This is a genomic window from Arthrobacter celericrescens (genome assembly GCF_003614925.1).
GTDB lineage: Bacteria > Actinomycetota > Actinomycetes > Actinomycetales > Micrococcaceae > Arthrobacter > Arthrobacter celericrescens.
Genome location: NZ_QYLP01000084.1, coordinates 1 through 43917, shown reverse-complemented (window position 1 = coordinate 43917; position 43917 = coordinate 1). Strand labels below are relative to the sequence as shown.

Below are 43917 nucleotides of genomic sequence, written 5' to 3'. Positions count from 1 at the left end.
GATCACCTCGTGGCCGGACTCCAGCAGGGACAGGACCGTATGCGAACCGATATAGCCCGTGCCACCGGTAACAAGAATTCTCATGGTTTCCTTCGATAGTTCAGTTTCGATGCGGACTCAGGTGTCGCAGCCGCAGGAGCGGCGCAGGACCAGCTCGCAGTCGAACACCTGGGTGCGCGGCGGCTCGTCCCGCCCCGTGCCGATGATGGCCCGGACTCCGGCCTCAGCCATCTGTTGGATCGGCTGGCGGACGGTACTCAGCGGAGGCCAGGAAAATTCGGATTCTTCCGAGCCGTCGAACGACATCACAGCAACGTCCTCCGGAACCCTGAGACCAGCTTCATGCAGGGCCCGCAGGAAACCGACGGCCTGCTCATCGGAGGTGATGAAGACGGCCGTCGGCCGCTCCGCCAACGCAAGGAACCTCCGGCCGGCGTCATACCCGCCGGCCCGGTCGAAGGAGCAACGGAAGATCCGCCCCTCGGAGGCACCCATGCCCTTGAGCGCCTCCCGCCAGCCGAATTCACGGCCGTCAAGGGTGTTGCCCGTGACGAAGCCTTGGACCAGGGCAATGTCGCGGTGGCCATGGCCGGCCAGGTGTTCCACCGCCCGCCGGGAACTGTCCACGAATTCAGGGCCGATCGCGTCGACTTCCAAGGGGTACTCGGAGAAGTTGAGCAGGACCGTCCTGATGCCGCGGCCCTCCAGCTCGCTGACCTCCGGGCGGTGGTTCAAGACGGAGCAGAGGAACACTCCGTCCACCTGCCTGTCCGCGAAATTGCTAAGGTGGCGCCGCTCCACGGTGAGCGAGTCCCGGGAGTCGCCGAGCAGCATCGCATAGCCCTCCTCCTCCGCGGCCTGTTCGACGGCCTTGGCAAGGCTGGCGAAAAAGGGACTGCTGATCTTCGGTACCACCATGCCCAGGATGCGCGATGAACCCATCTTCAGCGCCCGGGCGGTGACGTTGGGCCGGTAGCCGAGCGTCGCGATGGCCTGCCGGACCCTCTCCTGCGTGGCCGGGGCCACGTTCTTCGGCCCGCCGTTGACCACGTAGCTCACGACGGCGGTGCTGACGCCCGCCAGGCGGGCGACATCCTTGCGCGTGATGACTGGACGGGCGGAAGCGGAGAGGTCCGGCATAGCCAACATCCTAGTTGCGCACAACTTCCCCATGCGCGGCCGCAAGACGCTCCGGGGCGTCCCCGAAGTCCCGGATGGCCAGGCGTTCGCCGCCGCGCAGCGCCGACTGGTGGGCCATGATTCCGGGCAGGGTATAGCGCGCAGCCTCCCAGGCGTTGACCGGCGGCAGGGTTCCCGTCGCCACCGCGGTCACGAAGTCGTCCACCAGGAAGCTGTGGCTGCCTTCGTGCCCGCTGGGCAGGGCCCGCAGTTCCTCGGGCAGGCGCGAGGGGTCGTGCACGGGAGCCAGGCCCGAGACGAAGGCGTCCCGCAGCGCAGGATCGACGTCCGCCAGCGACGGGTCATCCAACGAGAGGCTGGGCAGGGTGTTGATCTGTTCGCTGACGTCGGTGACGCCTTCCTTGTCCTGCCAGACGGCGGTTTCCACGAGCTGCTCGAAGCTGCCCTCGGTGCCGAAGTACCGGAAGCGGCTCTCGCGCAGGTGCGACGGGTAGCCGACGCGACGGAACTCGTTGATGCGGACGCTGCCGCCGCCGTCGAACTCGAAGAGTGCCGTGGCATTCGAGAAGTCATTGTCGAACATGCTGACGTCCTTGTCGAAGACGCCATCGCCGCGCTCGTCCTTCACGCCGATGCAGCTCACGCTGGTGAGGTGCCCGCCGATGCCGCCGAGCACGCCGCCGATCGAGTGCGTGGGATACATCATGGGCGGGTAGCTGGCAGTCTTCTCCCATTCCTCGCCGCCGCTGTACTGGTATGCGGCGTAGAAGCCGAGGTCCATGTCGTGGACGTAGTCGCCTTCGGCGTAGAAGATGCGGCCGAAGGCGCCTGCGTCCTTCTGCTGCCGCGCGTAGATGGTGGCGGGGTTGTAGTAGCTGGTCTCGCCCATCATGTACGTCAGGCCGGTCTCGCGGACAGCCTCGATGATCGCCGCGATCTCTTCTTCGCTGATGGCCATCGGGACGGCGGAGTAGACATGCTTTCCGGCACGGAGCGCCTGGACCACCAGGGGTCCGTGCGTCCAGCGCTGGGTGAAGATCGCGACGGCGTCGACGTCGCTGGCGAGCAGTTCCTCGAAACCGGAGAACGTGCCCGCAAGCTGCTGGCGCTCCACCAGGCTGGAAGCCCGCTCCGGCAGCACGTCCGTGACGTACACCTCCGAGACGAGGGGGTGTGCATTGAACAGCTTGGTGAACTGGCCGGAAAACTGGCCGGCACCTACCACGCCGAGTGAAAACGTCATTGTCTGGCTCCTCCTTGGGCCTTCGCGGTGTTGGATGCAAACGAGTGTGTCAGCGCGATCTACTCGAGTCAACAAAAACGAAAGAAACAAAAGAAATTCTCACAAAATTTCACAAAACCTCTTGACCGGCCAAAATCTACTCGTGTAGATTCGCTGCAGTTGTTAGTCACGTCACACCTGAAAGGTCGAAGATGACCACGCTCACCAAACAACCCGATCCGGGGCTCTCGGCCGGTGGGCCGCAGAAGTCGCGGAAACGGGGAAAGCCTGCCGCGGACTTCCGTGGCACCGGCGACCTCAAGACCGCGCTCTTCTTCATCGCCCCGGCCATGCTCGGCTTCGTGCTCTTCTACTTGGTCCCCACCATCCGCGGGATCTACCTGAGCTTCACGGAGTACAGCATCCTCGGCGACCCGGAATGGATCGGCACCCGGAACTACGAACGCATCGCCAAGGACCCGCTGTTCTGGAACGCCCTCGGCGTCACCAGCCAGTACGTCATCATCAACATCGCACTGCAGACGATCCTCGCCCTGGGCATCGCGCTCCTCATGCACCGGGTGGCCAAGTCCACCCTGGTCCGCGGGGCCCTGCTGATGCCGTACCTGATGGCAAACGTCATCGCGGCCCTGCTGTGGTTCTGGATGCTCGATTACCAGATCGGCATCGTCAACCAGCTCATCGAGTGGCTCGGGCTGCCCCGCGTGGCCTTCTTCGGCAGCGAACAATGGGCCATCCCCACCCAGGCGCTGATCAACACCTGGCGCCACATGGGCTACACGGCCCTGCTGATATTCGCCGGCCTGCAGGCCATCCCCAACAACGTGTATGAGGCCGCCAGCATCGACGGTTCCAAGGCCGTCAGCACCTTCTGGCGGATCACCCTTCCCCTGCTGCGCCCCGTGCTCGTGCTGGTCCTGGTGGTCACCGTCATCGGTTCCTTCCAGGTCTTCGACACCGTGGCCGTCACCACCGCCGGCGGTCCGGTCAACGCCACCCGCGTGCTGCAGTTCTACATCTACCAACGTGCCTTCAACGAACAGGACTTCGGCTACGGCTCGGCCCTGGCCGTCATCCTCTTCCTCATCCTCGCCCTCGTGGCCTTCATCCAGATGAAGTTCCTCCGCGGCAACCAGTCGGACCTGGACTAAGGACACCCCATGACCACCACCGCCACCCGCCCGGCCGACAACCGCCGTCGTCCGTTCCTGAACCGCCCGTCCGCACGGAACCGCCCCTTCAACTGGCGCCGCACCATCGCCTGGGTCCTGCTCGGCGTGGCCATCGCCGTCAGCATCCTGCCCTTCTACTGGGTGCTCCGCACGGCACTGTCCACCAACGGCTCCCTCGCCGCGAACTCCGCCAGCCTGCTTCCGGCCGATTTCAACCTCGGCGCCTTCAAGCGCGTCTTCGGCTTCCAGACCGCCCAGGAAGCCATCGCCGAAGGCGGCTCCGGCGCATCCATCAACTTCTGGCAGTACCTCTGGAACTCGCTGCTGTTCTCCAGCATCACCACCGCCGGCGCCGTGTTCTTCAGCTCGATGGCCGCCTACGCCTTCGCCCGGCTGCGCTGGAAGGGCCGCGACGGCGTATTCTCGCTGTTCCTGGGCACCATGCTGGTTCCGCCGATCTTCACGGCACTGCCGAACTTCCTGCTCGTGAAGAACCTGGGCCTGCTCAACTCGATGCTCGGCATGGTCCTGCCCTACCTGTTCATGACTCCGTTCGCGATCTTCTTCATGCGCCAGTTCTTCCTGAACATGTCCCGCGAAGTGGAAGAGGCGGCCATGCTCGACGGCGCCAAGCACTGGCGGATCTTCTTCCAGATCGTCATGCCCAACGCCGCCGCCCCCATCGCCACCCTCGCCCTGCTCACCTTCATGGGCCAGTGGAACGAGTACTTCTGGCCGCTACTGGTGGGCACCACCGAAGAAACCCGCGTGCTCACCGTGGGCCTGGGCGTCTTCAAGTCCCAGGCACCGCAAGGCGCCCCCGACTGGTCCGGCCTGATGGCCGCCACCCTTGTGTCGGCCACGCCGGTGCTGATCCTCTTCGCCATCTTCGGCAAGAAGATCGTCAACTCCATCGGCTTCAACGGCACCAAATAGCCCTCCCTCCCCAACCCGACACCCATCCCCACCCGGCTCAAAGCCGTCCCCGAAAGGACCCACCATGATGAACAAGAAGGCAATCGGCGCCGTCGCGGTCGCCGCTGCTGCCGCCCTGGCCCTCTCCGCCTGCGGAGGCGGCGCCAGCGGAGGCGCGGAATCCGCGAAGGGCGAGATCAGCTACTGGCTCTGGGACGCCAACCAGCTCCCCGCGTACCAGCAGTGCGCCACGGACTTCCAGAAGGCCAACCCGGACATTAAGGTGAAGGTCACCCAGACCGGCTGGGACGACTACTGGGGCAAGATCACCAACGGCATGGCTTCGGGCACCGCCCCGGATGTCTTCACGAACCACCTGGCCAAGTACCCGGACTTCATCAAGACCAAGCAGCTGGTGGCCCTCGATGATGCGGTCGCCAACGACAAGGTTGACCTCGGCCAATATAACGAAGGCCTCGCAGAGCTGTGGGTTGGCCAGGACGGCAAGCGCTACGGCCTGCCCAAGGACTGGGACACCATCGCGCTGTTCTACAACAAGAAGATGGCCGCCGATGCCGGGCTCACCCCGGAACAGATGGGCTCCCTGAGCTGGAACCCGCAGGACGGCGGTACTTACGAGAAGGCGATCGCCCGCCTCACCGTGGACAAGGGCGGCAAGCGCGGTGACGAGCCCGGCTTCGACAAGAACAATGTGGCTGTCTACGGCCTGGGCCTGGAATCCTCCGGCGGCGAGAACGCGGGGCAGACCCAGTGGAGCTTCCTGGCCGCCACCACCGGCTGGACCACCACGGACAAGAACCCGTGGGGCACCCACTACAACTACGACGACAAGCGGCTCCAGGACACCATTGCCTGGTGGGCATCACTGGCCGAGAAGGGCTACATGCCCAAGCTGGAAACCACGGTTGGCGCCAACGCCGCGGACAACTTCGGCGCAGGCAAGGCCGCCATCAACTCCTCCGGTTCGTGGATGATCGGCCAGTACACGGGTTACAAGGGCATCGACGTCGGCATCGCCCCGACCCCGGCCGGCCCCGACGGCAAGCGCGCCTCGATGTTCAACGGCCTGGCCGACTCCATCTGGGCAGGCACCAAGAAGAAGGACGCCGCCATCAAGTGGGTTGAGTACCTCGGTTCGGCGGCCTGCCAGGACGTCGTGGCCGCAAAGGCCGTGGTCTTCCCCGCCATCAAGGGTTCCACCGAGAAAGCCGCAGCCGCGTTCAAGGCCAAGGGCGTGGACGTCAACGCCTTCACCCAGCACGTGAAGGACAAGACCACGTTCATGCTGCCGATCACCGACAACGCAGCCAAGGTGTCCGGCATCATGAAGCCCGCCATGGACGGCGTGGTGGCCGGCAAGACCCCCGCCAGCTCGCTGACCGCGGCCAACGAGCAGGTCAACGCCCTCTTCGCCAAGTAAGACCCCTGGGGGCCCGGGTACGGCCGGGTCCCCAGGCACCATTTCTGCCTGCCCTTCCCGTACACTCAACGCACCACCTGAAAGAGACACCGCCAATGGACCCCCTGCACCTGGACCCCCTGCATCTGCGCTCCTCCGGTACGAGCCTCCTGCTCGCTTTCCACACCGGTGAGGCCCAGATAGTCCATTGGGGCGCCGATCTCGGCGAAGCCCTGCCGGACCTGGGGCTCCTCGCCGCTCCCGTGCCGCATTCGGCGCTCGACACCCCGGTGGTCGGCGGCCTGCTCCCCCAGGCCTCTTCGGGCTGGCTCGGCCGGCCGGGTCTGCGGGGCCAGCGTTCCGAGGCCGGCGTGCCCGGTTTCAATTTCTCCCCCGCCCTGCGGGTGGTGTCGGCAGAATACGACGGCGGGGACACCGCCGTCGTGCTCCAAGCGGACCCGGAGGCGGGCGTCGAAGTCCGCAGTACCGTCCGCCTGAACCGCGGCGGCCTCATCGAACTCAGCCATACGCTCACCAACACCGGCGAAACGCCGTACCAGCTCGACGAACTCGGCCTGGTGCTCCCGGTGCCGGGCGACGCCGTCGAACTCCTGGACCTCACCGGCCGCTGGTGCCGCGAAAACCACCCGCAACGCCACCGGATCGCGCAGGGAACCTGGGTGCGTTCGGGCCGGCACGGCCGCACCGGGCACGATTCCTCGCTGCTGGTGGCCGCCGGCACGGAGGGCTTCGGCAACCGCTCGGGCCGGGTCTGGGCCGTGCACTTCGGCTGGTCCGGAAACCACGAACAGTACCTCGACACGGTTGGCGACGGCCGCCGCATGCTCGGCGCGTCCGAACTGCTCGGCTCCGGCGAGGTCGTCCTCGCACCCGGTGCGGAGTACACCACCCCGGTGCTCTACGCCGCCTACTCGGACCACGGCCTGGACGGCGTCACGGAACGCTTCTACGACTGGTTCCGCGCCCGCCCGCAGCACGTCGGCACCCAGGGCTCCGCCGGCGGCTCCGGCAAGGCCCGCCCGGTGGTCCTGAACACCTGGGAGGCCGTGTACTTCGACCACCGGATCGAGCCGCTCATCGAGCTGGCCGAGTCCGCGGCGGAGCTGGGCGTGGAGCGCTTCGTGCTCGACGACGGCTGGTTCCGCGGGCGCCGTGACGACCACGCTGGACTTGGCGACTGGTACGTCGACGAGACCGTGTGGCCCGAAGGCCTCACCCCGCTGATCGACGCCGTCACCTCCCGCGGGATGGAGTTCGGCCTGTGGGTCGAACCGGAAATGGTCAACCTGGATTCCGACGTCGCCCGGGCGCATCCGGACTGGATCGTCGGCCCGGCCGCGGCCTCGCACAAGGACGGCGGCCGGCTGCCGCTTGAATGGCGGAACCAGCACATAATCGACCTCGCCAACCCGCAGGCCTGGCAGTACATCTACCACCGCATGGACGCCCTGCTGAGCGAAAACAACATCGCCTACCTCAAGTGGGACCAGAACCGGGACCTCGCCGAACACGGCCACCGCGGCCGGCCCTCCGTGCACGAACAGACCCTCGCTGCCTACCGGCTCTTCGACGCGCTGAAGGTCGCGCACCCGCAGGTGGAGATCGAATCCTGCTCCTCCGGCGGCGCCCGGGTGGACCTTGGCATCCTGCAGCGCACGGACCGCGTGTGGGCCTCGGACTGCAACGACGCCCTGGAACGCCAGACCATCCAGCGCTGGACCCAGGCCGTCCTGCCGCCCGAACTGGTGGGCGCCCACGTCGGCCCCACGCATTCGCACACCACCGGCCGCACGCACAGCATCTCCTTCCGGGCCATCACCGCGCTGTTCGGGCACTTCGGCATGGAATGGGACATCCGCCAGGCCACCGCGCACGACCGGGCGGTGCTGCGCCGGGCCATCACCATCTACAAGGAGCACCGAGGGATGCTGCATTCGGGTGTCCGGATCAATGCGGACCTTGGTGATCCGAACCTCCGGCTGCACGGCGTGGTGGCGCAGGACCGCTCCGAGGCCCTGTTCGCCGCCGTCGTCCTGGCTTCGCTCGCGGCCGAGATGCCCGGCCGGGTGGGACTTCCCGGCCTGGATCCGGAACGCACGTACCGGGTGGAAGCCGTCATGCCGACGTCGGAGGATCTGCCGACCGCAGCGGACGGCAACGCCGACAGCCCCTTCGTGCAGATCGCGCCTCCCGCATGGCTCGACGGCGGCCTGACCGCCACCGGCCGCTTCCTCGCCGAGGTGGGCCTCCCGTTGCCCGTCCTGCGGCCGGAGCACGCGCTGTTGTTGAAGGTGACGGCGGCCTAGCTACCCTGCGTTGGCTTAGTTACCTGCGTTGTGGGCCCGCTTTACGTCCTTTGCCGTGCGCATTGGACGTGGAGCGGGCCTCACAACGTCCTCCCCGGCACTTCAAGGCGTAACCTGTGTCTTAAGTCCTTCGCCGTTTGGAGGCTGCCATGGACGCTGAGTACGCCGCTGTCGACGGCCACGATGTCACGACTATCACCTGCGTCTGTGGCAACACCGTCAGCAAGGACGGACTGATCCAGGCGAACTCGCGGGGCTTCCCGATCTATGCCGGAGACGACGTTCCAGCAGGCCTCGCGCCCTGGCCGAAAGATGAAGATCTCTACACCCTCTGCCCGTCATGCGGGCGGGTCTACAGCGACGCCGCGGTGGAGGAGACCGGCAAGGCTCCGGTGGCTTTCACTGTGGATGTGACTACAGGACCGATCGCCGAGGCCATCAAGGTGCACTGGAACAACACCTGATCAGGCGTCGGTAGCCATGCCCGTGATTGTGTATCGCCGTTCGATCCCAGCCGTTGCCCTTCCCCACTCGCTGGCGGCTACGCGTTCCTGATGGGCCTCAAAGGCCGCCGCGTCACGGAACCGTTCCTCGACGTGCCAGACAAGCGGGTTTTCGCTCCGCACCACATTGAAGGACAGGCACCCTTCTTCGGCCCGCGTCAGCTCAAGGTGCAGCGGAAGGTGCCTGGCGACGGTTTGGGCTTCGGCCGCAATGCTGCAGACGAGTTCTCCGCTGAGGGTTACCTCCGGCATGGCTGTCCTTTCTTCATTCGACGCTTCAGACGACGCCAGCGGCTTCCGTGGGTCACCAAATTGCCGTTTCCGGCCGGAAAAATGCGAGCAAAGCGGCCAGAACTGGCAAACGGGCGGCGGGCCAACGCAGGACCCAGAAACCCACCACCGGAATGTAACCCTAGGGCTTCGTTTCGTCGGCCGGACCCCGCAACGCGATAGATTGCAGGCATGACTGACGCTTCTCCCGCCACCGCTGCCGGCCGCACCATCCTCGTCCTGAACGGTCCCAACCTGAACCTGCTGGGGACCCGCGAACCCGAAAAGTACGGCACCTCCACCCTGGCCGACGTCGAGCAGCTCGCCATGGACGCGGCCGCCGCGCACGGCTTCACGGTGGATTGCGTCCAGTCCAACCACGAAGGCGACCTCCTGGACGCCATCCACGCGGCCCGGGGCACCGCCGCCGGAATCGTCATCAACGCCGGCGCCTACACGCACACGTCAGTCGCCCTCCGGGACGCACTGGCCGCCGTCGAACTCCCCGCCGTCGAGGTGCACATCACCAACGTGCACAAGCGCGAGGAATTCCGGCACCACTCCTACCTGTCCCCCGTCTGCACCGCGGTGATCGTCGGCGCCGGCGTCCAAGGCTACAAGCTGGCCATCGATTTCCTGGCCGGCGCGGTTTCCTAACCGCTACTTCCGCGTGCACTGCCCGGGCGACACCGCCGCACTCAGGGACGGCGCCCGGGCCGCCACCGGAGCCAGATCCTCCATCGTCAGCGCATAGCCGACCGCCACGTCCGAGGTGGTCTTCGCGAAAATGACGCCGGCCACCCGGCCCTGCTGGGACAGCAACGGCCCGCCGGAGTTGCCCGGCTGCACATCGCCGGCGAGCTTGTAGACCTGTTCCGGCGCCGGGTTGTTGCCGTAGATATCGGGCACGAGCAGCGTGGATATGCCTTGGACGGCGGCCGGCTTTGCCTGGAACGGTCCGCCGTGCGGGTACCCGGCGAACGCCGCCGCCGTACCGGCGGGCAGGTCAGGCCCGAGCTGCAGCGGTGCGGTGGGCAGGCCCTCAACCGCGACGACGGCGAGGTCCCGCCTGCTGTCGAAATACACCACCCGGCCCGGCATCGCACCGCCGTCGGGCGTTTCCACCACCGGCTGCTGGACACCGGCCACCACGTGCGCGTTGGTCACGACACGCCCGGGTGACACGACGAAGCCGGTGCCGGTCTGGTTCTGGCCGCACTGGTAGGCGGTACCGGCAATCCTCAGCACAGAACGCGCGGCGTTGTTCAGCGCGGGGGTGTCGGTGCTGGCGTCGGGAACGGGAACCGGCTTCACCGGCCCGATCCCTTCAATGATCGTGGGGATCCCGTTCCCCATCACCGCGGAACGCAATTGCGCGACGGCGGACTTGACCGGGGTGGGGGTCAGGGCGTCGATGGAGCGGATCACCTTGGAGTCGCCCAACTGCTGCGAGACGAACGGGACACCCAGCGACGCGATGCTGACCGACAGCATGGACATCACCAGCGCCGCCACGGCCACGCTGGCGAAGCCGCCTAGCAGGCGGTCCAGGGCGTGCAGCGGCTTGATCCGCACGGCCTGGCGGATCCTGTGCCCCACCCAGGTGCCAAGGCCGTGGCCCAGCACGATCAGCACCAGCGCGGTGGCGATGATGGCCGTCAGCCGCCATCCACTGTCCGGCACCCAGCCGCCCACCAGGGGAACGGAGACGACGGCGGCCATCGCCCCGGCGGCGAAGCCGGCCACGCCGCCCAGCGTCACGAGGAAGCCGTTGCGCAGGCCATAGATCAAGTAGGAAAGGAGCGTCAGAATCAACGCCAGATCCAGGATGGTCAAGCCGAACACCAATGCTCCTCACAGCCGGGGTAAGCCCCAATTGTAAGTGCGTACCCTGACACCCAGCCGATAGCCAGGACCCTGCAACGGTCCGTGGCATGCCTCACCAAGCGGGCCGTTTTGGGTGAAATCCGCTGTATTTCGGGCGTTTCGGCTGCCAAGTACGTCACAGAGCCCGGAAAATTCTGGAACAATGACTGAAGCGCCATTGCCGAACTTTTACTCAGGAGAATTCATGGACATCGAGGTACTGCGCCGCGCACCCCTCTTCGCCACCCTTGACGACGACGCCTTCCGGCTGCTCACGGACGAGCTGACCGAGGTGGACCTTTCCCGCGGGGCTTCGGTGTTCCGCGAGGGCGACCAGGGTGACCAGCTCTACTTCATCGTGTCCGGCAAGGTAAAGCTCGGCCGCACCTCCCCCGATGGCCGCGAGTCCCTCCTGGCCATCCTCGGCCCGGGCGAACTCTTCGGCGAAATGGCCCTCTTCGACCCCAGCCCGCGCACCGCTACGGCCACCGCCGTTTCGGAAACCCGCCTGGCCGGCCTGAAGAACGAAAGCCTCAACACGCTGCTGCGCACCCGCCCCGAGGTGTCCGCCCAGCTCCTGCAGGCACTGGCCCGCCGCCTGCGCCGCACCAACGACTCCCTGTCCGACCTCGTCTTCTCGGACGTCCCCGGCCGCGTCGCCAAGGCCCTGCTCGACCTCGCAGACCGCTTCGGCCGCCCCGCCACCGACGGCGTCCTCGTAGCCCACGAGCTCACCCAGGAAGAACTGGCCCAGCTGGTCGGCGCCTCCCGCGAAACCGTGAACAAGGCCCTGGCCGAGTTCGTCCAGCGCGGCTGGCTCCGCCTGGAAGCCCGCGCGGTGGTCATCCTGGACATGCAGCGCCTGCGCCAGCGCTCCCGCTAAGCCTCATAACGAGAAGGCCGGCTCCGATGCTTCGGAGCCGGCCTTTCTTGTGCTCGCCTTCTGTGGTCACGTTCGTTGTGGTCGCCTTCGTTGTGGTCGCCTTGGGTGGCGGAGACGGCCCTTCCGCGTCGCTTAGACACGGCCGATAGGCGACGCTTCGGTCGCTGGGCGACCTACACGACGCGATCGACCGCGATGCGCTCCTTTCGGAAGGACCGCCGTCCGCCATGAAGCTCACCGGGGTGCCTGGTTGCGTGAAGCGCAACTAGACGTCCGGCAAGCAGACTGCGGGTCTCCGCAGAGGAGCGCATCGCGGCACATCGGAGGGCAGAGGTCGCTCAGCGACCGGCGCGCTCCCTATGTGTCGTGTCTAAGCGACGGCGGAGGGCCGTTGTCTGCGTCTCAGGCGACCACACCAAGTGTGACTGGAGCGAAAACTCAGCGCTCCCGCTGCGGCTCCCCTGCGACCGCGCGGGCTGCTTCGACTTCGAGCATCAGCACGCCGTTTTCTTCGACCAGGCGGGGCTGGTAGACGTGGTGCTTGCGCTTGTAGCTGAGGTAGGCGATGCAGCCTTGGGCCGCGGCCATCTTTTCAAGCATGATTTCCGAGCCAGGGACCAGGAGCTGGCCCAGGGTGAGGCCGATGGTGTTTTCCTGGCCGACTTCGTCGCCGAGGATGGTGGTGTCGCGTTCGGCGATGAGTTCGAAGGCACGGACCCAGCGGCCCCATACGCCCTTGCTTTGCAGGAGGGACGGGCTCTGGCCGACCGGGACGGTGGCTGCGAAGTAGCGGGTGTTGAAGCGGCGGTGCGCGAAGTCCGGGCTGAGCCAGTTGACCAGGGGTTTGAGCAGGTCCGTGCGCAGGGAGAGCCCGCGCTTGGCCAGGACGTCGGTGAAGGATTTGTCCTGGTTGGCGACGGCCTCGCGGGCCTTCATCCACTCCTGCGTGGAAGTCGCTTCGACAGTGGTGGACAGGTCCGGTCCGGCGAGGAGGACGCCGGTTTCTTCGAACAGTTCGCGGATGGCTCCCACCACGTGGCGGCGGGCCAGCCCGACGTCGGTGGTTCCGAGCGCCTCGGCCCACTGCTGGGGCGAGGGGCCCAGCCAGCCGAGGGCGTCGTCGTCGCTCGCGTCCAGCGAGCCGCCCGGGAAGGCGACCACGCCCAGCGGCGAGGTCCCCGGACGGTAGCCCATCCAGGTCTCCAGGCCGCCGGGAGCGTCACGGAGAAGGACTACTGATGATGCGTATCGCGCGGCGCGGGGACTCCGTTCGCCGAGCTGGAGCCAGTTACGTGCTGCCCCCTCAAGTTCAGGGGGCAACACGAACAGGCGTCGGGCTAGCTGAGGCAATTGCTTTGACCGGTTCCTTGCTTGGCTTCTGCGATCAGCTGAATTCGGCGATCAGCTCGACCTCAACAGGAGAGTCGAGCGGCAGGACCGCAACGCCGACGGCGGAGCGTGCGTGGATGCCGGCGTCGCCGAACACCTTGCCCAGGAGCTCGGAGGCACCGTTGATGACGGCCGGCTGGCCGGTGAAGGACGGGTCGGAGGAAACGAAGCCGACCACCTTGACGATCCGGGTGATGCGGTCGAGGTCGCCGATGACGCTCTTGACCGCGGCCAGGGCGTTGATGGCACACACTTCGGCGTAGACCTTCGCGTCTTCCGGAGCAACAGTGGCTTCCTCGGACTGGCCTTCGTCGCCGGTGGAGACTTTGCCCGTAGCTGGGAGTTTGCCATTAACAAACGGCAGCTGGCCGGAGGTGTAGACGTAGTTGCCGGAGACGACCGCCGGGACGTAGGCGGCCACGGGTGCTGCCACCTCCGGGAGGACGAGGCCAAGCTCTGCGAGGCGCTGCTCGACGGCGGACGCCGGAGCCGGAGTTTCCGCGCCAGACGTGGTTTCTGCGGGGCTTGTCATAGTTACTGCTTCTCCCTCTTAAGGTAGGCGACCAGACCATTTCCGTCGGGGCCGGTGACTACCTGGACAAGTTCCCAGCCGTCCTCGCCCCAGGTGTCGAGGATCTGTTTTGTGGCGTGAATAATGAGCGGAATCGTCGCGTACTCCCATTTGGTCATGAGAGAAAGCGTAGCCCTTGCCGGTAAAGTGGAAAACATGGTGACTCGCAAGAACCCCATATTCGATACTGCCACCACCCTGGGAAAGATCATCGCATTCCTCGGCGTGAGTGCCGTTTGCGGTGTCCTGGTGGCAGGCCTGCTGGTCCCCGCCGCCGCCCTTTCGGGCAGCACGGCCAGCGGCTCCATCCAGTTCTTCGACACGCTGCCGGCGGAGCTCCAGGTGAACCCGCCCAGCCAGTCCACCACCATCCTGGCCAGCGACGGCTCCAAGATCGCCTCGATCTACAAGGAGAACCGCACCCGGGTGCCGCTGGACCAGATGAGTCCCTACATCAAAGACGCAGTGGTCGCCGTGGAAGACAGCCGCTTCTACGAGCACGGCGGCATCGACACCACCGGCATCCTGCGCGCCGTGGTCAGTACGGCCCGCGGCCAGAAACAGGGCGCGTCCACCATTACGCAGCAGTACGTGAACAACGTCATCAACGAATCCCTCGTCTCCCAGGGCAAGGAAGGCGACGTCAAGCTCAACGGCGTCAACAAGGGCGTCGGCGACAAACTGCGTGAAATGAAGCTCGCGATCGCCCTGGAGAAGAAGTTCTCCAAGGAGCAGATCCTCGAGGGTTACCTCAACATCGTCTTCTTCAACCGGGACGCCTACGGCATCGAAGCCGCCTCCCGGTTCTTCTTCAGCACCACCGCCAAGAACCTCACCCTTCCCCAGGCCGCCCTGCTGGCCGGCGTCGTGAACAGCCCGTCCTACTACGACCCCATCGCGAACCCGGACCACGCCAAGTCCCGCCGCGACCTCGTCCTCCAGCTCATGCTGAACCAGGGCAAGATCAAGAAGGCCGAGTACGACAAGGCCGTGGCCACCCCGGTCAAGACCAAGGTGACCCCCGCCCGCCAGGGTTGTGCCTACGCCACCTCGGCACCGTACTTCTGCGACTATGTGCTGCACCTGCTGCTGAACAACCCGGCCTACGGTGCCACCCCGGACGAGCGCACCAACCGGGTCATGCGCGGCGGCCTCACCATCAAGACCACCTTGGACCCGAAGGCCCAGGCCGTGGCCCAGGAGCAGGTGAACGCCTCCGCCGGGGCCAACCCGGACAAGTGGGGCGCTTCCCTCGTCTCCGTGCAGCCGAAGACCGGCAAGATCATCTCAATGGCCCAGAACACGGTGTGGCTGCCCTCACCGGGCAAGTTCCAGGCCGAACAGAACTTCAACGTGGACGTCCTGGACGCCAACGGCGGTGACCTCAACGGCCTGGGCGGTTTCCAAACCGGCTCAACGATGAAGCCCTTCACCTTCGCCGAGTGGCTGAACGAGGGCAAGTCGATGAACGACTCGGTCAACGCCTCGGTCCGCAAGTATCCCATCGACTTCCCGTGGCGGAACACCTGTTCCACGCAGACCACCGGCTGGTACGACAGCAACGTCGAAGGCAGCAATGACCTGCAGAACGCCGAAGAGGGCTATTACCGCCCGATGAGCGTGTTGTACGGCCTCGCCAACTCGATCAACACCGCTACCTTCGCCTCCGCGGCCCAGTTGGACCTCTGCGGCATCCAGAAGATCGTGGACGCCGTGGGCATCCACGAAGGCCTGCCGGCCCGCGGCAAGGACGGAAAGGTCACCGATCCGCACCCGCAGATCCCGATGACCACCCTCGCCAACCTCCTGGGCTCCCGCCAGACCGCGCCGCTGACCATGGCCAGCGCTTTCGCCACCTTCGCGAACGACGGCCGCTACTGCGAGCCGATCGCCATCGAATCCGTGACGGACGCTTCGGGCGAAAAGCTGCCGGCGCAGTCCAGCAACTGCCGTGACGCGATCTCCCCTGAGGTTGCCCGCGGCGTGAGCAAGGGCCTCCAGGAAGTGCTGAACAAGGGCTCGGGTTTCTGGATCCAGCCCCGCATCTCCACGAGCACCACCTTCCCCGTGGCCGCCAAGACCGGTACCAACAACTCCAACGGTTCCACCTGGGTGGTCGGTTACACCACGGGCCTGGCCACCGCCACCTGGTTCGGCGATCCGCTGGGTGACCAGCAGCGGTACGGCCGTAACCTCACCATCAACGGCAAGTTCTACTCGAACATCGACGGTTACATGATCGCCGGACCGCAGTTCGCCAACTACATGCTGCAGGTGGCCCCGCGCTACGGCACGGATCCATTCCCGGAACCGCCGTCGAACCTGAGCTACGTGGAACCGGCCCCGACTCCCAAGGAAACCAAGGGCGACGATTCCAAGAGCGGCGACACTGGTTCCAGCCCAAGTCCCACCTCGGGCAACAAGGGCAAACGACCCTAAGGACAAGTAATTGATGACCGCCCAAGGACATCCGGCAGGCCGCGTTCGTGACTTCGGACGCGGCCTCGCCGTCACTGCAGCCGTCGGAGCCGCGGCGGGCGCGGCTGCCGCTGCGTACGGATGGTGGGAGAAGGACCAGTTCACCCTGCGGGAGGAACTCCTCCCGATCCTCCCTGCGGGCTCCGGGCCGATGCGGGTGCTGCACCTGAGCGACATCCATTTCGTCCCCGGCCAAAGCAAGAAGGCGGCATGGCTCCAGTCCCTGGCGGACGTGAAGCCGGACCTCGTGGTCAACACCGGAGACAACCTCAGCCACCCGAAGGCGATCGACCCGCTGCTTGAAGCCCTTCGCCCGCTGCTGGCGTTTCCCGGCGTCTTCGTGCCCGGTTCCAACGACTACTACGCGCCCACCCTGAAGAACCCGCTCAGTTACTTCCAGGGACCCAGCCGGCTCCGCAAGGACCCCATCAAGCTGGACTGGCCGCGGCTGCGTTCCGGCTTCGGGATGTCCGGCTGGATCGACCTCACCAACCGGCACCAGTCCGTTCCTTTGAACGGTGTCCGGCTGGATTTCTCCGGGGTCGACGATCCGCACCTCAAGCGCGAACGCTATGCCGGCTGGCCCCGCGGCACCGCCGGGCAGGACAAACGCCCGCACCTGCGCGTCGCCGTCATCCACGCACCCTACCAACGCGTGCTGGACCACTTCACCGAAGCCGACGCGGACCTCATCCTGGCCGGCCACACCCACGGCGGGCAGGTCTGCATCCCCGGCTACGGCGCGCTGGTCGCCAACTGCGACCTGCCCACCTGGCGCGCCCGGGGCCTGAACGACTGGGAAAGCAATGGACGCACGACGCCGGTGAACGTCTCCGGCGGGATCGGCACCTCACGCTTCGCACCGGTGCGGATCGCTTGCCGCCCTGAAGCCGTGCTGCTGACGCTGACCCCGCGCGTTTAGCCCCACGGACCCATATGCCGTTCCCGGAATACCGGGAGCGGCCTTCCTGTTTCAACGGATGATCCACCCGATGACGGGCCGTCGATTACGGATCACGCAGATTACGAATCACGATAAGTGGTAAAACATTTCACCACCGGCCGCATTCTTCCTGTGAAGGGAATCACGCATGGCATAGGGTAGTTGCTGTAGGAAACCACCTCCGCCGTCTGAAGATCCAGCTGTTGAGAAGCGGGCATGTCCAAGCAAACGTCGTTCTTTACCTCCATCAAGCGCCTCTACCCCCACGTCAGGCCGATCATCCCGCGGCTTCTCCTGGGCCTGGTCAGTGCCCTGCTTGCCAGCGTGGTGGCCCTCGCCATTCCGCAGGTCTTCCGGGTCCTGGTCAACGACTTCCTCAAGCCCGGCGGCGCCGGAAGCGCGGTGTGGACGTCCGCCGTCGTGGTCCTGGTCCTCGGCATCGCCGAAGCCGGGCTGGTGGCGCTCCGCCGCCAGTTCGTCATCAACCCGGCCACCACGGTGGAGACCCGCATGAGGGTCTCGCTGTACGGGCACCTGCAGGACCTCACCGTGTCCTTCCACGACCGCTGGGGCTCGGGGCAGTTGCTGTCGCGGGCCATGACTGACCTGAACTTCCTGCGCCGCTGGATGGCCTTCGGCGCGATCATGCTGGTGGTCACCACCCTGACCGTGGCGATCGGCGTCGGCGTCATGTTCACCATGAGCTGGCAGCTCGCCCTGATTTTCCTCGCCGCGGCCCTGCCGATCATGGTCTACTCCTTCCGCTTCCGGCGGCGCTTCAGCCTGGTGGCACGCCTCAGCCAGGACCAGGCCGGCGACCTCGCCACCACCGTGGAGGAATCCGTCCACGGCATCCGGGTGCTCAAGGCCTTCGGCCGCAGCCGCGAAGCACTGGAAAACTTCAACGGCCAGGCCGAGGAGCTGCGGCAGACCGAGATCGCCAAGGCCAAGCAGCAGGCGGAGTTCAGCCTGGTGGTAACCCTGCTGCCGGAGCTGGCACTCGGCGTCGCCCTGATGGCGGGCATCCTGTTGGCCTCCACCGGTGAACTGAGCATCGGCTCGCTGGTGGCGTTCTTCGCCACCGCCGCCGTGGTAGCGGCACCGGTGGAATTCTCCGGGATGCTGCTAGCGATGGCCCTGACCGCCAAGTCCGCCTTGGACCGGCATTTCGAGGTCATGGACGCCCCCAACACGATCACCAGCCCTGCCGAGCCCCGCCGCCCGCGGGAGCTGCGGGGCGCCTTGCGCTTCGAGCACGCCTCCTTCGCGTTCGACGACGGCGGCCCCCTCCTGCACGACATCACCCTGGACATCCGCCCGGGCGAGACGATGGCCCTGGTGGGCGTGACCGGCAGCGGCAAGAGCGCCCTGCTCCAACTGGTCCCCCGCCTCTACGACGCCTCGGGCGGCGCGGTGCGGATCGACGGCGTGGACGTGCGGGACTTCAGCGTGGAGGAGTTGCGGACCGTGGTGGCCGTGGCCTTCGAAGACACCACCCTCTTCTCCAGCTCCGTGCGGGAGAACGTGCTGCTCGGCGCACCCGATCCTTCGGACGCCGCCCTCGACGAGGCGCTCGACGTCGCCCAGGCGCATTTCGCCTACTCCCTGCCCGACGGCGTGGACACCCTGATCGGCGAGGAAGGGCTCAGCCTGTCCGGCGGACAGCGCCAGCGCATCGCCCTGGCCCGGGCAATCGCCGCGAAGCCCAAGGTGCTGGTGCTGGACGATCCGCTCTCGGCCCTGGACGTCAACACCGAGGAACTGGTCGAAACCCGGCTCCGTGAGGTCCTCCAGGACACCACCACCCTGATCGTCGCGCACCGGCCGTCCACGGTTGCCCTTGCCGACCGGGTGGCGCTGCTCGAGGACGGGCGGATTTCCGACGTCGGGACCCACACAGAGCTGCTGGCCCGCAACCCGCACTACGGCTTCGTCATCGCGAGCCTCGACGAAGGTCCGAAGGACCTGGACAGCCACCTCGAGGACAGCGAACTGGACGAACTCGAAGAAGCCGGGGAGGCACGACATTGAGCACCTTCGGCACCTCAAACGAAGACAACGCCCACCTCAGCCGGACGGACAGCCAGGCCGTCCGCCGCCGCTCCCTCGCGTTGCTGGGTTCCCTGATCAAGCCCGTTCGCGTACGTTTCTGGCTCACACTGGCCACGGTGGTCCTGTCCCAGGCCACCAGGGTGGCGGGCCCGGCCATCATCGCTTTCGGCATCGACCACGCCCTGCCCGCACTGCAGTCCGGCAGCGGCGGACCGCTCGTCCTCGCAGGCATCCTCTACCTCGCTGCGGCGGTGGCCACGGCGGCGCTCACGGCCCTCTACGTCACCTCCACGGCACGGCTGAGCCAGGCTATGCTCCTGGACCTGCGCCTGCGGGTGTTCCGCCACACCCAGCGGCTCAGCCTCGAGTTCCACGAAAAGTACACCTCGGGCCGCATCATCGCCCGTCAGACCTCGGACCTAGAGGCACTGCGCGAACTGCTGGATTCCGGTGTCAGCTCCCTGGCCTCCGGCCTGCTGTTCATGGTCTTCACGGCCATCACGGTCTTCGCCCTCGACTGGCGCAGCGGCCTCATCATGCTCGCCGCCGGCGTGCCGATGTTCTTCCTGGCCCGCTGGTACCAGAAGCACTCCCAGATCGCCTTCCGGGAGTCCCGGGTGGTATCGGCGCGGCTGATCGTGCACTTCGTCGAGACCATCACCGGCATCCGCGCCGTCAAGGCTTTCCGCAAGGAGAAGGAGAACGCGCAACGCTACGGCGAACTCTCCGAGGACTACCGCCGGGTCACCGTGCGCTCGATCAACCTGAACGGCATCTTCCAGCCGGGCCTGGTGCTGATCGGCAACGTGTGCGTGGCCGTGGTGCTGCTTTTCGGCGGCTTCCGCGTGCTCAGCGGGGACCTCGCCGTGGGCGTGCTGCTGGCCCTGATCCTGTCCACGAAGCGCTTCTTCCAGCCGGTGGACCAGATGGCCATGTTCTACAACTCCTTCCAAAGCGCCCAGGCCGCCTTGGAGAAGGTGTCCGGGCTGCTGGAAGAGGTCCCCACGGTGCGTCCGCCGAAGAACCCCGTTCCGCTCCCCCGGGCCCGCGGCGAGATCGCCTTCCGCGACGTCGAGTTCGGCTATGGTGCGGGAACGCTGGTGGTGCCGCGGCTGAACCTGCACATCCCTGCGGGGCAGACCGTGGCCCTCGTGGGCCAGACCGGCGCCGGCAAGTCCACCCTCGCGAAGCTGATTGCCCGCTTCTACGATGTGACCGCCGGTTCCCTGACGCTCGACGGCGTGGAGCTGCGGGATCTCGACGGCGGCGAGCTGCGCCGCGCCGTCGTCATGGTCACCCAGGAGGCGTTCCTGTTCAGCGGCTCGGTGGCCGACAACATTGCGCTGGGGCGCCCGGATGCCTCGCGGAGCGAGATCGAGGCGGCCGCCCGCGCCGTCGGCGCCCATGACTTCATCGCGGCCCTGCCCGAGGGCTACGACACGGACGTCAACAAGCGCGGCGGCCGCGTTTCGGCGGGCCAGCGCCAGCTGATCAGCTTCGCGCGGGCGTTCCTCGCGGCACCTGCCGTGCTGATCTTGGACGAGGCCACCTCGTCCTTGGACATTCCCTCGGAACGGCTGGTGCAGGCCGGGCTGTCCAGGCTGCTTTCCGGAAACGGGCAGGGCGGAACCGCCCGGACGGCGATCATCATCGCCCACCGCCTGTCCACCGTTGAATCCGCGGACCGGGTGCTCGTCATCCACGACGGCGAGGTGGTGGAAGACGGCTCGCCCGCCGAACTGATCAGTGGCGGCGGACGCTTCGCCGCCCTGCACGGTGCCTGGCGGGAGTCCCTCGTGTAGCCGTCCGCGGGGAGGCCCGGGAGGCGCCGACCCGCCGATTTCGCATCGGGGCAGGGATCCGCTATCCTTGAACACGTTGCTTTTGCAGCGGATCGGGATGTAGCGCAGCTTGGTAGCGCGCTTCGTTCGGGACGAAGAGGTCGCAGGTTCAAATCCTGTCATCCCGACCATTTTCAGAAGGGCCTTCCATTTGGAGGGCCCTTCTTCTTTAAGCAAAACAATTCGCTGACCGGTTTTTCCAGGAGCCGGCGAAAACATTCCAATGCCCGGTTTCGCATTTTAGCGAGCGGCGACCCGCGCAAAAAGAAATCACCCCGGCGCCCAGTCGCCGGGGTGATTTATCAAATCAATTGAATATTACATGGGGTCGGGCCAGTTGCCGATGGCCTGCACGCGCATCGGGTCGGGCCAGTTGCCGATAGCCTGGGCGCGCATCGGATCAGGCCAGTTTCCGATCGCCTGTGAGCGCATGGGATCGGGCCAATTTCCGATGCTGAGCACCGTATGGATGGCGCCTGCTACAGGGGCTGCAGAGATGACGGCCGGAGCCGCTGCCGTGAATGCAAGAGCGCCCGCCAAGGCGACAGATGCAGCGATCTTCTTGAACATGGTTTTCCCTCGATGCGAGTCGGATTCGTTATGGAAATTAGTGCGGTCCCTGTTGACACACATTGTAAAATGTTTTCCACAGAGGCTGTCAAGGGCAACCCGCAAAGACAGCGCTATAGCGCCATATCTAGGAGGACGCGGTGGGCAACGGATTCGGAGAAAAGCTCCGTGCCGAGCGGCTCGAACGGGGACTGACCCAGGCCGAATTGGGAAAGGACCTCTACTCCCCCAGCTACATCTCCCTGCTGGAGACCGGTCGCCGCGAACCTACCGCCGAGGTCATCGAAGAACTGGCCCGCCGGCTCGAGCTCGCACCCAAAGCCTTGGAAGCCTGGAGCCAGCCTGTATCCGTCAGCGATGCCGAATACGTGCTCGCCGGCCTCTACGCGCGGCAGGCCTGGGATCTCCGGGACTACCCGCTGGCTGCCAGCCACGCGGCGGCCGCGGCGCAGATCGCCCTGGAAGCCCGCAACACCAGCGCCTGGTGGAACATGACCTACATGCAGGCTGAATGCGTCATGAAGCAGGGCCAGCTCAAGGAGTGCCAGAAGATCATCCAGCACCTCCTGGAGCACCCCATGGCGACTGAGTCAGCGGGCCTCGGCGTCCGCGCCCGGCAGATGCTCGCCGCCGTCTGCCACGGCCAAGGGCAGCTGGCCACCGCCGTCGAACACGCCACAGAAGCAGTCCAGCTCAGCCTGCAGCTCCCCAAGGGCTCCACGCTCATCATCGGCGCGCACCGCGCGCTCATCGGAGCGCTGGCCGAAAGCGGCAAGCTGGACGAGGCTTGGAAGTACTGCGAGTCCATGATGGCGCAGATGGACGAGCACTCCATGTCCCAGCTCGCCGGCGAGGTGGCCTGGGTGGTGGGCAACGTGGCCTTCATGCGGCACGACTACGCCGAGGGCATCAAGCACCACGAGCGCGCCGCGAAGCTCCTCTCCCCCGCGAACGACATCGAACTCTGGGCCCGCTTCAACAAAGCCTCCGCGGCCGTCAGGTTGTCGTCGGGCATCGTGGAACCCGAGACGCTCTCGGCCATCGAGCGCGCCGAACTTGCCTTGTCGATCGTGGGCGGCAACAAGACCGACCAGCTCGAAGTGGCGTTCATCCGGGCGCGCTGGCTGTACCTCACGGGCGACATCCTGGCCGCCGTCGCGAAGCTCCGCGAAATCCATGCGGACCGCAGCGAGCTCGCCCGGCACACCGCCGGCGAGGTGTCCTTCCTCCTTGGCAAGGCCCTCAAGGCCGCCGGCGAGAACGCCGAAGCCTTGGTCTACCTGGAAGAAGCACAGGCGGACTTCACGGCCGCGGGTGCTGCGGACCGCGTCCAGCAGGCCATGGATTCGCTGCTGGAGATCCGCCTCGCCGAACGGCGCGCACAGGCGGCCAACCAGGCGGCCACCCACGCATCGAACGGCGCGAAGTAGTCCAACGCGAAGTAGTCCACTAGGACAAACAGGGTCCCGAAACCTGGCGGTTTCGGGACCCTGTTTCATGCGTGTGAGATGCGTCAGGCGAAGGTGCGTCCGGTGAGCTTCTCGTAGGCTTCGACGTAGCGGGCGCGGGTGCGTTCGACGACGTCGGCCGGCAGCGCGGGAGGCGGGGTGTCGGCGGCCCGGTCCCAACCGGATTCGGCGGAGGTCAGCCAGTCGCGGACGTACTGCTTGTCGAAGGACGGCTGCGCCTTGCCCGGTTCGTAGCTTGTGGCATCCCAGAATCGGGAGGAGTCCGGGGTGAGGACTTCGTCGCCCAGGGTGATGACGCCGCTGGCAGCGTCCACGCCGAACTCCACCTTGGTGTCGGCCAGGATGATCCCGCGGCCGCGGGCGATCTCCTCGGCCTTGGTGTAGATGGCAAGCGTGAGTTCGCGGAGCCGGTCGGCAACGTCCGGACCGACGGCGTCCACCACGGCTTCGAAGGTGATGTTCTCGTCGTGCTCACCCACCTCGGCCTTGGCGGACGGGGTGAAGATGGCTTCCTCGAGGCGCGACCCGTCCACCAGGCCCTCCGGCAGCGGGATGCTGCACACGGTGCGGGACTGCTTGTATTCGGCCAGGCCGGAGCCCGTGAGGTAGCCACGGGCGATGCACTCGACCGGGAACATGTCCAGCTTCTTGCAGATCATGGCCCGGCCCTCGACGGCTTCCGGAACGCCTCCGGCCACCGTGGAGGCCAGCACGTGGTGTTCCACGCCCAGTTGTTCGAACCACCACAGGCTCAGCTGGGTGAGGATGCGGCCCTTGTCCGGGATTTCGCTGGAGAGGACGTGGTCGTAGGCGCTGATGCGGTCGCTGGCGACGACGAGGACGCAGTCCTGGCCCACCTGTTCCCTGATGGATTCGTCGGCCGGGACATAGAGGTCGCGGACCTTGCCGGAGTACACGTGCTTCCAGCCCGGGAGGTCGAGTGTGTCCGCGGCGAAGCCGCCGGTGTTGAGTTCAGTCATGGTCAGCGCTTCACCGCCGGGATGGTGCCGGTGTTGGTGGACACCCGGATTTCGCCGCGGGCCGCCTTGCCGGCGATGTCCGTGCGGAACTGGCTGCCTTCGAGCTGGACCAGTTCGACGCCGTCGTACGCCCGTTCACGGGCTTCCACCAGGTCGCTGCCGAGCGCCACCACGGCGAGCACGCGCCCGCCGGCGGAAACGACTTTGCCTTCTTCGTCCAGCTTCGTGCCGGCGTGGATGACGTGGACGCCTTCGAGGCTTTCGGCCTTCTTCAAGCCCGTGATGCGGTCCCCGGTGCGGGGCGCGTCCGGGTAGTTTTCAGCCGCGACGACGACGGCGACCGCAGAGTCCTTGGACCAGCGCAGCTCTTCGGCGGTGTCCAGTTCGCCCTTGGCTGCTGCCAGCATAAGGGCACCGAGAGGGGTCTTGAGCCGGGCGAGGACTGCTTGGGTTTCGGGATCGCCGAAGCGGGCGTTGAATTCGATGACGCGGGTGCCGCGGGAGGTCAAGGCCAGTCCGCAGTAGAGCACGCCGACGAAGGGGGTGCCGCGGCGGGCCATCTCGTCCACGGTGGGCTGGGCCACGCGGTCGATGACCTCCTGGACTAGGCCTTCGGGAGCCCAGTCCAGCGGGGTGTAGGCACCCATGCCGCCGGTGTTGGGGCCCTCGTCGTTGTCGAAGATGCGCTTGAAGTCCTGTGCCGGGGACAGCGGCACGGTGGTGCGTCCGTCGCAGAGCACGAAGAGGGAGACTTCGGGGCCGTCCAGGAATTCCTCGATGACCACGGTTCCGCCGGCGTCGAAGCAAGCCTGCGCGTGGGCCAGGGCCTCGGCGCGGTCGTTGGTTACCACCACGCCCTTGCCGGCGGCCAGGCCGTCGTCCTTCACCACGTGCGGGGCGCCGAAGGTGTCCAGCGCGTCGGCGGCTTCCTCGGCGTTGGTGGCGACGCGGGCCATCGCGGTGGGCACGCCGGCTTCGGCCATGACCTCCTTGGCGAAGGCCTTGGACGCCTCGAGCTGGGCTGCGGCCTTGCTGGGGCCGAACACCGGGATGCCGGCTTCGCGCACGGCGTCGGACACGCCCGCGGCGAGCGGGGCCTCGGGGCCGACGACCACCAGGTCGACGGCCAGCTTGAGGGCGAGCTGTGCGACGGCGGCGGGATCGTTGCCGTTGATGGCGTGCGTGGGAACCAGCTTGGCGATGCCTGCGTTGCCCGGAGCCGCGTGGACCTCGGACACGTTGGGATCTTCGAGCAGGGAGCGGACAATGGCGTGTTCGCGGCCGCCGGGGCCAATGACGAGTACCTTCACAGTCTCCAAGGGTACTTTGTGCTGCCTTCCCGGACCTAAGCGATGTCCTGGCTGGCTGCGGGGACCTCGCTGCGAACGGCGGGAACCCCGCGGGGCTCCCAGCGGCCGCCGTTCTCCCAGAAGATCCGGATGTCCTCGAGGTTGCGGCCCTTGGTTTCGGGGGCCAGGCGGTGCACGAAGAAGAACGCTGCCACGGCCAGGGCACCGAAGACTGCGAAGGTGCCGGCTCCGCCCAGGCGCTGGAGCATGGTGAGGAAGAAGGCGGAGACCACCACGTTGGCAATCAGGTCCGAGGTGAGCATGGTGCTCGCGCCGAGGGAGCGCAGGCGGGCCGGGAAGCTTTCGCCGGCGTAGACCCACACCAGGGCGCCGAAGCCGAAGGTGAAGCCCACAGTGAAGAGCAGGACGCCCAGGAAGCCGAGCACGGTGAGTGCACCGCCGAAGGACTGGCCGGCCAGGAAGACTCCGATCAGCAGCGCGTTGGCCACTACCATCATGCCGATGCCGCCGAGCAGGATCGGCCGCCGGCCCACCTTGTCCACGAGGGCGAGGGAGACGAACACGGCTACGAGCGAGGCGGCCTGGACCAGGGCGGGCAGGAGCAGCAGGGCCTCGTTGCCGCTGAAACCCATGGCTTCGAAGATGCGCGGGCTGTAGTAGACCACGGCGTTGATGCCCGTGATCTGGATGAAGAAGCCCAGGCCCACCACGAACACGGTGGCGCGCAGGAACGGCCTGCGGAGCATCTCCTTGGCCACGCCGGACTTGCGGCCGCCGGATTCCTCGGCGAGCGCGGCGCGCATGCCGGCGATCTCGGCGTCGATGTCGGACTCCGGTTCGATGGTGGCGAGGGTGCGGCGGGCCTCCTCGAGGCGTCCCTTCATGACGTACCAGCGCGCGGTGTCCGGCAGCCGGAGGAGAATCGCGAGCACGGCCACCGCGGGCAGGGCGGCCAGGCCCAGCATCCAGCGCCACTCACCGGTGGAGGACAGTGCCCAGGAGGCGATGTAGCCCAGGATGATGCCGATGACGGTGGCCACTTGGTAGGCCACGAGCATGGCGCCGCGCACCTTGGCCGGCGAGCTCTCCGCGACGAAGACCGGCACGACCACCACGGAGATTCCGATGGTCAGGCCCAGGAACAGACGGGCGACCATCAGCACCGGGATGCCTGGTGCGAACGCACTCAACAGGGCGAAGGCTGCGTACGACGCGGCGACGGCCACCATGGACGCCTTGCGGCCGATGCGGTTGGAGAGCCAGCCGCCCACCAGGGCGCCGAGCACTTCGCCCACCACGACGGCGGTGGTCACCATCTCCTGGTCGCTCGTGGAGAGGTGGAATTCCTTGGTCAGGAACAGCAGGGCTCCGGCGATGTTGGACAGGTCGTAGCCGTAGATCACGCCGACGGCGGCCGCCGTCGCGCCGATCAGGAGGCCGAACCGCGGGGTGCTGCGCAGGTCATTCAGGAGAGACATCGGTGTCCTCGGGGTCTGGGAGACAAAGGGCTGAATTGGTGTAGACCAACTTGCACAAGATTGGCATAGACCAATCTGGCCGTCAAGAGTTAAGATCGGACGGTGAGCGAGCTGCCGAAGTACTACGTCTACAAAATGCGCATCCTGGAGATGATCGCGGACCTGCCCCCGGGCACCCTCATCCCCACCGAGCGGACCCTCGCGCTGGACTTCGGTACCTCCCGCACCACCGTCCGTAAGGCCATCGGCGAACTCGTGGCCGAAGGCAAGCTCACCCGCACCCAGGGCTCGGGCACCTACACGGGCGGGCCCAAGATCACGCACGTGCGGCAGCTGACGTCCTTCACCGAGGACGCGCAGGCGATCGGGTACACGCCGTCGTCGGAAATCCTGGAGATCGAGCAGCTCCGCGTGGACGGAAGCCATGCCGTCGAGGCCGCACACATGCACCTGGCTCCGGGCGCCCCCTTCGTGCGTGTGCGGCGCATCCGGCTCGGCAACGGCGAACCGCTGGGCCTGGAAACCGCGTGCATTCCCGGCGAACTGGCCGGCTTCGACGAGCGGCTGCGGGAACGCGGTTCGCTGTATGCGACCCTCCGCGAAGACTTCGGCATCCGGATCACGGAAGTGGAGGACGGCGTCGAGACTTACCTGGCCGGGCCCGAGGAGGTGCGGCTGTTGAAGGTCGAGATGGGCTCGCCCCTCCTGCGGATCGACCGCACCGGATTCGACGACGACGGCAAGGTGGTCGAGTGGACCGTCGGCCGCTTCTGCGGGGACCGTTTCCGCTTCGTGGCGCGGACCCGGGCAGCCTGATCCAGCGGACATGTCCACCCCTGCCGCCGAGGCATGCGCATGTTAGAGATATGTCCACACGTCGCGCCGGGGAGTGGACATGTCCGCCCGTAGACTTGCAGCATGCCCATGTCTCCGCATGAAACCTTCACGGCCGAGTCCGCCGTCGAGCTGGCCGTCATCGAGCGCAGCGGCTTCATCGAATCGCGCCACATCGGCTCGGCCGTGGTCCTGGCCGGCGACGGCAGCGTGGTGGAGGAACTGGGCGACATCACCACCCCGATCTACGCCCGCTCCACCCTCAAGCCGCTCCAGGCGCTGGCCTCGATGCAGTCCGGCGTTCCGCTGCGCGGCGCCCAGGTGGCGCTGGCCTGCGCCAGCCACACGGGCTCGCTCGACCACATGGACGTGGTGGAAGGCATGCTCAAGGCCGCGGGCATCCGCGAGGAGCAGCTGCAGTGCCCGGCGGCGTGGCCCCAGGATGAGACCGCACGGAACTGGCTGGTCCGCTCCGAGCGCGGCAAGTCCAAACTCGCGTTCAACTGCTCGGGCAAGCACGCGGCTTTCCTCTGGGCCTGCCGGGAGAACGGCTGGGACACCCGGAGCTACCTGGAGCCGAACCACCCCCTGCAGCAGAGGGTGCGCGCCGCGATCGAGGAATACAGCGGGGAATCCATCGCCCACCTGGGCATCGACGGCTGCGGCGCGCCCGTAGCGGCGCTCTCCCTGACCGGTCTCGCCCGAGCCTATTCGCGGCTGGCGAAGGCTCTGCGGGACCCGAACTCGAACGCGCGCGCGGCCACCATCGCCACCTCGATGCTGGATTACCCTTGGGCGGTCCAGGGCCGGGGCGAGGCCAACACTGTGGTCATGGATGACCTGGGCGTCCTCGCGAAGATCGGCGCCGAAGGCGTCCTTGTCCTCGCCACGCCCACCGGTGCCACGGTGGCCGTCAAGATGCTCGACGGCAACTTGCGGGCCACCACCCTGGTGGGGCTGACGCTGCTCGCGGTGAGTGGCGCCGTCGACGTTCCGGAGGTCTCCAGCGTGCTGGAGAAGGTGGTGGACCCGGTGCTGGGCGGCGGACATCCGGTGGGCCGGATCCGGCTCGGCAAGGCACTGCTCTCGCTGCTGGACTAACCTCCCCATCACCACAGGAAAGGCTTCAAGCATGGCTGTCGCCCGCCGTCGGGTACCCCTAGAAGAAGGCCGCGCCGCCCTGGCCGCATGGCAGGACAGCGCTGCAGTAAGCCCCGGCGAGACGGACGCGGCTTTGCCCCGCACGACCCTTGCCACCGCGGTCCGCTACACCCTCGAAGAGCTCACCGCCCGCGCCCCCGGCAACTCGGTGGAGGTACGTGTGCCGCCGTTCGGCGTCGCGCAGTGCGTGGAGGGTCCCCGCCACACGCGCGGCACGCCGCCGAACGTGATCGAGTGCGACGCCGCCACCTGGCTCGCGCTGGTGAGCGGCCGGCTGGCATGGGCGGACGCCGTCGACGCCGGCCGGGTCGCCGCGTCGGGGCTGCGCGCCGATCTGGCGGAGCTGCTGCCGTTCTAGTCCAACACAGGGTCACTTACGGCCCATGTTTTGCGGGCGCAAACATGGGCCCTAAATGACCCCGCCTTCGGGGCACGAAAAAGGCGGCCGTTCCGGATCACCGGAACGGCCGCCTTGCTTTCCGCGGGAACGGGCCGCTCAGTCGGGGGAAATCGGCGTTTCCTGGCGCTGGCCCGGCCGGCTCATTTCAAAGCGGGGAATGTCGCCGGACACCGGGCCGCCGCGGAACTTCGGCGACGGCTCCTGGCCCTCGCTGAGGCGCTCGAGTTCCTGCTCCTCGAAGGCCTCCTCCTTGCCCAGCATGATGGCGGAGTCTTCGTTGGTGATTTCGCCGCGGAAGGCACGGACCATGACGCCGCGGTCGAACTGGCCTTCCCACTTGGCCACCACGAACGTCGCCACGCAGTTGCCCAGCAGGTTCACCACCACGCGCATGGAGTCCATGAGGCGGTCGGCACCCAGGAGGAGCGCGACGCCGGCCACCGGGAAAATGCCGAGCGCGGCGGCCGTCGCGGACAGCGCCAGGAAGGAGGACCCAGGTACGCCGGCCATGCCCTTGGAGGTCAGCAGCAGCACGCCGAGTGCGGCCAGCTGCTGGCCGAGGTCCAGGTTGTGGCCGAAGGCCTGGGCCAGGAACAGCAGCGAAATCGAGAGATAGATCGCGGCGCCGTCCAGGTTGAAGGAGTAGCCCGTGGGAACCACCAAGCCGGTGGTGGCCCGGGAGCAGCCGGCGTTGGTCAGCTTGGTCATGATGCGCGGCATCACGGCCTCGGTGGACGCGGTGCCCAGCGCGAGGAGGAACTCCTCCCGGGTGTACTTCAGGAACTGCCACAGCGGAACCCTCGCGAAGCCCCAGGCCACCAGGAACAGCAGGCCGATGAAGACGATCGCGGCACCGTAGCACGCGGCGATCAGCAGCGCGTAGGTGCCAAGGGTGTCCAGGCCGTACTGGCCAATGATGAACGCCATGGCACCGAAAGCGCCGATGGGGGCAACCTTCATGATCCAGGACATGATCTTGAAGATCAGCTCAAGCACGGTCTCCATGAGGCTGATGACCGGCATGCAGCGCTGGCGCCCGATGACAACAATGGCCGCGCCGAAGAACACGGAGAAGAACAGGACCTGGAGCAGGCTGTTGTTGGCGAAGGCCCCGATCACGCTGGTGGGAATGACATCGAGCAGGAAGGCTGCCGCGTCCTTCGGAACGGCGTGGCCGGTCTTGGCGTCCACGGCGTCCTGGGACAGGGTGGCCGGATCGATGTTCAGGCCGGCACCGGGCTGGACGATGTTGCCGACCACCAGGCCGAACACCAGCGCGAACAGGGTTGCTGCGGTGAAGTACAGCAGGGCCTTGACCCCGACTCTTCCGACCGCCTTGACGTCGCCGACTGCCGAAATTCCCGTGACGATCACGAGGAAGATCAGCGGGGCAATGATCATCTTGATGAGTTGAATGAATCCATCGCCCAAGGGCCGGAGGGTGGAGCCGATGTTCGGCCAGAAATGGCCGATCAGCACACCTGCGACGACGGCGATCAGAATTTGGAAGAAGAGCGACCTGTACAGCGGCTTCTTCTTCTGCGGGGCCGAACTCGCCTTCAGCGCCGCGGAGTCTGGGATCTTCATTGATCTGAACCAATCATTAGAGAACTCCCCGGTTGCCGGGGACACTCTCAACGTATTCCAGATCACACTATTCCACAAGAGGGAATTGAATTTTCACATTGTGAAAGTGAGACTAACCAATTGTGACCCACCTCTCTCCGTGCCGGCCGTGAGGGCTGCTTGAGGCCGGGGTCCTGGCTCCGCGAACACCCTGTACCCTCTCTCCGGATCGAAGCCGTGGACTTCCTTCGTGTCCAGGGCAGCCATGAACTCCAACGTCTTGCGCGTGATGACCTGGCCCGGCACCAGGATCGGGAAACCCGGCGGGTACGGGGTGACGAAACCTGCGGACACCACGTCCAGCCCGGCGTCGATCCTGGCGCCCAGTTCCTCCGCGAACAGGTATTCGGTGGAACCGTCCTTGTAGCCTTCGAAGTAGGCAGCCCGGACGTCGCCATCGGGGCACAGCGCATCCCGGCGGAATCGGTCCGCGAACCGGCTGAAGTCGGGCAGCGGCGGCGTCCCGCCGTCGTCGGATACAGCCGGTGTCCGACGGTAGCCGGCGCCCGCCGTCGTCGAACGGTCCTCCTCGAACTGCTCGGCGAGCTTGACAAGGACTTCGATCAAGTAGGCCACCGAGCTGCGGGAGGTGCCGATGTTCGTCATGAACAGCACGGTGTTGCGCGAGGTCTTGTTGACCTGGATGCCGTGGCCGTCGGCGAGGTAGCGGTGGCGGAAGGTATCGCCGTCGATCCCGGTCCGGCTGATGTCCAGGGTGAGGCGGCTGGGATCGACGACGAACTCGTCGTGCTCCCAGGCGTCCGCGAGCGCGGCGAGGCCGTCGCGGTGCGGCATGGCCGGGCCAGTCTTCCGGAAGGGCGCCTCAATGAGGTCCCGCGAGGTGAGTACGCGGAAGTACTTCTTGAGGAGGGGATGCCGGGCAACGGCCTGCGCAACGCTGGTGGCAAGGTCGGCCTGGCGCTGGACGAGGCCGAACCCCTCGAGTTCCACCTGCCTGCGACCGACGTCCAGTGAGGCGAGGATCTGGTAGTTGGGCGAAGTGGACGTGTGGGTCATGTACGCCTCGCGGAACGACTCCCGGTTCCGTTCCTCGAAGTCCTGGTCGAAGACGTGGATCATGGACCCCTGCCGGAGCGACGTCAGCGTCTTATGGGTGGACTGCGTGGCGTAGACCCGGACGCGCGCCCTGGCGGGGTCCGGGACCAGCCTGGTCTCCAGCCAGGCCTGATCGTCCGCCGGGCATCCCGTCACCGGGTCCCACAGCTGGGCGGCCTGCGCGGCATGCTTTGCCGCATACGCAGGATCGCCGAAGGACGCTTCGAGTTTCCGGGCCGCCGCCATGGCGGTGCGGCGGCGGAAGACCGGGTGGGAGCGGGCGAACGCGAACCAGGCCTCGTCCCAGAGGAACACCAGGTCCGGCTTGATGGCCAGGCACTCCTCCATGACGCGCTCCACGTCGTACACAATGCCGTCGAAGGTGCAGTTGGTGAGCGTGATCATTTTGACCTCGTCCAGCCGCCCTGCCCTGCGGTACTCCAAGAGCCTGGCCTTGATGGAGGCCAGCGGCACAGCACCGTAGAAGGCGTAGCGGTCCAGCGGGTAGGCATCCAGGTAGCTCACCTGCGCCCCGGCGAGCGCGAAGGCGTAGTGGTGGGACTTGTGGCAGTTGCGGTCCACGAGGACCACATCGCCCGGAGCCAGGATGGATTGGTGGACCACCTTGTTGGCCGTGGACGTGCCGTTGGTAACGAAGAACGTCTGATGCGATCCGAACGCCCGCGCCGCCAGGTCCTGGGCCTCCTTGATGGAGCCATGCGGGTCCAGGAGCGAATCCAGTCCGCCCGAGGTTGCGGAGGTTTCCGCCATGAGCAGGTTGAGTCCGTAGAAATCTGCCATGTCGCGGATCCACGGGGAACCCACCACCGAGCCGCCCCGGGACACCGGCAGGGCGTGGAACACGCTGGCGGGCCGGCGGCTGTACTCCTGCAGGGCGGTGAAGAAGGGCGTTCGGAAGCGCTCCGCCACGCCGGACAGGAGGGACAAATGCAGGTCGAGATGGTCCTGCTTGCGGAAGATCCTCCGGAAGCGCCTGCTCAGCGAACCGGCCAGGCTCTCGATGGACACACCCGCGGTCAAGTAGACATCCACTTCCGGGCGCAATGCCGTAAGTTGCTCCGCCAAGGCGAGGATCAGTTGCAGGGGACGTGCGCCGGCCGGCGCCGCAGCGGTATGAGTGGACAGATAGGCCCGAAGATCCCTGCCGAGCGGCTGCCCGCTCTCCGCGACAAGGCCGGGACGAAGGATGCACGCCTGGATGGCGGGGTTCAGCAGCAGGGCCACCAGGGCGTCCTCATAGCTGGGGACCACCACAAGCTCGTACGTGAACGCGTCGCCGGGCCGTCCCTGGGCCAGGAGGTCGGCCTTCAGGGAGTCTGCTTCCTCAGCCGCCAGGTCATCAACTACCAAAACGTCGAACCGGGGCCGTTCGCCGACGTCGGGAGCCTGGCTGCCGCCGTCGTCTTCCGCATCGCCCGTCCCCGCAGGGCCGTGCCCCCGCAAGGGCGGGGACGCGGCTCCCCCGTGGCCCGGCACCATCGATGCCAGGCCACGGAGCAACTCGAGCCCCGTCCGGAAGTCACCGGCGTCCAGGGCAGCCCGCAGCTGCCCCACGGCCGCCTGCCCCGGAGCCGCCCAATAGAGCTCGACGGCGTGCAGCAGGCTGAGTGCGCGGGCCGCCTGTTCCGCCAGGGCGGCGTTGGCCGTTTCGTCCCCTGTTCCCGTGCGGCTCTTGGCCAGTTGCTTGAACGCGTAGCCCAGGAACTCCCAGGCATCCGCGCGGGAGCGCCAGGCGCTGCTGGGGGTGCCAACGTCTTTCGGGGCAGCTTCGATATTCACTGTTGTCTTGTTTTCCAATGTTGGTTCGGGTGCTTGGTGGTTCGAGTGCTTGATGGTCCGGGTGATCGGAGGAGGTCAGGGCCGCCGTCCCGCTTGGGCGGGGCGCTCGGCGATCACCGGGAAGACGCCGGTATGGCCGCGGCGTTCCTCGGCGGCGGCAAGGATGCGCTTCCGGGAGCCGAACCACCCAGCCACGAGCAGCGGTACGAGGACCACAACCGAGGCGAGGACCCAGCGGCCGGTTTCCGAGAAGCCCATGGTGACCAGCACAAACGCCAGGAAACCGAGGGTCAGGTAGGACGTGAAAGGTGCGCCGAAGAGGCGGAACGATGGCCGTTCAACCCTGCCTTGCCGCACCCAGGACTGCAGCCTGATGTGGCACAGCATGATGGTGGCCCAGCCGCCGATGATGCCGATGGCGGAGACCTCGAGGACGATTTCGAACACCTGGGACGGGACCAGGGCGTTCAGTCCGACGCCGAGCAGCGTGATCACAGCCGTCAGCAGGATCCCGCCGTACGGGACGCCCGAGGCGCTGATACGGGCGGTGAACTGCGGGACGGAACCGTTCACCGCCATGGAACGCAGGATGCGTCCGGTGGAGTACAGGCCGGCGTTGAGGCTGGACAGGGCAGCGGTGAGGACCACGAAGTTCATCACCGAGGCCGAGATCGCTCCGGCCTGCGGATCCCCCAGATGCGAGAAGAAGGTGACGAACGGCGATTCCCCTGCCTTGTAGGCGGTGAAGGGCAGGAGCAGGGACAGCAGCAGCACGGAACCGACGTAGAAGATGGCGATGCGGAAAACCACCGTATTCACGGCCTTGGGCATGACCTTCTGCGGTTGGGCGGTCTCGCCCGCGGCGGTGCCCACCAGTTCGATGGCTGCATAGGCGAACACAACGCCGCTGATGGCGAGCAGAGGCGCCACCGCGCCGGCCGGGAATGCGCCGCCGTGGTCCAGGATGACGTCCACGCCGGGGGCGCCGATGTCTGTCCGGCCGCCGAAGATGATGAAGCACACCCCGACGACGAGGAAGGCCACGAGGGCGGCCACCTTGATGAGGGCGAACCAGAACTCCATCTCACCGAAAATCTTCACGGAGACCAGGTTCAAGGCCAGGACGACGACGAGCGCCGCGAGTGCGATGAGCCACTGCGGGACGGACTGCAGCGGTTCCCAGAACTGGCCCCAGAACTTGATGTACAGCGCGACGGCGGTGACGTCCACGATCGAGGTCATGGCCCAGTTGAGAAAGTAGAGCCAGCCGGCGGCGTACGCCATCTTTTCGCCGTAGAACTCCCGGGCGTAGGAAACGAACGAGCCGGACGACGGCCGGTGCAGGACCAGTTCGCCCAGGGCCCGCAGGATGAGGAAAGCGAAGAATCCGCAAACCGCGTAGACCAGGATCAGCGCCGGCCCGGAGGCATTCAAGCGGCCGCCCGCTCCCATGAAGAGGCCCGTTCCGATGGCTCCCCCGATGGCGATCATCTGGATCTGCCGGGGTTTGAGGGTCTTGTGGTAGCCAGCTTCTTCGCTGGAGAAGTCCTGCGCTGCGGTGGTCCTGTCACCGACCAGTTCCCGGGCGTTTTCCACTGCATCCGCGGGATCGAACTGTGTGTTTTTCATTCTTGGGGTCTCCTTTGACTCCATCGAATCCGTGCCCCCGGCCCCATTGCCCGGCGCACGGTAGACCACTCTAGGTTCCGGCCCCGAACAAGAAACTGTCCGTGCCGCTAAATTCGCGCCATGCTGGTTGTGCCAGCGAGACAAATCCACCTGGGGGTACGGGGAGTAATGTTCTTGGCCGGATACCTCCTCAGAGAAAGAAAAGCAGTGGCACCCCACAAAACTGCTGAACATGTCAAAGGCGCCATGCTCAGCGACATACTTGAAGACATTGGAGTCGACCACGGACGCTTGGTGGTCGCCCCGGCTGCGGATAACGGCACAGTCCGCGAAACGGTCATCGCGGACGCAGAGGACGATGAACCCCTCCAGCCGGAAACCCTGGTCCTGCTGATCGGCGCCCGGGGCCGCGCAGCCCTTCCGGCAGTCCGCAGGCTGCTCCCGTGGCGGCCTGTGGCGATTGCGGTCAAAGGCACCGAGGCCGAGCTTGAGCCCATCGCGGAACTCCTGCGTCCCGTGGGCACCGGGCTGATCGCCGTGCCTTCGGCAATGCGGTGGGACGCCTTCGAAGGCATCGCCAAGGACCGCATCCAGGAGCCGGGCCTCTCCGGCGAGGCATCGGACGTCATGCACCGGGACCTGTTCGCGATCGCCGCGACCACGGCCACGCTGGCCAACGGCCATGTGGTCATCGAGGACCCGGCCAACCGGGTCCTGGCCTACTCGCCGGCCTCAAACGACGTCGACGAACTGCGCAGGCTGTCCATCCTTGGCCGGCGGGGTCCGGAACGGTACCAAAAGCTCCTCAAGGAATCCGGCGTGTACCGGCACCTGCAGGCATCTGAAACCCCTGTGCACATGGCCGCCAATCCGGAGGAAGGCCTCCGGGAGCGGGTCGCGATCGGGATCCATGCCGGACGCCGGGTGCTCGGGTACATCTGGCTGCAGGAAGGAACCGAGCCCCTGGCCGCCAACACGGACAGGATCCTCGTGGGCGCGGCACGGCATGCTGCAATCGAGCTGGTCAGGCACCGCAACGAACAATCCCAGGCGCTGCGGCGGGACCGGATTTCCAGCCTGCTCAGCGGCACACCGCAAATCCACTCGCAGGCCCAATCGGCGGGCATCAATCCGGCCAGGCCGGCAGCCTTGGTGCTCATCTCGGCCAAGGGCGACGACGGCACGGCCTCTGGCCTGCAACTGCGGCGCGGTGAACTGGCCAACATTGCATCGATCCACGCTGCTGCCTATCGGCCCGGTGCGGTGGTAGGGGCCATCGGACTCGAGATCGCGATGATCCTGCCCGACCTTGATCCAGTGAAGTCGCCTCCGGCCATCAATCGCCTGGTCAACGCCATCATCCGGGATGCCCGCGTACACCTGAACTGCCAGGTGCAAGCGGCGGTGGGCCCGGTCGTCAACCGCCTTGACGAACTCCACAGCACGCTGGGGCACGTCCGCAGCGTGCTGGACGTCCTGGGGGATACGCCGTCCATCAGCGTCGCTTCCTACAGTGACGTGGAGACCAAAGTGCTCACGCGGGAGCTCTTTGGCCTCCTTGGGTCACGGACCCGGCTCCGGCACGACGGCGTCGCACTGCTCTGCCGCCGGTATCCCGAGTTCGCTGCCACGCTCCTCGCTTATTTGGAGTTCTTCGGGGACGTGAACCGGTGCGCCGAGGAGCTTGCGGTCCACCGGAACACCGTGCATTACAGGCTCCGCCGTGCCTGCGAGTTGAGCGGCATCGACCTGCAGGATCCCGATCAACGGCTGTTGGCCCACCTGCAGATACGGCTGTGGACGCACTCCACGGCGCCATTGAACGAAGAATCCCAGTGAACGAACACTTCGAGGCCACTACCTGATGATTGACCTGCAGAACCTCCTCGACGACATTGTCGGGGACATCCAGCCGCTTATCGGCCACGGCGCGGCAGCGGACTACATCCCTGGTCTCGCTGCTGTGGACACCAGCCAGTTCGGCATCTCCGTGGCGACCCGCGGAGGCGACGTTTATGCGTCCGGCGACGCGACCGTGCCGTTTTCGATCCAGAGCATCTCCAAGGTGTTCGCACTGGCACTGGTCCTGGCCGGGGACGGGGACAGCATCTGGAAGCGAGTCTTCCGCGAGCCGTCAGGCAACCCGTTCAACTCCTTGGTACAGCTGGAGCACGAGGACGGGATACCGCGCAACCCGTTCATCAACGCCGGGGCGCTGGTGGTCACGGACAGGCTGCTCACCGCTACGGACGGCGCCGCGGCGGAGGCCGTGCGCCGTTTCATGCGGGACGAAAGCGGCAACCCCGGCATCGAGTCCGATGCCGAGGTTGCTGCGTCCGAGGCCCGCAACAGCCACCGCAACGCGTCCCTGGCACACTTCCTGGCCAGCTACGGCAATCTGGAAAACAGTGTCGACGCGGTGCTCGATGCCTACATCGCCCAGTGCTCCATTGCGATGAACTGCACGGACCTCGCACTGGCGGCCAGGTTCCTGTCCAGCAACGGCAGGAAGGCCGACGGCACGTCCTTCCTGTCGGCGTCGCAGACCAAACGGATCAACGCCGTCATGCTGACCTGCGGTACCTATGACGCTGCGGGCGAATTCGCCTACCGTGTGGGGCTGCCCGGCAAGAGCGGAGTGGGCGGCGGCATCATCGCCGTGATGCCCAACAACTGCACGATCTGCGTCTGGAGCCCGGGCCTGGACCGCTCCGGCAACTCGGTGGCCGGCGTCGCGGCCCTGGACGCGCTCACCATGCGGACGGGCTGGTCGATCTTCTGAGGCCGGCGGTACAACGTGATGAAATGGCTAGTTCAGGATGCGCGTCCCCTCCGGAAGATTGCCCCCGTCCAGCAGGCCCGTCACAGCATCGGCGAAGGCCGTAAGAGCCACGCGCTGGGTCCATGGGCCATAGGAAATCCGGGATACGCCGAGTTCTTCGAGCCGCGCGGGCGGCAGGGAGCCCGGGACATTGATGACCGAAACCTTGTTCCAGCCAATCCCATCAACCAGGGTTGACACAGCTGCTTCGTCCAGCAGGCCCGGCACAAAGACATTCGTGGCGCCGATTTCCAGGAACGCCCGGCCGCGTTCGACCGCATCGGCGAACACTTCCTGCCGTTCACGCCCTTGGTCCTTGAGCAGGACGTCGGTGCGGGCGTTGAGGACGAAATCGATGCCCTCCGACTCAGGTGCCCGCACTGCTGCGGACATCTGGGCGACGGCGTCAGGGAGCGGACGCGCCTGGTCCTCGATGTTGGCTCCCACGATGCCCACGCCTATGGCTTTGCGGACGGTCTCCCCTGGGCTGCCGTATCCGGACTCGAGGTCCGCGCTGACTGGGAGCGTGGTGGAGGCAGCGATGCGCCCGACCGCCCCGCCTAGCCCCGTCCGATGAAGGGCATGCCGGCGGCGGTCACCAGCAGTGAGCCGACATTGGCCGACGGCGGCATGCCGGCCATGAGGAGCACAGCACGGGCGGCGTCCTCCACGGGGAACATGGGTTCCACGCGGCGGCTGCCGTCGGCCTGCAGCGCGCCGGAGCCGACGCCGATGGTGTCCATGATTTCCGTGCGGGTGTTGCCGATGTCGATCTGCCCGCAGCTGATCCCATACGGGCGCCCGTCCAGCTCAATGCTCTTCGTCAGGCCGCTGATGGCGTGCTTGCTCACCGTGTACGCCACCGAAAGGGGCCGGGGCGAATGGGCCGAAATGGAGCCGTTGTTGATGATGCGCCCGCCCCGCGGCTCCTGGGCCTTCATGGTGCGGACCGCCTCCGCGGCGCAGAGCATGGCGCCGGTGACGTTGACGGCCAGGGTGCTTTCCCAGCCGGCCAGGTCCATTTCGTCCACGCTGCCCGAGGGTCCGAAGATGCCGGCGTTGTTGAAGAGGACGTCCACCCTCCCCCAGCGCCGGCGCGTTTCCTCGAAAAGGTGCGCGACGCCGTCGGGCTGTGTCACATCGCAGGGCACCACCAGCGCTCCGGCATGGTCGGCGGCGGTCTCCTTGAGCGGGGCCTCCCGGCGGCCCGCCAAGGTGACCGACCAGCCTTCGGCAAGCATCAGCCGGGCAACGGCCCGTCCGATGCCGGAGCCTGCTCCGGTTACGACGGCGACCCGAGGGGCCTGCGTTTCAGTCATGGTGTTCCCTTCCTGCTGCAGCGCGTGCGGAATCAGCGCACGGCGGGGGCGTCCGCCAGCAGGGGCCAGCCTACGACAGTCTTGGGCCGGGGCGCCGCGTAAGTGCGCACCTTCGAGGTGGACAGGCCCAGGCGGACCAGCGACTCGGCGATCGTCACCGCGGCGGCGACGCCGTCCACCACCGGAACGCCACAGCGCTGGCGGATCTGCTCGTCCAGTCCCGCCATGCCGCCGCAGCCCAGGACGATCACCTCGGCCTTGTCGTCGCGGACGGCACGTTCGGCCTGCTCCACGATCGCCTCGACGGCGCGGTCCGGGTGCTCCTCGAGTTCGAGCACGGCCATGCCGCTGGCGCGCACTGAAGCGCAGCGGGCGTCGAGCCCGGCCAGCTTCAGCCGGTCCTCGATGAGCGGGACGGCGCGGTCCAGGGTGGTAACCACGGAGTACTTGTGGCCAAGGAACATCGCGGTGCTGGCCGCGGCCTCGGTGATGTCCACGACCGGAACGTCGAGGAGTTCCTGCAGGCCCTCGCGGCCGTGCTCGCCGTATCCGGCCTGGACTACGGCGTCGTACGGTTCCGGGTAGCTGAGCACCTTGTCCATGACGGCGATCGCGGCGAGGTAGCTTTCGAAGTTCCCCTCGCAGGAGTCGGCGCCGAAGCGGGGGGTGAGCCCGACGATCTCGGTGCCGGGGGCGGCGGCGGCCGCTGCCTGGGCCGCGATGGATTCGGTCATGGACTGGGTGGTGTTGACGTTGGCAACAAGGATGCGCATGGTTTCCTCTCAACTCAACCCAACTGACTCGCAGTTGTTGTCGTTATGGGCCTCCAAAACGACATCTAATGCGAGCCAGTTGGGCGGATTGGTGTTCGTTAGTGGGTGCTGACGACGGCGATCGGCTCGCCGGAGACGTCGTCGTGCTTCTGCTTCCGGTCCGCGACCAGATAGTACGCGACAGCGGCCACGCCGGCTCCGATGAACCAGGCGAACGGTGCCACCGGTTCCAGCGCCGGGACGAAGGCAATCAGGATGGCGACGGCGGCGGCCGGGATCATCGCGGTGATCGCCCGGGGGTTCACGCCCTTCTTGTAGAAGTAAGCGCTGCCCGGTTCCTCGCTGTACAGGGCGGGGACGTCCACCTTGCCGCGGCGGATCAGCCAGTAGTCGGCCATGACCACGCCGAACAGCGGGCCGAGGAGGGCGCCGAGGCCGCCCAGGAAGTACACGATCACCAGCGGGTTGTTGTAGAGGTTCCAGGGCAGGATGACCAGGCCGATGGTGCCGCTCACCCAGGCAGCCTTGCGGAAGTCCAGGTGCTTGGGGAACAGGTTGGTCAGCGCGTAGACCGGGGCCACGAAGTTGGCCATCAGGTTCACCGCGATGGTCAGGATCAGGACCGCGAGGCAGGCCAGGACCAGCAGGAAGGTGTTGGGGATGCTTTCGATGATCTGCGAGGGGCTCTCGATGACGGTGCCGTTGATCTTATACTGCCCGCCGGCCAGGATCACCACGATGGCGCCGAAGACGAGCATGTTGATCGGGATGCCCCAGAAGTTGCCGCGGACGATCGACTGCTTGCTGGCCGACGAGCGGGTGAAGTCGCAGAAGTTCAGCACGAAGGTGCCGTAGATGGACACCCACAGGGCGCCGCCGGCGAAGATGGTGCGCCACATTTCGGCACCCTCGAGGCCCTTGATGCCGGTCCACTGGATGGAGCCGTGCGCTTCGAAGAAGACCCAGGCCGCCAGGAGCACCATGGTGACGAGGATGACGGGGCCGGCGAAGGCCTCATACTTGCGGATCATTTCCATGCCGAAGCTGACGATGACGAGCTGGACGATCCAGAGCAACGCGAAGGTGAGCCAGCCGAGGGTGGACAGGCCCAGGATCGAGTTGCCGTCCAGTTCCTTCAGGCCCGGGAACATGGCCACCAGCATCACGCGGAACACCACGGAGGCCAGGAAGGTCTGGATGCCGAACCAGGCGACCGCCACGGCACCGCGGATGAGGCTGGCAAGCTGGGCGCCGCGGATGCCGAAGCTGATGCGGCTCATCACCGGGAAGGGTACGCCGGTCTTGTAGCCCATGAACCCGGAGAAGTTCAGGAGCGCGAACAGCAGGACGGCGCCGACGCCGAGGGCCACCAGGATCTGCCAGCCGCCAAGGCCGAGCGAGAAGAGCCCGACGGCGAAGGCATAGTTGCCGAGGCTGTGGACGTCGTTGGCCCACAGGGTGAAGATGCTGTAGCCGGTCCAGCGGCGCCCTTCCTTCTTGGTGGGGGCCAGGTCCAGGTTGTACAGGGTGGGGCTGATGACGCGGCCGGCCGCGGCGGAGGCCTCGTCGCAGATCGCTTCATTGGCCGCGTGATGGGTGGAACTCTTGGGCAACACTGCCTGTTCCGGAGCCGATGCGCTGCCGACCGGGGAAGTCGAATTCATCGTGGGTCTCCACTTCTAACGTTGCTTCACGGAAGTTCCGCCACGGCTGAATCGCTCTTCGATGAGCTTTTTCCACATAGCGGAATGAGATTATTGAATGGTGAAATAACGATATGACCCCGGTCACCCTCCAGTCAAGGCGCCCCGGTCCGCACCCCGGTCACAATCCGGCGTCCGGAGGGTATGGTTTGCCTCATGTCCGCTTCTGTTCCCGCCACAACGGTTGGCGTTTTGCTCGCCGCCGGCGCCGGAACCCGGCTCGGCCTCGGCCCGAAGGCGCTCCTTCCGTTCCGTGACCGCACCCTAGTGGAGGTGCTCGCCGATGTGCTGCTCGACGGCGGCTGCGTCGAGGTACTTGTGGTGCTCGGAGCCGAAGCGGACACCGTGCGTTCGCTGCCCGGGCTGACCCGGCATCGGACCGTCGAGAACCCCCGGTGGCAAGAGGGCATGGCAGGTTCCTTCCGCACCGGAATCGCGGGGGCCGCCGCCGGAAACAACGTGATGGTTGCCCTGGTGGACCAGCCGGGCCTGAGCCCGGCGGTCGTGGCCAGGTTGCTGCGCGAGCACCGCCCGGGCAGGGTCACGGCCGCCGCCTACCCGGACCTGTCCGGCACTGCCCGCCGGGGCCACCCCCTGGTGATCGACGCCGCGTTGCGCGAACAGGCGGCCGAGTCGGCAGCGGGCGACGCCGGAGCCCGGCATTTCCTCAAGGCCCACCCCGGGCTTGTGGACCTGGTGGACTGCGGCGACCTCGCCGACGGCGGGGACGTGGACACCAAGGCGAACCTGCACCTGCTGGGCTGAGGACCCTTCCTTCCTTCCCAACTAGCTCGCATTTGTTGTCGTTTTGAGGGCCCAAAAGGACAACAACTGCCAGTCAGTTGGGCAAGGGGTCACGACGCCTGTGGATAACCCAACTTCGGGCGCCGGGATTTGCGAGCATGAGTCATGAAAATCCCCCGGCCTTTGCCCGAACCTGTGGATGCGGCTCCGTTCACTGTCCATGAAGCTCTCGACGCCGGCGTGTCCCGACGGCGGCTCAGGCACCGCGCGCTGGACTCGCCGAGCCGCGGCATCCGCAAGCCGCAGCTTGCAGACTCGACCGAGCTGGCCGATCCCACCGAACTACCCGAGCAAGTGCGCCCATTCACGGTGGTCACGGAGTTTTCCGCAGCGTCCCACGCCACCGCCTTCGTGCTCTGGGACTTCCCGGGATTCCACCCCGATGCAGAGAATCCCGCCATTCACATCTCGCGGCCGGACACCATGGCCATCCCCCGCCGCAAAGGGGTTGCGGGCCACGTAGGCCAGTTCTTCGACGACGAGATCACGTCCGTGAACGGCCTGCTCGTCACGAGCCGTGCCCGGACCTGGTTGGACTGCGCGCGAAGGATGTCGATCGACGAAATCACGGTGGTCGCGGACCACTTGCTGCGCAGGCCGAGGGCTGAATTCGAGGGCCGGCGCGAGCCCTACGCCACTCCTGAAGAACTGGCCGACATGCTTGATAGGCACAAGGGAACGCCCGGCGTCCGGAAGGCGCGGCTTGCCTTGGAGCAGGCCAGGATCGGCGCCGACTCCGCGCAGGAGACCCGGCTCCGGCTGGCACTTGAGCGGGCCGGCCTGCCCACCGCCGGACTGAACGTGCCCGTACAACTATCGCCCGCCGTCGAACGTCAGCCCGACATGTCCTATCCGGAATACCGCGTCGCAGTGGAATACGACGGCGACGGCCATTCGGAAGCCGAACAGATCGTGCGCGATATCGCCCGCGAGGAGGACTACTCCAACGCCGGCTGGCGGCTGGTGCGGATCTCAAGGCGGCACATGAAGAATGACGCGCGCTCCGCCGTCGTGAAGGTCCGCACCGCCCTTATCGACGGCGGCTGGTTCCCCAAGTGACTCGCAGTTGTTGTCGCTTTGAGGGCTCAAAACGACTGTGAGGATTGGTGTGGCTGGTCCGGGACTGGCTGGCAGAGTAGATGCTGGCCGTTCTGCCCTGCGGTCGTGACTC

38 protein-coding genes and 1 tRNA gene are annotated in these 43917 nt (G+C 66.6%); 20 read left to right on the top strand and 19 right to left on the bottom strand.

The features are described 5' to 3' along the window. From D3654_RS14590 to D3654_RS14580, 3 genes are all read right to left on the bottom strand, one after another. The coding region (locus D3654_RS14590; protein WP_120519988.1) for an NAD-dependent epimerase/dehydratase family protein at positions 1 to 84 on the bottom strand (84 nt) is incomplete at its 3' end. A gap of 33 nt (positions 85 to 117) precedes the next feature. Further along, positions 118 to 1149 carry a LacI family DNA-binding transcriptional regulator gene (locus tag D3654_RS14585; protein ID WP_120522203.1) on the bottom strand — a complete coding sequence of 344 codons (1032 nt, stop codon included), beginning with the start codon at positions 1147 to 1149 and terminating at the stop codon, positions 118 to 120. Between the two features lies 1 nt (position 1150). Next, complete coding sequence (locus D3654_RS14580; RefSeq protein ID WP_120522202.1) at positions 1151 to 2383, bottom strand: Gfo/Idh/MocA family protein; 1233 nt, start codon at positions 2381 to 2383, stop codon at positions 1151 to 1153. A 191-nt stretch (positions 2384 to 2574) separates the two neighbouring features. On the opposite strand from D3654_RS14580, the gene D3654_RS14570 reads away from it, so the two are divergent. From D3654_RS14570 to D3654_RS14550, 5 genes are all read left to right on the top strand, one after another. Further along, complete coding sequence (locus tag D3654_RS14570) at positions 2575 to 3534, top strand: carbohydrate ABC transporter permease (protein ID WP_205571820.1); 960 nt, start codon at positions 2575 to 2577, stop codon at positions 3532 to 3534. A 9-nt stretch (positions 3535 to 3543) separates the two neighbouring features. Beyond that, positions 3544 to 4491, top strand: a complete 948-nt coding sequence (locus D3654_RS14565) for a carbohydrate ABC transporter permease (protein ID WP_120522201.1) — start codon at positions 3544 to 3546, stop codon at positions 4489 to 4491. 64 nt (positions 4492 to 4555) lie between these two features. Beyond that, positions 4556 to 5911: an ABC transporter substrate-binding protein gene (locus D3654_RS14560; RefSeq protein ID WP_120522200.1), complete on the top strand. Its 1356-nt coding sequence runs from the start codon at positions 4556 to 4558 to the stop codon at positions 5909 to 5911. Positions 5912 to 6021: 110 nt separating this feature from the next. After that, on the top strand, positions 6022 to 8217 hold the full coding sequence (locus tag D3654_RS14555; RefSeq protein ID WP_120522209.1) for an alpha-galactosidase: 2196 nt from the start codon (positions 6022 to 6024) through the stop codon (positions 8215 to 8217). A gap of 149 nt (positions 8218 to 8366) precedes the next feature. Next, a complete protein-coding gene (locus D3654_RS14550; protein WP_120522199.1) occupies positions 8367 to 8681 on the top strand; it encodes a hypothetical protein in 315 nt (104 codons plus the stop codon). Here the strand turns inward: D3654_RS14550 and D3654_RS14545 are convergent, their stop codons facing one another. Beyond that, positions 8682 to 8972, bottom strand: coding sequence for a putative quinol monooxygenase (locus D3654_RS14545; protein ID WP_120522198.1), 291 nt, complete (start codon positions 8970 to 8972; stop codon positions 8682 to 8684). 210 nt (positions 8973 to 9182) lie between these two features. On the opposite strand from D3654_RS14545, the gene aroQ reads away from it, so the two are divergent. After that, a complete protein-coding gene (aroQ, locus tag D3654_RS14540; RefSeq protein ID WP_120522197.1) occupies positions 9183 to 9647 on the top strand; it encodes a type II 3-dehydroquinate dehydratase in 465 nt (154 codons plus the stop codon). Between the two features lie 3 nt (positions 9648 to 9650). On the opposite strand, the gene D3654_RS14535 is transcribed toward aroQ, so the two are convergent. Further along, positions 9651 to 10835 (bottom strand): MarP family serine protease, encoded by a 1185-nt coding sequence (locus D3654_RS14535; RefSeq protein WP_120522208.1) that lies wholly within the window; start codon positions 10833 to 10835, stop codon positions 9651 to 9653. Positions 10836 to 11061: 226 nt separating this feature from the next. Here D3654_RS14535 and D3654_RS14530 point away from each other — a divergent pair, with 226 nt between their 5' ends. Then, a complete protein-coding gene (locus D3654_RS14530; protein WP_013602309.1) occupies positions 11062 to 11739 on the top strand; it encodes a Crp/Fnr family transcriptional regulator in 678 nt (225 codons plus the stop codon). A 438-nt stretch (positions 11740 to 12177) separates the two neighbouring features. Here the strand turns inward: D3654_RS14530 and D3654_RS14525 are convergent, their stop codons facing one another. From D3654_RS14525 to sp36, 3 genes are read right to left on the bottom strand one after another with little or no spacing between them, the layout of a single operon-like run. After that, complete coding sequence (locus D3654_RS14525; protein ID WP_120522196.1) at positions 12178 to 13089, bottom strand: NUDIX hydrolase; 912 nt, start codon at positions 13087 to 13089, stop codon at positions 12178 to 12180. Between the two features lie 34 nt (positions 13090 to 13123). Beyond that, entirely contained in the window at positions 13124 to 13660 is a 537-nt protein-coding gene (locus D3654_RS14520; RefSeq protein WP_120522195.1) for a RidA family protein, read from the bottom strand. A 2-nt stretch (positions 13661 to 13662) separates the two neighbouring features. Beyond that, positions 13663 to 13818 carry a Sp36 family protein gene (sp36, locus tag D3654_RS14515; protein WP_115789890.1) on the bottom strand — a complete coding sequence of 52 codons (156 nt, stop codon included), beginning with the start codon at positions 13816 to 13818 and terminating at the stop codon, positions 13663 to 13665. A 37-nt stretch (positions 13819 to 13855) separates the two neighbouring features. On the opposite strand from sp36, the gene D3654_RS14510 reads away from it, so the two are divergent. The 5 genes from D3654_RS14510 (at position 13856) to D3654_RS14490 (ending at position 21144) form a co-directional block, all read left to right on the top strand. Beyond that, positions 13856 to 16138 (top strand): transglycosylase domain-containing protein, encoded by a 2283-nt coding sequence (locus D3654_RS14510; protein WP_120522194.1) that lies wholly within the window; start codon positions 13856 to 13858, stop codon positions 16136 to 16138. 13 nt (positions 16139 to 16151) lie between these two features. After that, positions 16152 to 17099, top strand: coding sequence for a metallophosphoesterase (locus D3654_RS14505; protein ID WP_120522193.1), 948 nt, complete (start codon positions 16152 to 16154; stop codon positions 17097 to 17099). Positions 17100 to 17336: 237 nt separating this feature from the next. Then, positions 17337 to 19151: an ABC transporter ATP-binding protein gene (locus D3654_RS14500; RefSeq protein WP_120522192.1), complete on the top strand. Its 1815-nt coding sequence runs from the start codon at positions 17337 to 17339 to the stop codon at positions 19149 to 19151. Then, positions 19148 to 20974: an ABC transporter ATP-binding protein gene (locus D3654_RS14495; protein ID WP_120522191.1), complete on the top strand. Its 1827-nt coding sequence runs from the start codon at positions 19148 to 19150 to the stop codon at positions 20972 to 20974. The genes D3654_RS14500 and D3654_RS14495 overlap by 4 nt, the downstream gene beginning before the upstream one ends. A 93-nt stretch (positions 20975 to 21067) precedes the next feature. After that, a tRNA-Pro gene (locus D3654_RS14490) sits at positions 21068 to 21144 on the top strand. A 187-nt stretch (positions 21145 to 21331) separates the two neighbouring features. On the opposite strand, the gene D3654_RS14485 is transcribed toward D3654_RS14490, so the two are convergent. Next, the gene (locus tag D3654_RS14485; protein WP_120522190.1) at positions 21332 to 21583 is read right to left on the bottom strand and encodes a hypothetical protein; all 252 of its coding nucleotides are present in this window, start codon (positions 21581 to 21583) and stop codon (positions 21332 to 21334) included. 140 nt (positions 21584 to 21723) lie between these two features. On the opposite strand from D3654_RS14485, the gene D3654_RS14480 reads away from it, so the two are divergent. Then, on the top strand, positions 21724 to 23013 hold the full coding sequence (locus D3654_RS14480; protein ID WP_120522189.1) for a helix-turn-helix domain-containing protein: 1290 nt from the start codon (positions 21724 to 21726) through the stop codon (positions 23011 to 23013). Between the two features lie 83 nt (positions 23014 to 23096). Here D3654_RS14480 and D3654_RS14475 read toward each other — a convergent pair whose 3' ends face one another. The 3 genes from D3654_RS14475 to D3654_RS14465 are packed head-to-tail and all read right to left on the bottom strand — an operon-like array spanning position 23097 to position 26820. After that, positions 23097 to 24032, bottom strand: coding sequence for a phosphoribosylaminoimidazolesuccinocarboxamide synthase (locus D3654_RS14475; RefSeq protein WP_120522188.1), 936 nt, complete (start codon positions 24030 to 24032; stop codon positions 23097 to 23099). A gap of 2 nt (positions 24033 to 24034) precedes the next feature. Beyond that, positions 24035 to 25342 (bottom strand): phosphoribosylamine--glycine ligase, encoded by a 1308-nt coding sequence (gene purD / locus D3654_RS14470; RefSeq protein ID WP_120522207.1) that lies wholly within the window; start codon positions 25340 to 25342, stop codon positions 24035 to 24037. 35 nt (positions 25343 to 25377) lie between these two features. Next, entirely contained in the window at positions 25378 to 26820 is a 1443-nt protein-coding gene (locus D3654_RS14465; RefSeq protein WP_120522187.1) for a sugar porter family MFS transporter, read from the bottom strand. Between the two features lie 102 nt (positions 26821 to 26922). On the opposite strand from D3654_RS14465, the gene D3654_RS14460 reads away from it, so the two are divergent. The 3 genes from D3654_RS14460 to D3654_RS14450 all read left to right on the top strand — a co-directional run bounded on the left by D3654_RS14460 (position 26923) and on the right by D3654_RS14450 (position 29173). After that, positions 26923 to 27636 carry a GntR family transcriptional regulator gene (locus D3654_RS14460; protein ID WP_245413248.1) on the top strand — a complete coding sequence of 238 codons (714 nt, stop codon included), beginning with the start codon at positions 26923 to 26925 and terminating at the stop codon, positions 27634 to 27636. Between the two features lie 102 nt (positions 27637 to 27738). Next, a complete protein-coding gene (locus D3654_RS14455) occupies positions 27739 to 28755 on the top strand; it encodes an asparaginase (RefSeq protein ID WP_120522186.1) in 1017 nt (338 codons plus the stop codon). A gap of 31 nt (positions 28756 to 28786) precedes the next feature. After that, on the top strand, positions 28787 to 29173 hold the full coding sequence (locus D3654_RS14450; protein WP_120522185.1) for a sterol carrier family protein: 387 nt from the start codon (positions 28787 to 28789) through the stop codon (positions 29171 to 29173). Between the two features lie 138 nt (positions 29174 to 29311). On the opposite strand, the gene D3654_RS14445 is transcribed toward D3654_RS14450, so the two are convergent. From D3654_RS14445 to D3654_RS14435, 3 genes are all read right to left on the bottom strand, one after another. Beyond that, a complete protein-coding gene (locus D3654_RS14445) occupies positions 29312 to 30802 on the bottom strand; it encodes a cation:dicarboxylate symporter family transporter (RefSeq protein ID WP_120522184.1) in 1491 nt (496 codons plus the stop codon). Positions 30803 to 30895: 93 nt separating this feature from the next. Next, entirely contained in the window at positions 30896 to 33697 is a 2802-nt protein-coding gene (locus tag D3654_RS14440) for an aminotransferase class I/II-fold pyridoxal phosphate-dependent enzyme (RefSeq protein ID WP_120522183.1), read from the bottom strand. A 75-nt stretch (positions 33698 to 33772) separates the two neighbouring features. After that, entirely contained in the window at positions 33773 to 35326 is a 1554-nt protein-coding gene (locus tag D3654_RS14435) for an amino acid permease (protein ID WP_120522182.1), read from the bottom strand. Positions 35327 to 35572: 246 nt separating this feature from the next. On the opposite strand from D3654_RS14435, the gene D3654_RS14430 reads away from it, so the two are divergent. Beyond that, positions 35573 to 37165 (top strand): PucR family transcriptional regulator, encoded by a 1593-nt coding sequence (locus tag D3654_RS14430; RefSeq protein ID WP_120522205.1) that lies wholly within the window; start codon positions 35573 to 35575, stop codon positions 37163 to 37165. 28 nt (positions 37166 to 37193) lie between these two features. Next, entirely contained in the window at positions 37194 to 38108 is a 915-nt protein-coding gene (locus tag D3654_RS14425) for a glutaminase (RefSeq protein ID WP_120522204.1), read from the top strand. Positions 38109 to 38135: 27 nt separating this feature from the next. On the opposite strand, the gene D3654_RS14420 is transcribed toward D3654_RS14425, so the two are convergent. The 4 genes from D3654_RS14420 to D3654_RS14405 all read right to left on the bottom strand — a co-directional run bounded on the left by D3654_RS14420 (position 38136) and on the right by D3654_RS14405 (position 41903). After that, positions 38136 to 38690 (bottom strand): isocitrate lyase/phosphoenolpyruvate mutase family protein, encoded by a 555-nt coding sequence (locus D3654_RS14420; protein WP_120522181.1) that lies wholly within the window; start codon positions 38688 to 38690, stop codon positions 38136 to 38138. A gap of 17 nt (positions 38691 to 38707) precedes the next feature. Next, positions 38708 to 39466 carry an SDR family oxidoreductase gene (locus D3654_RS14415; protein WP_120522180.1) on the bottom strand — a complete coding sequence of 253 codons (759 nt, stop codon included), beginning with the start codon at positions 39464 to 39466 and terminating at the stop codon, positions 38708 to 38710. Positions 39467 to 39498: 32 nt separating this feature from the next. Continuing rightward, complete coding sequence (locus D3654_RS14410; RefSeq protein ID WP_120522179.1) at positions 39499 to 40239, bottom strand: aspartate/glutamate racemase family protein; 741 nt, start codon at positions 40237 to 40239, stop codon at positions 39499 to 39501. A gap of 98 nt (positions 40240 to 40337) precedes the next feature. Further along, positions 40338 to 41903: an NCS1 family nucleobase:cation symporter-1 gene (locus D3654_RS14405; RefSeq protein ID WP_120522178.1), complete on the bottom strand. Its 1566-nt coding sequence runs from the start codon at positions 41901 to 41903 to the stop codon at positions 40338 to 40340. A gap of 195 nt (positions 41904 to 42098) precedes the next feature. Here D3654_RS14405 and nboR point away from each other — a divergent pair, with 195 nt between their 5' ends. Both nboR and D3654_RS14395 read left to right on the top strand, forming a co-directional pair. Further along, entirely contained in the window at positions 42099 to 42707 is a 609-nt protein-coding gene (gene nboR, locus D3654_RS14400) for a nicotine blue oxidoreductase (protein ID WP_120522177.1), read from the top strand. 144 nt (positions 42708 to 42851) lie between these two features. After that, positions 42852 to 43805, top strand: a complete 954-nt coding sequence (locus D3654_RS14395) for a hypothetical protein (protein WP_120522176.1) — start codon at positions 42852 to 42854, stop codon at positions 43803 to 43805. The last annotated feature ends 112 nt before the right edge of the window (positions 43806 to 43917 follow it).

What these genes read in the sequence shown, in the direction of transcription:
- aroQ (WP_120522197.1), top strand. Translation starts at nt 9,183, where the DNA reads ATGACTGACGCTTCTCCCGCCACCGCTGCCGGCCGCACCATCCTCGTC.
- D3654_RS14520 (WP_120522195.1), bottom strand. Translation starts at nt 13,660, where the DNA reads ATGACAAGCCCCGCAGAAACCACGTCTGGCGCGGAAACTCCGGCTCCG.
- D3654_RS14545 (WP_120522198.1), bottom strand. Translation starts at nt 8,972, where the DNA reads ATGCCGGAGGTAACCCTCAGCGGAGAACTCGTCTGCAGCATTGCGGCC.
- D3654_RS14445 (WP_120522184.1), bottom strand. Translation starts at nt 30,802, where the DNA reads ATGAAGATCCCAGACTCCGCGGCGCTGAAGGCGAGTTCGGCCCCGCAG.
- D3654_RS14530 (WP_013602309.1), top strand. Translation starts at nt 11,062, where the DNA reads ATGGACATCGAGGTACTGCGCCGCGCACCCCTCTTCGCCACCCTTGAC.
- D3654_RS14550 (WP_120522199.1), top strand. Translation starts at nt 8,367, where the DNA reads ATGGACGCTGAGTACGCCGCTGTCGACGGCCACGATGTCACGACTATC.
- D3654_RS14395 (WP_120522176.1), top strand. Translation starts at nt 42,852, where the DNA reads ATGAAAATCCCCCGGCCTTTGCCCGAACCTGTGGATGCGGCTCCGTTC.
- D3654_RS14500 (WP_120522192.1), top strand. Translation starts at nt 17,337, where the DNA reads ATGTCCAAGCAAACGTCGTTCTTTACCTCCATCAAGCGCCTCTACCCC.
- D3654_RS14450 (WP_120522185.1), top strand. Translation starts at nt 28,787, where the DNA reads ATGGCTGTCGCCCGCCGTCGGGTACCCCTAGAAGAAGGCCGCGCCGCC.
- D3654_RS14405 (WP_120522178.1), bottom strand. Translation starts at nt 41,903, where the DNA reads ATGAATTCGACTTCCCCGGTCGGCAGCGCATCGGCTCCGGAACAGGCA.
- D3654_RS14485 (WP_120522190.1), bottom strand. Translation starts at nt 21,583, where the DNA reads ATGTTCAAGAAGATCGCTGCATCTGTCGCCTTGGCGGGCGCTCTTGCA.
- D3654_RS14475 (WP_120522188.1), bottom strand. Translation starts at nt 24,032, where the DNA reads ATGACTGAACTCAACACCGGCGGCTTCGCCGCGGACACACTCGACCTC.
- D3654_RS14510 (WP_120522194.1), top strand. Translation starts at nt 13,856, where the DNA reads ATGGTGACTCGCAAGAACCCCATATTCGATACTGCCACCACCCTGGGA.
- D3654_RS14455 (WP_120522186.1), top strand. Translation starts at nt 27,739, where the DNA reads ATGCCCATGTCTCCGCATGAAACCTTCACGGCCGAGTCCGCCGTCGAG.
- D3654_RS14585 (WP_120522203.1), bottom strand. Translation starts at nt 1,149, where the DNA reads ATGTTGGCTATGCCGGACCTCTCCGCTTCCGCCCGTCCAGTCATCACG.
- D3654_RS14465 (WP_120522187.1), bottom strand. Translation starts at nt 26,820, where the DNA reads ATGTCTCTCCTGAATGACCTGCGCAGCACCCCGCGGTTCGGCCTCCTG.
- D3654_RS14415 (WP_120522180.1), bottom strand. Translation starts at nt 39,466, where the DNA reads ATGACTGAAACGCAGGCCCCTCGGGTCGCCGTCGTAACCGGAGCAGGC.
- D3654_RS14430 (WP_120522205.1), top strand. Translation starts at nt 35,573, where the DNA reads ATGCTCAGCGACATACTTGAAGACATTGGAGTCGACCACGGACGCTTG.
- nboR (WP_120522177.1), top strand. Translation starts at nt 42,099, where the DNA reads ATGTCCGCTTCTGTTCCCGCCACAACGGTTGGCGTTTTGCTCGCCGCC.
- D3654_RS14560 (WP_120522200.1), top strand. Translation starts at nt 4,556, where the DNA reads ATGATGAACAAGAAGGCAATCGGCGCCGTCGCGGTCGCCGCTGCTGCC.
- D3654_RS14435 (WP_120522182.1), bottom strand. Translation starts at nt 35,326, where the DNA reads ATGAAAAACACACAGTTCGATCCCGCGGATGCAGTGGAAAACGCCCGG.
- D3654_RS14580 (WP_120522202.1), bottom strand. Translation starts at nt 2,383, where the DNA reads ATGACGTTTTCACTCGGCGTGGTAGGTGCCGGCCAGTTTTCCGGCCAG.
- D3654_RS14570 (WP_205571820.1), top strand. Translation starts at nt 2,575, where the DNA reads ATGACCACGCTCACCAAACAACCCGATCCGGGGCTCTCGGCCGGTGGG.
- sp36 (WP_115789890.1), bottom strand. Translation starts at nt 13,818, where the DNA reads ATGACCAAATGGGAGTACGCGACGATTCCGCTCATTATTCACGCCACA.
- D3654_RS14410 (WP_120522179.1), bottom strand. Translation starts at nt 40,239, where the DNA reads ATGCGCATCCTTGTTGCCAACGTCAACACCACCCAGTCCATGACCGAA.
- D3654_RS14565 (WP_120522201.1), top strand. Translation starts at nt 3,544, where the DNA reads ATGACCACCACCGCCACCCGCCCGGCCGACAACCGCCGTCGTCCGTTC.
- D3654_RS14505 (WP_120522193.1), top strand. Translation starts at nt 16,152, where the DNA reads ATGACCGCCCAAGGACATCCGGCAGGCCGCGTTCGTGACTTCGGACGC.